The sequence below is a fragment of the Streptomyces griseoviridis genome (assembly GCF_005222485.1).
GTDB lineage: Bacteria > Actinomycetota > Actinomycetes > Streptomycetales > Streptomycetaceae > Streptomyces > Streptomyces hintoniae.
In genome coordinates, this window is record NZ_CP029078.1 from 625494 (window position 1) to 683164 (window position 57671).

Here is a 57671-nt window from a genome sequence, read left to right on the forward strand (position 1 = left end):
GGGTCCCGCCCACGAGGAGGCGCTGCTCGCCGCGTTCGAGCGCGGGCTGCCGGTGCTGTGCGAGAAGCCGATGGTGCCGGACCCGGCCGGGGCGCTGCGGGTGGTGGAGGCGGAGGCGCGGCTCGGCAGACGGCTGGCGCAGATCGGTTTCATGCGGCGCTACGACGCCGAGTACCGGCAGCTCAAGTCCCTGCTGGACGAAGGGGGGTTGGGGCGTCCGCTGATGCTGCACTGCGTCCACCGCAATGTGTCGTCGCCGCCCGGTTTCACCTCGGCGATGCTGATCGACAGCTCGGTCTCGCACGAGATCGACGCGGCCCGCTGGCTGCTGGGGCAGGAGTTGACGGCGGTGACCGTGCTGCGTCCGCGTCCGTCCGCGGGGGCACCGGAGGGGCTGCTCGACCCGCAGTTCGTGCTGTTCGAGACGGACGGCGGCGCGCTGGTCGACGTCGAGGTGTTCGTCAACTGCGGTTTCGGTTACCAGGTGCGTTGCGAGGCGGTCTGCGAGACGGGCAGTGCGCGCATCGGCGAGGAGCAGGCGGTGCGGGTGACGGCGCGGGCGGCCGACCGCAGGGCGGTGCCGCAGGACTACCTGGTGCGGTTCGCCGACGCCTACGACCGCGAGGTGCAGGCGTGGGTGGACGCGACCCGGCGCGGCCGGGTGACCGGCCCGAGCGCCTGGGACGGGTACGCGGCCTCGGTGGTCGCCGGGGCAGGCGTGCGGGCACTGGAGACCGGCGGCCGGGTGGCCGTCGATCTCCCCCGTCGTCCCGCGCTGTACGGGTAGTCCCGAGCCGTACGGGTGGTTCAGACGCTGCCGAACAGGGCGGTCAGCCCCCGGTCGACGGCCTCGTCGAGGTCCTCCTGCCCTTCGGGGACGACGGCATAGGTGCGCAGCAGGAACCGGCGCAGCGCGGCGGTCTCGAAGCGCAGCAGGGCGAGGCCGAACGGTGAGTGGAACTCCAGCACGGTGCGGTTCTCGCCGCAGGGCCAGATGTGCACGTCCCCGCCGCCCGACGGGGAGCGCAGCCCGTCGTCCAGGAGGGCGCGGCCGAAGGTCCAGGTGACGGACGTCCGGTCGAGGGAGACCTCGGCGGGGAAGTCGAGGTGGACGGCGAGCGGGTCCGCGGCGACGTAGCGCAGCATGGCCGGGACGGGCAGCTCGCGCTCGTCGGCGGTGATCAGCCGGCCTCGGGCGGGCTGTTCGAGAACGATGTCCCCGACGCCGCTGATATCGCCGATGTCACCGATGTCGCCGTTGCCGCTGTCACCGCTGTTCGCGTTGCTGTTGCTGTTGCCGGTGCCGGTGTTCATCAGGTCGGTCTCCCCTGCGGTCGGAGGTCGGCCGGAAGGCCGTGTGCCTGTACGACCTCGACGAGGCCGATCGCATTACGTTGGAACGGGGTATTCCTATGTGACGTGCGTCACATTTTTACGACGGATGGGGGCATACCGCCCATTGCCACCCGCGGGGACGCTGGCATATGCCAGAAGCACCACCGGATCGGGTGTTGCCAAATCCCTTACAGCGCGTCGCGGGCTGTGCCAAAGTCGTAACGGTCCCTCCCGAGCCCTGGCCGTCCCGTTCCCGCATCGGAGTGCGTCATGCCGCCCCCTCTCTCCGCGGACCGCCCGGCCGACCCGGCGCCGGGTCGCGGCCCGGTCGACGCGCTGATCACGCAGACGCGGCGGCTCAAGGGCGACGTGGACGCCGTCCGGCGGGAGGCGCGCGGCGACGGAACAGATCCCTTGGAGCGCTGGCAACGCGCGCTGTGCGAGCTGGCTCTGCATCAACTGGAGGACCTCGGCACGCACTTGGCCCAGTTACGCGACGGACCCCAGGGCGTGCCCGCCCCCCGCGCCCCGATGCCCGCGTCGGCCCGGCGCGACTCGCTACTCAGCCGGGTGGGCAGCGCCGAGTGGAACCTCCTGACGGACGAGGTGAGTTGGTCCGCCGAGCTGTACCGGATCCTCGGCCGTGACCCAGCCGAACCGGCCCTCACCCTCGACGAACTCCCGTCCCTGGTCCATGCCTCGGACCGGGCCGCCCTCACCGCGCTGGTCACGGGCTGCCTCATCGACGCCCGGCCGATCGACGGGGAGTTCCGCGTCCTGCGCCCGGACGGCGAGGTGCGCACCGTCCACATGATGGGCGAACCGGTGCTCGCCCCCGACGGCGGCACCACCTCGATGTGGGCCGTCCTGCGGGACGTCAGCGAACTGCGGCGCACCGAACGGACGGTGCGGCGGCCCCAGGAGGCGCCGCGCCCGCCGCGCACCCCCGCCGCGGGACCGGCCACCCCGCGGGAACCCCTCCCCCGGCAGGGCACCCTCGGCGGGGTCCCCGACCGGACGGGCGCGCTGGACATCGCCGTGTACGGGCCCGCGTCGCCCACCGGCCCCGCGATCGGCGCCAGTTGGTCCGACGCGCTCGACCTGCCGGACGGCGGGACCCTGCTCGGCGTCGGCGACCTCACCGGACACACCGCCCCCGACTCGGGCCACGCGCTGCTGCTGGGCGCGCTGCGCGCCCTCGCCCTGGCCGGCACCGCTCCGGGTCACCTCCTCACGCTGCTCAACCAAGTGCTCGACACCACGCTCGGGCCCGCCCTGGCCGGTGCCGTCTGCTGCGCCTACCGGCCCGAGACCCGCACCCTCACCTGGGCACAGGCGGGACGTCCCGCCCCGCTGCTGTTCCGCGGCGGAACGGGACGCGCCCTGCGGGCACCGGCCGGCACCCCGCTGGGCACCGCGGCGGACACCGCCTACGAGCAGGCCGCCGCGACCCTGGAACCGGGCGACGTGCTCCTGCTGCACACCGGAGGAGTACTGCCAGGGCCCACAGGACCTGACACCACGAACCGACTCCTCGCCCTCGCCCCGCACTTCCGCACGGCGGACACCGCCCAGGACTGCGTACGGCTCCTGGCACGGGAGTGCGGCGGATCAGGGCCCGCGGACCACGGGAGTGCCCTCTTCGCCAGAGTGACGGCGCGGTCGCGGAGACCACCGGACGACACGGCAACCACCGCGAAGTCCTGCTGACGCGGCCGGTTCGGCGCACGGAGCCCCTATGTCCGTGCGCTGCCGGTGCCCCGCACCTGTTTCGGCAGCGCCAGTCTGATCTCCTCCCGCAGTGGGCCGACCTCGGGGTGCCTGGAGTAGTCGGCCGTCAGCCGGTACATCTGACGCAGCCGGTCCCAGGTCCGGTGCGAGGAGTTGGAGCCCATCGACGCCATGGCGTCCCGCGCGTACCGGTCGCCCTGGTCCGGGTCGCCGGCGATGAAGCAGGCCGACGCCATCGACAGATAGTCGAAGATCTTCGACCGCTGCCGGCCGTCCACCCTCAGCTCCAGCGCCTTGCCCGCGTAGTACTGGGCGTGCGCGGCCGCCGCCGGATCGTGCTCGGCCAGCGTCCGGTACGCCAGGGCCTGCATGCCGTACAGATCCTCCTCCTTGAAGTTGCGCATCCAGCTCGGTGGCGGCACATCGCCCTGGTCCGCGACGAAGAGGTCCTCCGCCTGGCCGAGGGTGCGGCGCATCGCCTGCCCCCTGCCCAGCGACGCCTGCGCCCAGGCCTCGATGGTGTGGAGCATCGCCTGGGTGCGCGGCAGGACCTGTTCGCCCGCCCCGGATCTGGCGAGCTTCATCAGGTCGAGGGCTTCGTCCGCGCGGCCCAGATGCACCATCTGGCGGGCCGCCCGGGAGAGCGCCTCACCGGCGCGCGGCAGGTCGCCGCCCTCCCGCGCGGCGTGCGCGGCGATCACGAAGTACTTCTGTGCCGTGGGTTCGAGGCCGACGTCGTGCGACATCCAGCCCGCGAGGACGGCGAGGTCGGCAGCGACGCCCCACAGGCGCCGCTGGAGATGGTCGGGGTGACGGTAGGAGAGGATGCCTCCCACCTCGTTGAGTTGGCCCACGACTGCCTTGCGTTGCAGCCCGCCGCCGCGGGCCGCGTCCCAGGCCCTGAACACCTCGACCGAACGCTCCAGTTCCTCGATCTCCTGCGCCCCGATGGGGGCGGCCTCGTAGCGGTCGAACCCAGCGGGGTCGGCGTGCAGGGGATCATCGGATCGGGGGGCGTCGGCGGCGAGGGCAGGATCGGAGTGCAGCCAGTCGTACATGGCGCTGGTGAATGCGGAACCCGCGGCGAGCGCGGCGCCCGCGCCCACCAAGCCGCGTCGATTGAGCATGAGGTCCATTCCCGTGAATTCGGTGAGGACCGCTGCCGTCCGTTCGGGCGCCCAGGACATACCGTCGGGATGGTCGACACTCCCGCCGCTCTTTCGTCTCCCCGCACGCCCGTGCCGGACCAGACCGAGGTCCTCCATGGTCACGACACGGCCGAGACGCTCGGTGAACAGAGCCGCCATCACCCGCGGCACCGGATCACGGGGAACCTCCCCCATGTCGATCCAACGCCGTACCCGAGAGGTGTCGGTCGCCAGCTGCGGATGGCCCATGGCCGCCGCCTGCCGGTTGACCAGCCTCGCGAGTTCCCCCTTGGACCAGCCGGCCAGGCCGAACAGGTCCGCCAGGCGGGAGTTGGGTTGTCCGTTCACGTCAAGCCCCCAGGTTCTCGGCTGAGTTGACACTAGCCCGGTGAGGGTTGCCGAGCGACTATTCGCCAGGGTTCGCCAGGGTGCGCCACATGGTGTGCCACGGGACATCGGGTGTCAGGTAGGAATGCGCCACCCCGACCCGGTCGCCCCCGGAACACTCCCCAGGGTGCACCTCGGCGGCCGGGCCGGGTGACGCGTTGACGTCGCAGGCACACGAAGGGATCTGTTTCGCCCATGTACACAGCATCGTCCTCCGTGTCCGCCCCGCCCCGGCCGCTGCACCCCCGACCGGCGGGCAGCGGCCCCTACCTCGACCCCGCCGTCCGCCCCAACCCGACGCTCGGGGCCGGCCGGACGCGGCGCGTGCCGGGGCTCGGCACCCAACCGCTCAGCGGGAGAATCGACTTGTCCGGCCCCCAGGGTGCGCAACTGCGCGCGGCGCTCGCGTCGGTGCACCGGATCTGCCCGGAGTTCGCCCCGGTCCAGGTGCTGCGCCGCAGCGGCCGTTCGGTGCTGCTGGTGGGGACGACCGGGCGCAGCACGGCCGTGGCCAAGTGCTTACTCGATCACTCCCCCGTCTGGGCGGAGCGGATCCGGCACGAGATAGCTGCCTACCGCTCGTTCGTCCGGCACCGCCCGCCGGTGCGGGTGCCGAGGCTGATCGCGGCGGACCCGGACAACTGCACCCTGGTGATCGAACGGATGCCCGGCCGGGTCGCCGCGCTCCAGCGGCACCCGATCGAGTCGCCGCCGCGCGCGGACATCAGGGCGGCGCTGGGCGCGATCTGCCAGCTGAACGCCTGGCGACCGCCCGCGGGCACCTTCGGCGCCCCGCTGGACTACGCGGTCCGTATCTCCCGCTACCACGAACTGGGGCTGCTCACCGACCGCGATCTGGGTGACCTCCAGAAATTGCTGCACGGCATCGCGCACGCGGCCGGACGGCAGGGCATGGGCCAGTTCTGCCACGGGGACGCGCTGCTCTCCAACATGCTGCTGTCGCCGACGGGTCCGGTCCTGGTGGACTGGGAGCACGCGGGCTGGTACCTGCCTGGCTACGACCTGGCGACGCTGTGGGCGCTGCTCGGCGACGCGCCGATGGCCAGGCGCCAGATCAGCCAGATCGCCCAGAGCGGCGGACCGGCCGCCCGGGACGCCTTCCTGGTGAACCTGATGCTGGTGCTGACCCGGGAGATCCGCACCTATGAGACGGCCGTCCAGCGGTCGCTGCGGGACCCGGCGCCGTCGGCGTCCGGCACGGCCCACCCGGCCGGGGTGCCGTCGGGTGAGGAGCAGCGGCTGCTGCTGCGGCGGCTGCACGACGACTGTCAGATGGCCCGCCGGGCCGTCCGCGCGGCGGTCGGCACCCGCTGAGGAGCGACGAAGGGCCGCGGTGCGCGCTGGACTTGGCGCACCGCGGCCCTTCACGGTGTCCGCGACGGTCTCCTGAGCGAGGGCTCGCCGCGATCTTCCCGACCGGATGCCGGGGCCCCCGGCGCGGCGCCATTGGTGTACTCCAGTGACGCCCCGCAGGCCCGCCCCGCCGCGTCGCGAAACTCCCGCTCCCCCGTGTTGACGAGGGGAATCGGCGCTCCCTGGGCATGATTGACGGATCGTCGGCCAGCCGGTACCACTGAGCCACGCCCGGCCCGCACGCCACGCCCGTCCGTCCCAGGAGCAGGAGCCCGCATTGCGACGATCCGCCCCCGACCCCACGTCCACACCCGGCGGCAGACGCGCGCGCGGAGCCGTCGGCGCCCTCGCCACGGCCGCGCTGCTGCTGCCACTGCTCGGCGCCGCGCCACCGGCCGCCGCCGGGTCGTCGGCGAGCAGGCTGCAAGGGGCGTTCGCGTCGGCCGCCGCCCGCTACCACGTGCCGCAGAGCGTGCTCCTCGGCGTCTCCTACCTGCAGTCCCGGTGGGACAGCCACGCCGGGGCGCCCAGCGTGAGCGGCGGCTACGGGCCGATGCACCTCACGGACGCGCGCACCGCGCTCGCCGCCGCCTCGCACCACGGCGACGGCGGTGAGGACGCCCGCGGTGACAGCGCCCGCGCCCCGCTGCACCCGGCCGCCGCTGTCCCGGCGGAGTCCGACCTGCCGGCCAGGCTGAAGACGCTGCCGAAGGCGGCCGGGCTGACCGGCCTCAGCGCGCGGGAGCTGCGCACCGACCCGGCGGCCAACGTGGCGGGCGGTGCCGCGCTGCTGGCCGCCGCGCAACGGGACCTCGGCGCACCGCTCAGCGCGGACCCGGCGGACTGGTACGGAGCGGTGGCCCGGTTCTCCGGCGCCGACGACACGGTGACGGCCGCCGCGTACGCCGACGACGTCTACGACGTGCTGCGCACCGGCGAGGAGCGCACCACGGACGCCGGGCAGCGGGTCGTGCTGGCCGCGCGTCCGACGCTGGTCCCCGACACCGCGCGGCTGGCGCGGGCCGGGCTGCGGACGGGGTCGGCCGCGGGCACCGAGTGTCCTCGGTCGATCTCCTGCGCGTGGGTCCCGGCGCCGTACGAGGAGTTCGGCGACAACGACTACGGCAACCACGACCTCGGGGACCGGCCGGCCGCGCAGAGCATCAAGTACATCGTCGTCCATGACACCGAGGGCACCTGGGACGGCGTCCTCAACCTGGTGCAGGACCCGACCTATGTGTCGTGGAACTACACCCTGCGCTCCACGGACGGTTTCGTCGCGCAGCACGTGAAGGCCAAGGACGTGGCCTGGCACGCGGGCAACTGGTACGTCAACGCGAAGTCGATCGGCCTGGAGCACGAGGGTTTCCTCGCCGCGCCCGACTCCTGGTACACGGAGGCGATGTACCGCTCGTCGGCCCGGCTGGTGCGCTATCTCGCCGGGAAGTACCGCATCCCGCTGGACCGGCAGCACATCCTGGGCCACGACAACGTGCCGGGTCCGACGACGTCGACGGTCTCCGGCATGCACACCGACCCGGGCCCCTTCTGGGACTGGCGGCACTACTTCGAGCTGCTGGGCCACCCGTTCAGGGCGACGGCGGGCAGGCACGCGTCGCTGGTGACGATCCGCCCGGACTACGCGGCGAACCGGCCCACCTACACGGGCTGTGTCACGGCCGGTGTGGACTGCGCGTCCCACGGTTCGAGCGAGGTGCGGCTGTACTCGGGGCCCGGTACGTCCTACCCGCTGATCAAGGACATCGGGCTCGGCACGACGCCGACGACCGGCGTCAACGACCTGTCGTCCCGGGTCTCCACGGGTCAGCAGTACGCGGTCGCGGGCCGGGACGGCGACTGGACGGCGATCTGGTACCTGGGGCAGAAGGCGTGGTTCGAGAACCCGGCGAAGCGGCCGGTGGCGGTGCCGGCGTCGGGTCGGGTGGTGACGCCCAAGGCGGGCGCCACCAGTGTGCCGGTCTACGGTCGGGCCTATCCGGAGGCGGCGGCCTACCCGGCGGGCGTGCCCGCGCAGGCGGTCTCGCCGCTGCGGTACACGCTGCCGGCGGGGCAGCGCTATGTGGTCGGGGACAAGCTGCGCGGTGAGTACTACTACGCGGTCACCTTCACCGCCGACTCGCACCGGGTGGTCGTCGGCGAGGATCTGTACTACCAGATCCAGTACGGCCACCGGGTGGCGTACGTGCGGGCGGCCGACGTGGACGTCGTCCCGGCCGGCCGGTAGCCGGTCAGCCCTGCTGGAACAGCTCCGCGGGGAGCGGTTTCAGCAGGGCGTACAGGTCGTCGGTGATGGGGCGGTCCCAGGCGGCGATGGTCACCAGGACGTTGTCGCTGCGGTCGAACTGGACGCAGGAGATCCGGCTCTCGGAGAGCTTGAGACGGCGCACGATCATCAGGTTGTCGCCCTGCATGACGGGCATGTCCTCGACGCCGACGACGGTGATCTCCTCGTCGTTCTCCAGGGCGAGCAGGAGCTGGGCCACCTCGAAGGGGATCTCGCCCTCGGCGACCTCGCGGGCCGGGGAGCCCTCGGGGAGGTTGCCGATGATCATCGCGGGGCCTCGGCCGCCGAACAGGTCGTAGCGGAGGAAGACCCCCTGGCAGCTGCCGTCGGGGGCGGGCAGCAGACCGGCGCCGAGGTTGCCGGGCCAGTCGCCGGGGTCCATGGCGAGGACGTCGAAGTCGGGCCCGGCGGGCGTGGCGCTGCGGCGGCGGAGGAACGACATGCCGCCATGGTACGACGTGGGGAACAAGCGTGTGCCCCAGGTCATACGGTTGCGCGACCGCTCCCGGCCGCCACGGGATGCGGAACGACGGCGTCCGGCGCCCCGGTCGCCCACCGGGGCGGCCTGGGCCCGTCCGCTCCCCGGTCCGCCGCCTCCGCCCGGCTCCCTTCTCTCCGGGACGGACGCGCGGGTCAGGCCCGGAGGGACCGGTGCCCGGTGCACGGTTCCCGGCAGCCCGCCACCGGGTCAGCGCCGGTGCGCGGCGCCTCCCCTGTCCCGGGACCGGTGCGGTTCTCGGCCGCCGGCCTGGTCGGCGCGCGCTCCCTGCCGGTGAGGGTGTCGCTCGGCGAGCGCGTCGGCGCCGCGCCGGACAGCCGTGTCGAGGCAGCGGTGCGGGGGGGCGCCGGCCTCCCTCGGACGGCCCGTGCGGCGCGGTTCGCTCGCCAGGGCGACCGGCGCGCACGCCGGTCCGTAGGCTGCGGGCGCGCGGTCCACGTGGGTGACGGCCTCGCTGAAGTGGCGTGGGGGTCCGGTCCTGGCGAGACGTCGGCGGCGACGCGCGGCGCCTGGCCGATCGCGGAACTGACGCCGAACCGCCGGTCGCGGGCGACCGCTTCGAGGGCGATAGCGACGGCGCCTGCCGTCTCTCGGCGCGGACGAGGTGGAGCCGCCAGAGGGACCAGCCCTGCTACGGATGCCCAACCGCCGTCCAACGGGAGCGAGTTCGACGACCGCACCGATGGCGGAGGTAACCGAACGCGGTGTAGGCGGGCGGGGGTCAGGGGCCGTCGCCGCGTGCTCCCGTCGGCGCACTCAACGCCTCTTCCGCGGCGGCCAGTTCACTCTCGCGTTCGAAGAGTGGTGTGGCCGTTCCGTGTACACGCTCTGCCCTGTGGGCGCGGGGAGCGAGCGCGCACCGTGGCCCACAGACGTCGCAGAGCACGCCTCGCGGTGTGCCGGGGGCCGTTTCGACGGTTCCTCTCCGAGTGCTCGCCGTCGCCGTCCTCCGCGTACCGCTCGGGCCGTCCCCGCTACTCCTCGGCCGGTTCCGGGGTCTGGGGCACCACGGCGATCGGGCTCGCCGCGTGCAGCAGGACCGCCTGGGTGACCGAACCGAGCAGCCGGGCCGGGGCGAGCAGCCTGCGGCGGTGGCGGCCGACGACGACGAGGGCGGCGTCGGCGGAGGCGGCGACGAGTTGACCGGCCGCGTCGCCCGGTGCCGCGACGGCGTCGGCGCGCACCCCGGGGTGGCGTTCGCGGTAGGGGGCGAGGATGCCCTCGGCCAGGGTGCGGGTCTCGTCCTCGATGGCGTCCTGGTCGACGGTGGGCGGCAGGAGTCCGCCGGGGGCGACGACGGTCTGCACGGGCCAGGTGTACGCGGCGATCGCCTGGACGCGGGCGCCGAGCCGCGCGGCCTCGGCGAAGGCGAAGGAGAGGGTCGGCTCGTCCGGCTCGTCCACCTTCACACCGACGACCACCCGGCGCCCGGGTTCGTCCTGCCCTTCGCCGTGCACCTCGCGTCCTGGCGGGGGTACGACGACGACGGGGCAGTCGGCGTCGCGGGAGGCGGCCACGCCGTTGGAGCCGAGCAGCAGGCTGGCGAAGCCGCCCCTGCCGCGCGAGCCGAGCACCAACAGCTGGGCCGTGGCGCCCAGTTCGGGCAGGACGGCGGCGGGTGCGCCCTCCAGGGCCAGGTACTCCATGACGGGCCGGTCGGCCACGTCGTCGAGGTGGCGGCGCACCTCCCCGATGACGGTGTCGTCGTCGGAGTCGGGCACGGGGGCGAGCGGGACGCCCGGCTGGGTCCAGCCGCCGTGCTGGCGCACATGGACGACGCGCAGCGGCGCCCCGCGTCCGCGGGCCGCGTCGACCGCCCAGTCCAGGGCGCGCAGGCTGTTGTCCGAACCGTCGACCGCCGCGATGACCGGCAGGGTGTTCATGGGTTCCTCACCTCCGGGGTACGACCTTGATCTTCCGGGGCCAGCCTCGCTCAGAGGCCGGTCCCGGGACGGCGATCAAGGTCGCGTGTCCGGAAAAACGCCGGGAACACCACGGGGTCGGCTCAGGTCAGGTCGAACTCGCCGTCCCGCGCGCCCGACACGAAGGCTCCCCACTCCGCGGGTGTGAAGATCAGGGAAGGGCTCTCCGGCCGGCCGCTGTTGCGCATCGCGATGAAACCCTCGACAAAGGCGATCTGGACATCCCCCAGACCACGGCTGCTCGAGTGCCAGTCGGCGCCGCTGAGGTCGAGATCGGGCTTGTCCCAGCCTGCGAGCGGATGGTGCTGGATGGTGCTCTCGGCCACGTCCGTGCTCCTCCCATTTTTCCGTCGTCCGCGGTCAGCCTAGCGATCGGCACCCACCGCCGACAGGCCACGTGAGGGGGACCTTTCGGGGAGGTCTCAGGAGTCGGGAGCCTGGGCGCCGACGAGCCACATGGAGAAGAACTGCGATCCGCCGCCGTAGGCGTGGCCGAGCACCCGGCGGGCCCCGTCGACCTGGTGTTCGCCGGCCTGTCCGCGCACCTGGAGGGCGGCCTCGGCGAACCGGATCATGCCGGAGGCGCCGATCGGGTTGGTGGACAGGACGCCGCCCGACATGTTGACGGGCAGGTCGCCGTCGAGTTCGGTGACCCCGGCCTCGGTGAGTTTCCAGCCCTCGCCCTCCTCGGCGAACCCGAGGTTCTCCAGCCACATCGGTTCGTACCAGGAGAACGGCACGTACATCTCGACGGCGTCGATGTCCCGGCGCGGGTCGGTGATGCCGGCCTGCCGGTAGACGTCGGCGGCGCAGTCCTTGCCCGCCTGCGGCGACACGAAGTCCTTGCCGGCGAAGAGGGTGGGCTCGCTGCGCATGGCGCCGCCGAGCATCCAGGCGGGCGGCCGGGGCGAACGGGCCGCTCCCGCGCGGTCGGTGAGGACCATGGCGCAGGCGCCGTCCGACGAGGGGCAGGTCTCGGAGTAGCGGATGGGGTCCCAGAGCATCGGGGACGCCTGGACCTTCGCCAGGGTGATGTCGTGCTCGTGGAGGTGCGCGTAGGGGTTCTTCAGGGCGTTGCGGCGGTCCTTGTAGGCGACCAGCGAGCCGACGGTGTCGGGGGCGCCGCTGCGCCGCATGTAGGCGCGTACGTGCGGGGCGAAGAAGCCGCCCGCCCCGGCCAGCAGGGGCTGTTGGAAGGGGATCGGCAGCGACAGGCCCCACATGGCGTTGGACTCGGACTGCTTCTCGAAGGCGAGGGTGAGGACGGTGGAGTGGACCCGGGCCGCGACGAGGTTCGCGGCGACGAGCGCGGTGGAACCGCCGACCGATCCCGCGGTGTGCACGCGGAGCATCGGTTTGCCGACGGCGCCCAGCGCGTCGGCGAGGTACAACTCCGGCATCATGACGCCCTCGAAGAAGTCGGGGGCCTTGCCGATGACGACGGCGTCGATGTCGGCCCACGTCAACTCGGCGTCGTCCAGGGCCTGTCGGGCGGCCTCCCGGACGAGTCCCGCGAGGGAGACGTCCCGGCGGGCGGCCACATGCTTGGTCTGGCCGACGCCTGTGACGGCCACGGGTTCCTTGCTCATCGCGGATCCCCTTCGAGTACGGCGACCAGGTTCTGCTGGAGGCAGGGGCCTGAGGTGGCGTGGGCGAGCGCCCGGTCACAGTCCCCGCGGTGGACGGCGGCGGCTGCCTCACCGACGCGGATCAGCCCGGCGGCCATCATCGGGTTGGCGGCGAGCGCGCCGCCCGACGGGTTGACCCGGACGTCGTCGCCGAGCCGCAGCGCTCTGCGCAGGACGACCTCCTGGGAGGTGAACGGGGCGTGCAGCTCGGCGAGTTCGACGGGCCGTTCGAAGGCGCCCGTGCGCTGGGCGGCGAGCCGCGTCGACGGTGAGTCGGTGAGGTCGCGGACGCCGAGGGAGTGCGCCTCGATGCGGTGGTCGATGCCCCTGATCCAGGCGGGCCGCGCGCACAGCTGCCGGGCCCGGTCGCCTGCCGCGAGGACGACGGCGGCGGCGCCGTCGCCGATCGGCGGGCAGTCGCCGGTGCGCAGCGGACGGACCAGGTAGTCGCCGTGCGGGACCGAACCCCGCAATTGAGCATGGGAGTTGGTCTCGGCGTCGGCGCGGCTGCGGGCGGCGACGGCGGCGAGGGCGGGTTCGTCGGTGTGGCCGGCGTCGATGAGGGCCTGCGCCTGGAGGGCGGCGAGCGTCACCGAGTCGGGCCAGAGCGGGGCCACGTAGTAGGGGTCGAGCTGGCGGGTGAGGACGTCGCGCAGCGAGCCGGGGGACGACTTGCCGTAGGCGTAGACGAGGGCGGTGTCGGCCTCCCCGGTGAGGAGTTTGGTCCACGCCTCGTACAGGGCCCAGGCGCCGTCCATCTCGACGTGCGACTCGGACAGCGGCGGCCAGGCGCCGACGCCGTCGAGGGCGAGGGTGAAGGAGAAGGCGCGGCCGGCCAGGTAGTCGCTGGAGCCCGAGCAGGTGAAGCCGATGTCGGCGCTCTTCAGGCCGGTGCGGTCGAGGACCTGGTGCAGCACCGGCATGAGCAGTTCGACCTCGGACAGTTCGTCGCTGGTGCGCCGGTGGTCGGTCTGGGCGAACGCGACGACCGCGATCTCACGCGTCACAGCAGCTCCTTGTAGGTGTCGTAGTCCGCGTCGGGTTCGCCGGTGGGCCGGTAGTGCTCGGGGTAGCGGGCGCCCTCGGTCCACACCGGTTCGACCCGCAGCCCCATCCGCACCTGGTCGTAGGGGATGCCGCCGATCCGGGCGTGCAGGGCGAGGTCGGCGCCGTCGAGGGCGATGTGCGCGTAGACGTAGGGGACTTCGATGTCCAGGTTCTTCGCCTTGATGTTGACGATGCAGAAGGTGGTGACGGTGCCGCGCGGGCCGACCTCGACCTGTTCGGCGGTGGCGACGCCGCAGGTGGGGCAGGCGCCCCGGGGCGGCACGTACACCTTGCGGCAGGACGGGCAGCGTTCGCCGACGATCCGGCGGGCGGTCAGCGCGTCGAGGTAGGCGGTCTGGGCGCGGCCCGGACTGTACGTGTAGTCGAGGCGGGCGGGGGCGACGATGCCGCGCACCGGGTCGGCGAACGCCCCCTGGCTTTCGCCGGGCCGGTCCGGTGCGCCGTCGTACGGTTCGAAGCAGGCGATGTCGGTGACGGCGCCGGTGCGTTCCGCGGCCCAGCGGACCCGGACCCGCAGGCCGGTGCGGACGGCGTCGGGTCCTGGGACGTCGAGCGCGTGCAGGAGGGCGGTGTCGGCGCCGTCGAGCCGGACCAGGACCCAGGCGAACGGGGTGTCCAGGGGCTGTCCGCGGCGGGGATCGTGGTTCCAGGCCCAGGTGGTGACGGTGCCGGTGGCGGCGACCTCGACGAGGTCGCGGATCTCCTCCGCGGTGACGGGGTCGTACTCGGCCGGTGGCACCAGGACCCGGCCGTCGGTGGCGCGGACGCCGAGGACGACGCGTTCCCGCAGGCCGGTGAGGAAGGCGCTCTGCACGGGGCCGAGGGAGCGGGTGAACGGGAACTCCACGGTGAGGGGGGCCTTGAGGACGTGAGGCATGCCGGTCTCCTAGGGGGCGGCTCAGGCGCGCTTGTAGACGGGCGGCCGTTTCTCCGCGAAGGCGCGGGCGCCTTCCTTGGCGTCGGCGGTCGCGAAGATGGGCCAGCCGCGCTCCAGTTCGGCGGCGAGTCCGTCGCTCTCGGTCATCCCGGCGGTCGCGTACACCGACGCCTTGACCGCCTCCACGGCCAACGGACCGCAGGCGTTGACCAGTTCGGCGATCTCCAGGGCCTTGGCGAGCGCCTCGCCGTCCGGGACCACCTGGCCGACCAGTCCGACGGCGGCGGCCTCCCTCGCGGTGTAGGGGCGGCCGGTGAGCAGCATCTCCAGGGCGTGGGTGCGCGGGATCTGCCGTTGCAGGCGGACCGTCGAGCCGCCGATCGGGAAGAGGCCGCGCCGCACCTCGAAGAGTCCGAAGGTCGCCGACTCGGCGGCGACGCGGATGTCGGTGCCCTGGAGGATCTCCGTGCCGCCGGCCACGCAGGCGCCCTCGACGGCGGCGATCACTGGTTTGCGCGGGCGATGGTGGCGCAGCATCGCTTTCCAGTGCAGGTCGGGGTCGGCCGTCAGCCGGTCCCGGTACCGCTCGCCCTCCATGCCCCGGCCGGCGAGCGCCTTGAGGTCCATGCCCGCGCAGAACGCGCCGCCCGCGCCGGTCAGCACGATCGAGCGGATCTCCTCGTCCTCGTCCGCCGCGAGCCAGCCGTCGTACAGGCCGACGAGCATCGGCAGCGAGAGCGCGTTCTTGGCGGCGGGCCGGTTGAGCGTGAGCACGAGGGTGGCCCCTTCGCGCCGCACGGAGAGGTGCTCGGTGCCACCCGGATCCCCGCCGGGGGCCGCCCCGCCCGACGCCGAGCCGCCGGACGCCGAGCCACCAGGCTCTGTTCCGTCCGACGCCGTGGGGCCCGAGGCCGGCCCGTCCGCCTCGCCGTCTCCGCCCGCCCCCGTCAGGCCCGTTCCGCCCGCCGCGGCCCCGCTCATCGCCGCACCGTCCTGGGCCGTTCCGCCGGCACCGTGCCGGCCATCGCCGTGCCACCCATCGCCGTCCTCCCGTCTTCAGAACGAGAACAGGTTGCAGGAGGCGGGTAGCCAGTACAAGAGGTTCCTGACAGGTAGTCAGATTACTTGTGCGGAGGCACTTCACAGTTGCGCCCCCCTTTGCTCTGATGACCGGCGAACCGACGTGTGGGCTTTCCTTCGTCATGCCTTCCGGTCAGGAGGAGCGGTGGAGTACAACATTGCCGACCTGTTCGAGTCGGTCGTCGACGTGGTCGAGGACCGCGAGGCACTCGTGTACATCGACCATCCCGGCACCGGCGCGGAGCGCCGGCTGACCTACGCGGAACTGGACGCGGCGGCGAACCGCGTCGCCCACCACCTCCTCGACAGCGGTGTCCGGCCCGGCGAACACCTCGGGCTCCACCTCTACAACGGCGTCGAGTACCTCCAGACCGTGCTCGGCTGCCTGAAGGCACGGATCGTCCCGGTCAACGTCAACTACCGCTACGTCGAGGAGGAGTTGGTCTATCTCTACCGGGACGCCGATCTGGTCGCGCTGGTCTTCGACGCGGAGTTCGGCGACCGGGTGGCGGCGGCGCTGCCCGGCACGGACGGGAAGCTGCGGCACCTGGTCCGGGTCGGGAGTCCTGAGCCGGGGGCGTCCGAGGTCTCCGCGGTGCCGTTCACCGAGGCGGTGGCCGACGCCTCGACCGGGCGCGGGTTCCCGGCCCGCTCGGGCGACGACCAGTTCATCATCTACACCGGCGGCACGACCGGCATGCCCAAGGGCGTGATGTGGCGTCAGGAAGACCTGTTCTTCGCCGGATTGGGCGGCGGGGCGCCGACCGGTGAGCCGGTGCGGAAGCCGGAGGAGATCGCCGAGCGGGTCGCCGCGGGCGGGTCGGGCATCACGTTCTTCCCCACTCCCCCGCTGATGCACGGCACGTCCACCCTCACCGCGTTCATCGGCTTCAACTTCGGCCAACGGGTCGTGCTGCACCGCAAGTTCGTGCCGGAGGAGGTGCTGAGGACCATCGAGAAGGAGAAGGTCACCAGCGTCTCGCTGGTCGGGGACGCGATGCTGCGCCCGCTGATCGACGCGCTCAACGGACCGCTGGCGGGCACCGACTGCTCGTCCCTGTTCAGCGTCTCCTCGTCAGGCGCGATCATGTCGGACACCGTGCGGCGGGAGTTCCAGGCCCTCGTGCCGAACGTGGCGCTCCTCAACAACTTCGGCTCCTCCGAATCCGGCTTCAACGGCACCGCGACGGCCGACTCGGGGCCCGAGCGCGGCTTCCGCATCCGCGTCAACTCCCGCACCCAGGTGGTCGATCCGGCGACCCACGAGCCGGTCGCGGTGGGCGAGGTGGGACGGGTCGCCCAGTGCGGGAACGTCCCCCTCGGCTACTACAACGACCCCCGGAAGACGGCCGACACGTTCTTCGAGAAGGACGGGCTGCGCTGGGTGCTGCTCGGGGACATGGCCACGGTCGACGCGGACGGCGTGGTGACCGTGCTCGGCCGGGGCTCGCAGTGCATCAACACGGGCGGCGAAAAGGTGTACCCGGAGGAGGTCGAGCAGGCCCTCAAGTCCCACCCGGACGTCTACGACGCCCTGGTGGCCGGGGTGCCCGACGCGACCTGGGGCAACCATGTGGCGGCGGTGGTGCAACTGCGCGCGGGAGCGAGCCGACCGTCCCTCGCCGACGTCCAGGGGTACTGCCGGTCCCATCTGGCCGGGTACAAGATCCCGCGCCAACTGGTGATCACCGAGTCGATCAGGCGCTCCCCCAGCGGCAAGGCGGACTACCGGTGGGCCCGGGAGGTGGCGGCGGCGGACGACGTGTGAGCGGGAGGGACGCGGTGGTGCGGGGCGCGCCGTCGTCCTCGACTCACGCCTCGGCCCAGGCGTCAGCTTCGGCTCATGGTTCGGCTTCAGCCTCAGCTTGGGCTTCGGCTTCGGCTTCGGCTTCGGCTTCGGCGGGACACGTCCGTGCGGCGGGGCGCGCGGGGACGACCGGCGTACTCTTTGCGCGCGGTTGACCTGGCGATTGAACGGTGACCGGGGGCGGCCCGTACGGAGGTTGGCGGCCGGGCCACGCCAGCCGGGCCGGCCGCGCCGACACCGCGCCTCGCACGGAAGGACCTCCGGGTGCCGCACCTCAAGCCCCCTCACCGACTGCCGGACACCACCCCCGCCCCCGACACCGACACCGACCGCCAGGTGGAGCCCGTCCCCGCCGACACCACCGGCGGGGACGCGGACAGAGACGAGGCCAAGGCAGCGACCGCGGCGGAGAGGAAGGAGACCGAGGCGATCGAGGCGACCGGCAAGACCGGCGCGGCTGCCGAGCCCCCAGCCCCGGCTGCGGCCCCGGTCCCGGAAGCACAGGAGTCCCCCCGGACCCCACAGGCCCCTGAGCCCCCAGAGCCTACTGCGACCACCGAGACCGCCGAGACCGCCGAGCCCACCACGCCCCTCACCCCTCCCGCCCCTCCCGCCCCTCCCGCCTCCCCGCCCGGCTGGTTCGGCTGGCGGCGCGGATATCCGCGGGCCGCGCGGTACGTGACCGTCGGCACGACCGTGCTCGCCGCCGCTCTCGTCCTCTTCGCGCTGCTCGTGCCGAACCGGCTCGACCGGCTCGACGTCCAGTCGTTCCTGCGGATCCCGGCCGAGGGCGTGCTCGTCGCGGGGCTGCTGCTCGCGCTGCCGTCGCGGGCCCGGCGGGTGACGGCGCTGGTCGCGGGCGTGCTCCTCGGGCTGCTGACCGTCGTGAAGTTCGTCGACATGGGCTTCTACTCGGTGCTGGCCCGCCCCTTCGACCTGGTCCTCGACTGGAGCCTGCTGGGCGGGGCGACCGACTGGGTGCGGGAGTCGTTCGGGCGGACCGGCGAGATCGCCGCCGTCATCGGTGTCATCGTGCTGCTGGTCGCGGTCCTGGTGCTGACGGCCCTCGCGGTGGTGCACCTTGCCGACCTGATGGTCCGCCACCGTCCGACGGCGGCCAGGACCACGCTCGTCCTCGGCACGGCGTGGATCACCTGTGTGACCCTTGGCGTGCAGTTCACCGGGGTGCCGATCGCCGCGAAACTCGACGCGGACCTGGTCGGCAACCGTGTCCAGCAGGTGCGGGCCGGCCTCGCGGGCGGGCGGGTCTTCGACCGGCAGGCCGCCGTGGACGCCTTCGCCGACACGCCCCCCGACCAGTTGCTGACCGGGCTGCGCGGCAAGGACGTGCTGTTCACGTTCATCGAGAGCTACGGCCGCACCGCGATCGACGACCCGGCGATGGCGTCGGACGTCGACGCGGTCCTGAAGCAGGGCACCAGCGACCTCGACGCGGCCGGGTTCGCCTCGCGCAGCGCCTGGCTGCGGTCGCCGGTGACGGGGGCCGGGAGCTGGCTGGCGCACTCCACGTTCCTGTCCGGCCTCTGGATCAAGAACCAGCAGCGCTACCGCAGCCTCACCACCAGCGACCGCGCGACGCTCACCAGCTACTTCCAGAAGACCGGCGCGTGGCGCACGGTCGGCATCGTGCCCGGGGTGCGGCGGGCGTGGCCCGAGGGCAAGTACTTCGGGCTCGACCACATCTACGACTCGGAGCACCTCGGCTACCAGGGGCCGTATTTCAGCTGGACGCCGGTGCCCGACCAGTTCAGCCTGGAGGCGTTCGAGCGCCTCGAACACGGCACGAAGGACCGGGACCCGATCATGGCGGAGATCATCCTGGCCTCCAGCCACAACCCCTGGGCACCCGTCGCCCACATGATCGACTGGGACGATCTGGGCGACGGCTCGGTCTTCGAGCGGATCAAGAAGGAGGGCAAGGACCCGAAGGAGGTCTGGAAGGACCCGGAGAGCGTGCGGACCGAGTACAAGAACGCGATCGAGTACTCCCTGCACAGCCTCGTCGAGTGGGTCGAGCGCTACGGCGACGACAGGACGGTCCTGGTCTTCCTCGGCGACCACCAGCCGGTCCCGACCGTCACCGCCGGCAGCACCAGCAGGGACGTCCCGATCACCGTCGTCGCCCACGACCCGAAGGTTCTCGACAGGATCGCCGACTGGGGCTGGGCGGACGGTCTGAAGCCCGCGGACGACGGCCCGCAGTGGGGCATGGACACGTTCCGGGACCGCTTCATGACGGCGTTCGGGAGCAGCGCAGGAGACTGATCCGGAACTCTCCCGGCATCGAGGGGTGCGTGTCGAAAAAAGTCGGCGCGCACCCCTTGCCTGTGCCCTGGCCGCCTGAATTACTGATCCAGTACAGATCGACCGAATGATCGGTCGCCCGTATTGGCACGGTTGGTGAGGGAGAAGTCCCGATGGCGGACGCGACGGAGCTGCTGGACTCGGGGGAACGACTCGACGAGGAGGCGCTGCGGGCCCTCCAGCTGGAGCGGCTGCGCGCCTCACTGCGCCACGCCTACGAGCACGTTCCCTTCTACCGGGAGTCCTTCGACAGGGCCGGGACGCACCCCGACGACTGCCGTTCGCTCGCCGACCTCGCGCGCTTCCCCTTCACCGTCAAGGCGGACCTGCGCGCGCACTATCCGTACGGCATGTTCGCGGTCCCGCAGGACAGGATCCGCCGTCTGCACGCCTCCAGCGGCACCACCGGGCGCCCGACGGTCGTCGGTTACACCGACAACGACCTCTCGCTCTGGTCGGACATGGTGGCCCGCTCGCTGCGCGCGGCGGGGGCGCGGCCCGGCGACAAGGTCCATGTGGCGTACGGCTACGGCCTGTTCACCGGCGGCCTCGGCGCGCACTACGGCGCGGAGCGGCTCGGCTGTACGGTCATCCCCGCGTCCGGCGGGATGACGGCCCGTCAGGTCCAGCTGATCCGGGACCTGGAGCCGCGAATCATCATGGTGACGCCGTCGTACATGCTGACGATCCTCGACGAGTTCGAGCGGCAGGGCGTCGACCCGCGCTCGACCTCGCTGCGGGTGGGCGTGTTCGGGGCGGAGCCGTGGACGGAGCGGATGCGGCGGGAGATCGAGGAGCGGTTCGCGATCGACGCGGTCGACATCTACGGGCTGTCCGAGGTGATCGGGCCGGGCGTGGCGCAGGAGTGCGTGGAGACCAAGGACGGGCTGCACATCTGGGAGGACCACTTCTACCCGGAGGTCGTCGACCCGATCACCGGCGAGGTGCTGCCCGACGGCGAGGAGGGCGAGCTGGTGTTCACCTCGCTGACCAAGGAGGCGATGCCGATCGTCCGCTACCGGACGCGCGATCTGACGCGGCTGCTGCCGGGGACGGCCCGGGTGTTCCGGCGCATGGAGAAGGTCACGGGGCGCAGCGACGATTTGCTGATCGTGCGCGGGGTGAACCTGTTCCCCACCCAGATCGAGGAGATCGTCCTGCGGACGCCGGGCGTCGCGCCGCACTTCCAGCTCAGGCTCACCCGGGAGGGCCGCCTGGACGCGCTCACGGTCCGGGCGGAGGCCCGCCAGGACGCGGACCCCGGGACCCGGGAGGCGGCGGCCCGCTCGATCGCGGCGGCCGTCAAGGACGGCGTGGGGGTCACGGTCACGGTGGAGATCGTCGAACCGGAGTCCCTGGAGCGGTCGGTGGGCAAACTCCGCCGGGTGGTGGACCTGCGGGAGAAGGAGGGGCGGCCGGGGCGGGGCCCGTCGGCCTGACGAGTCCTACTGCGCGTACCGCTCCCGGAGTTCGCGTTTCAGGATCTTCCCGCTGGCGTTGCGCGGCAGCGCGTCGGTGAAGAAGATCCGCTTGGGTGCCTTGAAGGCGGGGAGCTTCTCGCGGGCGTGGGCGATGAGTTCGGCCTCGGTGACCTCGCCGTGCGGGACGACGACCGCGGTGACCGCCTCGATCCACCGCTCGTCGGGCAGCGCGACGACGGCGACCTCGGCGACTCCGGGGTGGGTGTACAGGGCGTCCTCGACCTGGCGTGAAGCGACCAGCACGCCACCGGAGTTGATGACGTCCTTCACCCGGTCGACGATCGTGTAGTAGCCGTGCGCGTCCCGCACCGCGAGGTCGCCCGAGTGGAACCAGCCGCCGCGGAAGGCGGCCGCCGTCTCCTCGGGCTTGTCCCAGTAGCCCTCGCAGAGTTGGGGCGACCGGTAGACGATCTCACCGGGGGTGCCGTCCGGGACGTCCGTGCCGTCCTCGTCCACCACGCGCGCCTCGACGAACAGCACCGGGCGCCCGCAGGAGTCCATCCGGCCCTTGTGCTCGTCGGGTGCGAGGACCGTGGCGAGGGGGCCGATCTCGCTCTGCCCGAAGCAGTTGTAGAAGCCGAGCTTCGGCAGCCGCTCGCGCAGCCGCTCCAGGACCGGCACCGGCATGATCGACGCCCCGTAGTACGCCTTGCGCAGCCCGGACAGGTCCCGGGTCGCGAAGTCGGCGCGTCCGGCCAGGCCGATCCACACGGTCGGGGGCGCGAACAGGCTGTCCACACGGCCGGCTTCGATCAGGTCGAGGAGCAGGTCGCCGTCCGGGGCGTCCACGATGAGGTTGGTGGCGCCGACCGCGAGGTAGGGCAGCAGGAAGACATGGGTCTGCGCCGAGTGGTAGAGCGGCAGCGCGTGCACCGGGCGGTCGCCCGCGCTCAGATCGAGGGCGCTGATGGCGCTCAAGTACTCGTGGACCAGGGCCCGGTGGGTCATCATCGCGCCCTTGGGCAGGGCGGTGGTGCCCGAGGTGTAGAGGAGTTGGACGAGGTCCTCGGAGCGCGGCTCGGGGCCGTCGTACGGGACGGCGTCGTTGAGCCGCGCGAGGAAGGAGTCCTCGGTGTCGCGCAGCGTCAACGTCCTGGTGCCGGTGGGGAGTCGGGCGGCGAGGTCCGGGTCGGTGAGCACCAGGGTGCTGCCCGACTGGCCGACGAGGTAGGCGAGATCGTCGCCGGTGAGGTTCTGGTTGACGGGAACGTGCACCAGGCCGGCGCGGGCGCAGCCGAGGAACGCGATCAGGTAGGCGTCCGAGTTGCGGCCGAGGGCGGCGACCCGGTCGCCCGGTGCGAGCCCTTCGCCGAGCAGCACGGTCGCCGCCCGCGAGACGGCCGCGTCGAGTTCCTCGTACGTCCAGACGCGGTCGCGGTACTCGACCGCCACGCGCGCGGGGGTGCGGCGGGCGCTGCGTCGCAGCGCCCCGTCGACGGTGCTGCCCTGTGCCTGCGTCATGGCTCATGATCCTCGGTCCGGCGCGGGGACAGGTCAAGCCGGGTGTCACAGCGGCCGGTCGCGCCCCTCCCAGTAGGGCTCCCGCAGCCGCCGCTTGTACAGCTTGCCGTTGGGGTCGCGGGGCATCTCGGTGATGAAGTCGACGCTCCTGGGCCGTTTGTAGCCCGCGAGCCGGCCGGCGCAGTGGTCGAGGAGCGCGGCGGCGAGGTCCTGGCCCGGCTCGTGGCCAGGGGCGGGTTCGACGACGGCCTTGACCGCCTCGCCCCAGTCGTCGTGCGGGATGCCGAAGACGGCGGCGTCGGCGACGGCGGGGTGGGCGAGCAGCGCGGCCTCGATCTCGGCCGGGTAGATGTTGACCCCGCCCGAGATGATCAGGTCGATCTTGCGGTCGCGGAGGTAGAGGTAGCCGTCCTCGTCGAGGAGGCCGAGGTCGCCGACGGTGAAGAAGTCGCCGATGCGGTTCTTCGCGGTCTTCGCCTCGTCCTTGTGGTAGGCGAAGCCGCCGGTGTTCATCTTCATGTAGACGGTGCCGAGTTCACCGGCGGGCAGCCGGTTGCCGTCGTCGTCGAAGACGGCGAGTTCGCTGATGGGCCAGGCCTTTCCGACGGTCCCCGGCTTCTTCAGCCAGTCCTCTGCGGTGGCGAAGGCGCCGCCGCCCTCGCTGGCCGCGTAGTACTCCTCGACGCTCGGGCCCCACCAGTCGATCATCGCCCGTTTCACATGGTCGGGGCAGGGGGCGGCGCCGTGCACGGCGTGCCGCATGGACGACACGTCGTAGCGGGCGCGGGTCCGCTCGGGCAGCGCGAGCAGCCGGTGGAACTGGGTGGGGACCATGTGGGTGTGCGTGCACCGGTGCCGGTCGATCAGGCGGAGCATCTCCTCGGGCGTCCACTTGTCCATCAGGACCAGCGGGTGCCCGATGTGCAGGGACGCGCCGGAGAACTGGAGGACGGCCGTGTGGTAGAGCGGCGAGCAGACGAGGTGGACGTTGCCGTCGTACGGCTTGATGCCGAAGATGCCGAGGAATCCGCCGAGGTAGGCGTCCTCGGGGCGTCTGCCGGGCAGCGGGCGGCGGATGCCGCGGGGGCGGCCCGTGGTGCCCGAGGTGTAGTTCATGACCCAGCCCAGCTCGCGGTCGGCGGGCGCCGACTCGGGCTGCCCCGCGAGGAGTTCGGCGTACGGGCGGAACCCCTCGGCGGTTCCGGCCGGCCCGTCGGAGCCGCCGTCACCGTCAGAACCGCCGGAACCGCCGGAACCGCCGTCACCGCCAGAACCATGGGAGCCGACGGCGTACCGGTGGCTGGCCGGCAGGCCCGCCTCGTCGGCCGCCTGCCGGGCCGCCTCGGCGAACCGTTCGTGCGCGATGAGCACCTTGGCGCCCGAGTCGGCGACGATCCAGCCGATCTCGGGTCCGACGAAGTGGTGGTTGACGGGGACGAGGTAGAGGCCGGCCTGGCTGGCGGCGAGATAGGCGGCGAAGAACTCGGGGCCGTTGGGCAGCACCACCGCGAACGCGTCGCCGCGCCCGAGACCGGCCGCGCGCAGGCCGTGCACGAGCCGGTTGGCGTCGGCGTGCAGGCGTCCCGCGCTCCACCGCTCGCCGTCGGGGGCGGTCAGGACGGTGCGGTCGGGGTCGGCTGCGGCCTGCGCCCAGAACCCGGCGGGCGGGGTGCTCATCGGCCGCTCCTTCCGGCGATGCGGACGACCCGGTCGACGGCCTGTTCGAAGCCGCGGGTGAGATCGTCGAAGACGTCCTGGACGGCGCGTTCGCCGGTCATCCGGCCGACGATCTGGCCGACCGGCGTACCGAGCAGCGGGTCGACCTCGTGCTTCTGGATGCGGGAGACGGCGTCGGCGACCAGCAGCCCCTGCAACGGCATGGGCAGGGTGCCTGGTCCAGCCGGGTCGTCCCAGGCGTCGGTCCACTCGGTGCGGAGCTGACGTGCGGGTTTCCCGGTCAGGGCGCGGGAGCGGACGGTGTCGCCCGACCCGGCGGCGAGGAGTTTGCGGGTCAGGGCCGGCGAGTGCAGGTCGGCCTCGGTGGTCGTCAGCCAGAGCGAGCCGAGCCAGACGCCCTGCGCGCCGAGCGCGAGGGCGGCGGCCACCTGGCGCCCGCTGCCGATGCCCCCGGCGGCGAGGACCGGCAGCGGGTCCACGGCGTCGACGACCTCGGGAGTGAGGACCATGGAGGCGATCTCGCCGGTGTGCCCGCCGGCCTCGTAGCCCTGCGCGACGACGATGTCGATGCCGGCCGCCTGGTGCTTGACGGCGTGCCTCGCGCTCCCGGCCAACGCGGCGACCAGCACGTTCTGCTCGTGGGCGCGGGCGACGACATCGGCGGGCGGGGAGCCGAGGGCGTTGGCGAGCAGCCGGATCGGGTAGTCGAAGGCGACGTCGAGCTGGGTGCGGGCGACCTGCTCCATCCAGCCGGTGATGCGCCAGCCCGCCGCCTCGCCCTCGGGCAGCTCGGGGACGCCGTACTTGGCGAGGGTCTGCCGGACGAACTCCCGGTGGCCCGGCGGGATCATCGCCTCGACGTCGGCCTCGGTGACGCCCTCGACCTTGGTGGCCGGCATCACCACGTCGAGCCCGTACGGCCTGCCCTCGACATGCGCCTCGATCCAGTCGAGGTCGCGTTTGAGGTCGTCGGGCGCGGTGTAGCGGACCGCGCCGAGCACGCCGAAGCCGCCGGCCCTGCTGATGGCCGCGGCGACGGCGGGGAACGGCGTGAAGCCGAAGACGGCGTACTCGATCCCGAGTTTCTTGCTCAGCTCCGTCTGCATGGGCGCAGGATGCCGCAGCCGACCGGCCGACGGAAGACTTTTTCTGATGCACCGTCAGATTTCTGCCGGGCGGCAACTCGGCTCCCGCCCCGGGCGGTGCGTCAGCCCGGCACGTCCATGCGCTGGGTGCCGATCACCGCGAGCAGCCGCAGCGCCTCCTCCGACCGCGATCCCGGGGTGGCGGTGTAGATGACGACCCGCTGGTCGCGGTCGGTGATGTCGAGGATGTCGCAGTTGACGTCGATCCTGCCGACCAGCGGATGGTCGAAGCTCTTGCAGAGGGCGGGCGCGCCGGCCACCTCGTGGGCGGCCCAGAGGCGGGCGAACTCCGGGCTGCCCGCGAGGAGTTCCGCCACCAGGGCGGTCAGCTCCGGGTCGTCCGGGTAGCGGGCGGCGGTGCGGCGCAGGTCGAGGACGGCGAGCCGCGCGAACTCCTCGGCGTCCGAGACGCTGTACAGGGTGCGGCCGTGGTCGTACGGGCCGAGGAAGGCCCGCCGCACCAGGTTGCGGTCGCGGCGCGGGAGGGCGGAGAAGTCCTCCATCAGGGCGGCGGAGAGGTCGTTCCAGGCGATCACCTCGTAGGACGCGGAGATCACGAACGCGGCGGCCTGCGGGAGCCGGTGCAGCAGGTCGACGATGCTCTGCCGCACCTGGCGCGAGGGGCCGGTCGGGAGCCCCGGCGGGGTGCCCGCGAGATGGTGGAGGTGGTCGCGTTCGGCGTCGGTGAGCCGCAGCGCGCGGGCCATCTGCGCCAGCACCTCACGGGACGGGCGGGGCGCGCGGGCCTGCTCGAGGCGGGTGTAGTACTCGGTGGAGATGTACGCGAGCTGCGCCACCTCCTCGCGCCGCAGCCCGGGGTGCGGCGGCGGGGACCGGTGGGCAGCCCCACGTCCTCGGGGGCGATGCGCTCGCGTCTGCCGCGCAGGAATTCGGCCAGTTCTTGTCGGTCCACTCCTCCAGTGTGCGCGGCCCCGGCCGGCCGAGCCAGGTACCACCGGTGCCTGGATAGGACCGCGGGCCGGGCGCAGGCTCGACGGCATGAACACCACACCGAACACATCTTCGGGCCTCCTCGACGGCAAGGTCGCCCTCATCACCGGCGCCGGGCGCGGCATCGGCGCCGCCGCGGCCCGTCTCTTCGCCCGCGAGGGCGCCAGGGTGCTCCTCGCCTCCCGCACGGAGAGCCAGCTGAAGGCGGTCACCGAGGAGGTCCGCGCGGCCGGCGGCACCGCCGACTTCATCCGCTGCGACCTCGCGGACCCCGACAGCGTCCGCGCCGCCGTCGACCGCGCGGTGCGGCTCCACGGCCGTCTCGACGTCGCCTTCAACAACGGCGCGACCGGTCAGGAACCCGGGCCGCTCGACACGCTCCCCGAGGCCGACTTCGACCGGGTCATGGCGGTGAACCTCAAGGGTCCGTGGCTCGCGATGAGCGCGGAGATCGCCGCGATCCGGGCCACCGCGGGACGCGGCGCCATCGTCAACACCTCCAGCGTCGGCAGCCTGATGGGCAACCCGTGGCTGCCCGCGTACGGCGCGGCCAAGCGGGCGGTGAACAGCCTCACCGAGTCGGCGGCCGTCACGTACGGGCCGGAGAACATCCGGGTCAACGCCATCGCGCCGGGCACCACGCTGACCGAGATGATCGACGAGTGGGAGGCCAAGTCCCCCGGGATCATCGACCAGTTGAACGCGCGGACCCCGCTGGGACGGGCCGCGTCACCGGAGGAGATCGCGGAGAGCGCCGCCTGGCTGCTGAGCGACCGCGCGTCGTATGTGACCGGCGTGGTCCTGCGCGTGGACGGCGGCGCCCGAGCCTGACCCGCCTCACGACGCCGTCGCCCGAACCACCGTCGCCCGCACCTCCGGCCCCTGAACGGCCTTCCGCGGAAGGCCGTTCAGCCGCCGGTCGTCTCCAGGACCGCCATCGCCGCGTTGTGGCCAGGCACCCCGCTCACCCCTCCCCCGCGCACCGCGCCCGCCCCGCACAGCAGGACGTTCGGGTGCCGGGTCGCGACGCCCCACCGGCCGCCGCTGTCGGCGTTGTCGGCGCCGTCGGCGTCATCGGCGTAGGGCCAGCTGAGGTCGCGGTGGAAGATGTTGCCGCCGGGCAGCCGCAGGTCGCGTTCCAGGTCGAGCGGGGTCTTCGCCTCGATGCAGGGGCGGCCGTCGGCGTCGGTGGCGAGGCAGTCGGCGAGCGGTTCGGCGAGGTGGGCGTCGAGCTGGGCGACGGTGGCCTTGAGCAGTTCGTCGCGGGTGCCGTCGTTGTCCCGGTCGAAGAGGCGGGCGGGCGTGTGCAGCCCGAAGAGGGTGAGCGTCTGGTAGCCGCGTTCGACGAGGGCGGGGCCGAGGATCGTCGGGTCGGTCAGGGAGTGGCAGTAGATCTCCGACGGCGGCTCGGCGGGCAGGTGGCCCGCGGCGGCCTGGGCGTGGGCGGCGCCCAACTGCTCGTACCCCTCGGCGATGTGGAAGGTGCCGGCGAACGCCTCGCGCGGGTCGACGGAGGTGTCGCGCAGCCTCGGCAGCCGGGTGAGCAGCATGTTCACCTTGAGCTGGGCGCCCTCGGCGGGCTCGGGCGGGGCAGCGCCGGTGAGGGCGGCCAGTTCGCGGGGGGACGCGTTGACGAGGACGTGCCGGGCGGCGACGGTTCCCTCGCCGTCCGCGGTCCGGTAGGTGACCTCGGCGGCGGTGCCGTCGGTGTCGATCCTGACCACCTCGTGGCCGGTGGCGAGCGTCGCGCCGGCCGCCCGCGCGGCCCCCACCAGGGCGCCGGTGAGGGCGCCCATGCCGCCCACGGGGACGTCCCAGTCGCCGGTGCCGCCGCCGATCACGTGGTAGAGGAAGCAGCGGTTCTGGCGCAGTTCGGGGTCGTGGGCGTCGGCGAAGGTGCCGATCAGGGCGTCGGTGAGGACCACGCCACGGACCAGGTCGTCGGCGAACCGGTCCTCGATCGCGACACCGACCGGCTCCTCGAAGAGGGTCCGCCACGCCTCCTCGTCGTCGACGCGGCGGCGCAGCTCTGCGCGGGTGGGCAGCGGCTCGGTGAGGGTGGGGAAGACCCGCGCGGCGACCCGTCCTGTCAGCCCGTAGAACCGCTGCCACGCCTGGTACTCGGCGTCCGAGCCGGTCAGCCGGGCGAAGGACTCCCGGGTGCGCCGCTGCCCGCCGCCGACCAGCAGCCCGGTGGGGCGGCCCGCGCGTTCGGCGGGCGTGTACGAGGAGATGGTGCGGGCGCGGACCCGGAAGTCGAGGCCGAGATCCCGGACGATCTTCTTGGGCAGCAGGCTGACCAGGTACGAGTACCGCGAGAGCCGGGCGTCGAGGCCGGTGAACGGCCGGGTGGAGACGGCGGCGCCGCCGGTGACCTGGAGCCGCTCCAGGAGCAGCACGGACCGTCCGGCACGGGCCAGGTAGGCGGCGGCGACCAGGCCGTTGTGCCCTCCGCCGACGATGACGGCGTCGTACGCGCGGTGTCCCTCGTGTGCAGCCATGGTCCTTCGTAACACGCGTTGATCGGGAACGGCCAGAGGGAGCCCTCGGAGCGCCCGGCGCGGCGAGCCGGAGGACCGGAAGGGGAGCACCGGGCAGACGGGCAGACGGGCAGACGGGCAGACGGGCAGACGGGCAGACGGGCAGACGGGCAGACGGGCAGACGGGCAGACGGGCAGACGGGCAGACGGGCAGACGGGCAGACGGGCAGACGGGCAGACGGGCAGACGGGCAGACGGCCGAGGATGCTGGGCCGCGGCCCGGGTACGAGGACGGCGGTCGGCGACGGCGGTCCAGGCGACGGCCGCCCGGGATCGCTGCCCGGGACCGCTGCCCGGACCGCTGCCCGGGACGGCCGGCCTCCGGGTCGGTGTCAGCCCGAGGCGCCCCGCTGCCGCAGGACCGCGACCTTCCGGTACAGCTCGACCGCTTCGGCGCCGCGCCCGAGCCGCTCCAGGCAGTGCGCCTCGTCGTTGCGGCTGGCGAGCGTGTCGGGGTGGTCGGGTCCGAGCACCTGGGCGCGGGTGGCGGCGACCTGACGGTACTCGGCCAGCGCGTCGGACCAGCGGCCGAGCCAGCCCAGGCCGACGGCGACCTCACGGCGGCTGACCAGGGTGTCGGGGTGCTCGGGGCCCAGCACCCGGGCCCGGACGGCGCACACGTCACGCGACTCCGCGAGCGCCTCCTCCCAGCGGCCGAGCCGTCCGAGGTTGACGCCGAGGCCGTGCCGCGCGCGCAGCGTCTCGGGGTGGGTGGCGCCCTGCACCCGGGTGCGGTCCGCGACCAGGTCGCGGTAGACAGTGAGCGCCTGCGCGCCGCGCCCGAGGCGGCCGAGGCTGATGCCGACCTCGTAGCGGGCGGCGAGCGTGTCGGGGTGGTCACGGCCGAGGGCTTCGGCGCGGGCGGCGGCCACCTCCTGGTAGGCGCTCAGGGCCTCCGGCCAGTGCCCCAACTGACCCAGCGCGTAGGCGACTTCGTAGCGGGTGACCAGGGTGTCGGGATGGTCGGGTCCGAGCACCCTGGCGCGGGCGGCGGCCACCTCGCGGGCCATCAGGTACGCGTCCTCGATGCGGCCGAGTCTGCTGAGGTTGAAGGCGAGGTTGTGGCGGCAGCGCAGGGTGTCGGGATGGTCGGCGCCCTGGGTCAGCTCCCGGGCCGCGAGGACCGACGTGTACACCTGGTGGGCGTCGAAGTGGCGCCCCGACTGGCCCAGCACGTAGGCCGTCTCCTGGCGGGCGGCGAGGGTGTCGGGGTGGTCGGCGCCGAGGGCCCTGGTGCGGGCGGCGGCGACGAACCGGTACTCCTGGAGGGCGTCGACGGCCCGGCCGGTGCGGCTGAGGCTGAAGGCGACCTCGTAGCGGCTGGCCAGGGTGTCCGGGTGCTCGGGGCCCAGCAGATGGGCGCGTTCGGCGGCGACCGCGCGGTGCACCTCGCCGGCCTCGGTCCAGCGGCCGAGCCGTCCGAGGCTGAGCCCGGCGTTGTGCCGTCCGGTGAGCGCGGCGAGGGTCCGCGGCGGCGGTGGCGACGCCAGGTCGGGGGGCGGCGGTTCCTCGGCGCGGCCGGCGGCGGGGCGGGCGATCCACTCGCCGGTCAGCCCGGCGGCTGCGTCCGGCGGGGCGGTGCGCGGTCCGGCGCCGATGGCCTTGTGACCGGTGGTCATGCCAATGGTCCAGGACGGCATCCGGGCCGGCCCCGGCACCGTGGCCAGATGGCCGGGGGCACCGGCAACACTCGGGAGACCGAGGGCGTCCGGGAGTCCGGGGACACCTGAGATGCCAGGGATACCGGAGTGTCCGGGGATACCGGAGTGTCCGCTGATGCCGAGGATGCCGGGGATGCCGGGAAGCGTTCGCGGGTAGGCCGTCGCACCGCGCCCCGCGGCGATCCTGCGGGTCACCTCGTCCGCGTCGGACGGCCGTCGCTCGGGCTCCTTGGCGAGCAGGTCGAGGATGATCCGGTCCAGGAACTCCGGCACCTCGGGCCGCCGTTCACGCGGTGGCACCGGCGCGGTGTCCCGGTGGCCGATCAGGATCGCCCAGGTGTCGCCGAGGCCGAACGGCGGTGCGCCGGTGACGAGTTCGTACAGGACACAGCCGAGGGAGTAGAGGTCGCTGCGCTCGTCGACCTCGGCGCCGCCGATCTGCTCGGGTGACATGTAGTGCGGGGTGCCCATGGCGACGCCGGTGCCGGTGAGGCGGGCGGTGAAGCCGATGTCGGCGCCGAGCCTGGCGATGCCGAAGTCGCAGATCTTCACCGTGCCGTCGGTCAGCCGCATGATGTTGGCGGGCTTGAGGTCGCGGTGCACGATGCCCTGCCGGTGGGTGTAGGCGAGGGCGGCGGTCACCTGGTCGGCGATGTCGACGACGACGTCGACCGGCAGCGGCCGCCGCTGGTCGTCCTCCAGGAGCTGGCTCAGATTGCGGCCGTCGAGCAGCTCCATCACCAGGTGCAGGACCCCGTCGGACTCGCCGAAGTCGTGGACGACGGTCACCCCGCGGTGCTGGAGGGCCGCCGCCACCCGGGCCTCGCGCCGGAAGCGTTCCCGCAGCACCCGGGTGAAGGCCTGGTCGTGGTGCGGGCCCGCGGGTTTGAGGCACTTGACGGCGACCTGTCTGCCGAGCGACTCGTCCCGGGCACGCCACACCTGGCCCATGCCGCCCCGCCCGATCAGGTCGAGCAGCCGATAGCGGCCCTGGATCAGTGTGTTCTCCCCCATCTCCCCCGACCGACCTCCCCCGTCGCCGTGCGTCCGCTCTCCCCTGGCTCGTCCAGTATGGCGAGCTATCGTCCGAGTTTGTACGGGGCGGGCCGGGAGTCCGGGGCGAGTCGCGGGAGGGCGCGCGGGAGGTGCCCCGGCGGCGGCGGTCGGCGCGGCCGGGCGGAAAGCGGCCGTGGCGCGGCGCGGACGGCACGGGACCGCCGGTCGACGTCCTGGTCGGCAGGGAACGGGCCGACCCGTCCGGCTCCGGGGCGCACGACGGCGGAGCGGCGTACGCGGACCGCACCGCGCGCCACTTCGGCGGGCCGCGCGCCGGTGACGGAGGGGAGGCTCCCCACCGGTCGCCGGTGCCGCAAAGGCCCGCGCCCGTGCCGTGAGGTTCCGCGCCCCTGGCACGAGGTTCCGCGCGCGCCGTGAGGTTCCGCGCGTGTGACCGGGCTCGCTAGTTGGCACCAGGCCACGTTCACGACCTGCACTGATGCCAAGTAGCTTCAGTGGCCGGAGTCGCGGAATCAGCGAAATAGTTGGCACTTTGGTACAGCACAGGATATGAGGCGTTTGTCGCCTCACGGACATCCCCGTGGACGCTGCCATCCGTCTTCAGGGCCATGAGTTCGAAATCGCCCTCGTCTGGCACCCGCTCTCCGGCCGCCAGGTCGCCTCCGCCTTCCATCTGGAGACCGGCCTCCTGTGCGTCCTGCTCTCCCGCCGCTCTTTCGCCGACATCGTCGTGGCCCGCGCCGGCATCACAGACCGCTTGGACCGGCATTCCCGCAGCAGTCCGGTCTACCTCGACGTACCTCCGAAGCCTGAGCGGTGGTGCGGCATCACCAAGGACGAGCTCTTTCCCCGGTTTCAATACCGACTCCCCTTTCAGCAGGGAACTCGTCTTCGACGACGCTCTCGTCCGCGAGATCTCCGAACGCCAACTGCGCCGCCTGGCAGAGATCGACGGCTTCCACGAGGCCGCCGACCTGCGCGACATCAACCACGTCGACCTGCTGTGGATCCAGCGGCGCGGCGCAGCACACCTGTACTACACCCAGCAACTCCCACCGCTGCGCGGCACCAGCGTCCGACTTGACCCCCGATCCCTGCTTCTGTGCACCCGCGGCTCAGTGCCGTACTTCCGGACCTACCCCGGCCTGTACGTCCCCGAGCCACTGCTGATCCGGCCGGCAACGCACGGCACAGATCTGCTGACCGCCGGAGCGCCAAGATCCTCGCCCTGACCAAGATGAACCGGAACAACGCCCAACTCGACGAACGTGCTCCCCTCACCCTGCGCACCACCTATCGAGTCGGTTCCATCCCCAAACACGCCCCACTCAAGGCTCGCATCGCCACCCGCCGCGCCTATTACATGTAGCGCTCAGGACGCTGACATCTGCAGCGCCACTTCACGCCGTCTCATTGAGGGGCACTCGCCGCCAAGTCGTTGAGGACAGCGTTGACCGTCGACCAGCACAGATCGGCCGTGTCGAAGTCTGCGCTGTGCTTGGCTCGCTTCTCTGCGAGAGGGTGGACCAGGTTGCGGTAGGTCCGGAGCAGCTCCGAGGCCATTTTCGCGTCCTGGTCGATCCACCCATTGGTGTGCGCGTGCTGGACCAGATCCTGTAACCCGGTGGCGCGTAGCGGCTTGGGAAGGGGCACGCCTGCGGTCCTGACTTCGGCTGCGTGGACCAGGACGCCTTCGAGGAGGCTGCCGAGCATGATGACCGCGGACGTGTAGGCGCCGTGTTCCTGGCAGATGTGCGCCTCATCGAGGCGCAGTTGAACTGCGCGGGCCAGATCTGAGTCGGACACGATATCGGTGATGGCTACTTTGAGTTCCACCCGCTGTAGGCGGGGTGGCTCGTCGGGGTCGTACTGCACGAGCACGGGCTGGCCGTTGCGGTAGTCGATGCGGCGACCTTCCAGCGCCATGACTTCCTGGAGGCGTTCGAGGACAGGGACGTACTCGCTGGCCTGTTGCTGATACTCCCGACGGTCGGCCAGTCGCAGGACGACACGTTCTATGTCACCGGCATCGTCCTCCTTCCGTTCATGCAGGAGGTCCAGGATCCAGCGCTGCCGTGGACTGCCGTCGTGGTCGGGGACATCTTCCCAGCCGGCCCGCCGGAGGAAGAGCGCCAGCTCCCATCCACGCCGTCGTTTCATGCCGGGCTCATCTCCGCAGATCATGGCGGCGAGTTCGTCGAGTGTGCTGTCGTCGAAGTTCTCCATGTCAGGCTGCCTCACTGTCGTCGTCGAGCTCGCCGTCGTAAGGGTCCAGGTCTTCGTCGTCGGGCTCGCCCTCGGCCAGTCCGGCCGGTGTCCATGCCGCATGAGGTTCGGTGTCATCCGAGAATCCGGCTGGCGTAGTGCGCGGGTGGATGCCCAGGTCGGTCAGGCGCTTCCACAAAGGGGCCAGGGCATCTTCCGGTGAGAGCGCGAATGCGCTGCTGCGTACGCGCCAGAATGTCCAGCCGGCGCGACGCAGTTCGCGCTCTCGCTCGGCGTCGTCGTGAATCTGCTGCCTAGTGGAGTGGTGGGGGCTTCCGTCGCATTCGACAGCGAGGCGCCCGTGGTCTCCGGTGACGACGAGGTCGATCCTTTTGCCGTTGACTTCCCACTGCGGCACCACGTCGTAGCCGCGTTCCTTGATGTGCAGGAAGACGCGTTGTTCGAAGAGCGAGTCGAAGGGTTTGCAGCGTTGGTCTGCGCTGACGTTGGTCGGCTGGTGGGCGTGGGTGTAGGGCGGGGGCGGGCTTTGCATGTAGGTGAGCAGAGAGTGTCGCAGGTCTTTGCTGCTGAGCTGGTCGGCGGTCATGGAGTGGAAGAGCCACATCTGGTCGCGGGCCCGGCTGGCGGCCACGTTGAAGCGTCGTTCGTGGTGGCGGCCGGTCGCGGCGATGACGTTGGCCCCGTCGACGACCATCGACAGCAGGATGACGTCGCGTTGGTCACCTTGGAATTCTTCGGGGGTGCCGATCCGGATGTTGTGGCGTTCTCGGGCGGGCATGTCGATGCGCTGGTCAACGAGATCTTGTACGAGCCGGGTCTGGGCGCCTTGGCGCAGGATGATGACGCCCATGCTGCGGTCGGCGTAGGCGGGGTCCTGAGTGAGGCGGTGGAGCTGGTCGGCGACAGCTTCTGCTTCTGGCCGGTTGATCAGCTTGTCCCTGCGTCCCTCGCAGTGACCCTCGGACACGTGAACCACTTTCAGCGGGGGAAGCCGGTCCGAGCCGTGCTGACGTAGCAGGACGAGCTGGTTGTCGGGGTAGAACTGCATCGAGGACCACTTGATGATCTCGGGCATGCAGCGGAAGTGCTCGGTGAGGCGGATCACCTCGGTGAAGCGAGATGAGAGCAGTTCATACAGGTTGGACTTGGGGTCGAAGCCTTCGCGCTGCCAGGGTTCGAGCGCAGCCATGCGTTCGTCGAAGATCTGGGTGATCCGGTCGTGCTTGCTGCCGGTGTAGTAGGGCGCACACTGGCGGTCGTCTCCGACGACGATGATCCGCGGGGCGAGCCACAGCAGCAGCAGTCCGTTCAGACCGACCTGGCTTGCTTCGTCGACGATCACGACGTCGAAGGAGTCCGGTTCCGGGCTGATCGTTTCGGCTACCTGCCTCAGCGGCATGATCCACGCGGGTACCGCACCCTGGGCTGTTTGCATGGCTGAACGTGCGTGGCGTTGATGGCGTTTGCCGTACTCGGTTGTCCCCTGGCCGGCGTTGGCGATGGCGCTGGCGTAGGCAGCCAGGGCTTGCTTGTGCTTCGTGGTCATACGGCTAATGCAGTGGAAGGCCGCACGGTCACAGACGAGTTGTTCCACCAGATCATCGAGCCGGGCTTCGACCTGGGCCAGCTCCCCCTCCACCTGCCCTTCACGTCCAGGAAGCAGATACGTGTCAAGGAAATCTTGTGCCTGCCGCCATGCCCAGGCCTGGGGCAAGGCGGTGAACCGGGCGCGCCAGTGCGCCGTGTGGGGATCCGCAGCGAATGCCTGTGCCAGCTCGGGGTGGGCTTCGCTCAGGCGCTGGAAGAGTTTGCCCGTCTCGCGCCGGTCCGCCTCGCGCTGGTACGCCGCTGCCAGTGCCTCCACGGCCAGTGCGTAGGCCTGCGCGTCGCGGGCAGCTGCCGCATCAGCCGCGTGCTGGAGCTCCCCGACACTGTGTGATTGTGGCTGGGGAAGGCTGGCGAGGAGCTCGTCGAGCTGTCGGTCTACCGTCCTGACCTGCAGCAGCTGCCGGGCCCGTGCTGTGGCGTGGCGAATGTCCTGCCATTGGCCAGGCGTGGTGACCGATGCCGGGATGCCGCTGGCCAGCAGGGTTGAGTGGACTTGGCGGATGACCTCAACACACGTGTCGACGGCCTGCAAGACAGCTGCTCTGTCCAGGAGTTCGGATACCAGCAACTCGGCCGTGTCCTGTCCGACGGTCGATCCGACGCCTGACCATCGGCCGCGCAGTGTACGGGCATGGGCGCGCATTTCCAGATGGCGAACCACCGCGGCGATCCGCTCTCGGCCGTCGGGAGCCGTGCCTTCGACACGGCACTGTTCCAGCAGGACACGGGCTTGTTTGAGAACGGCCGGCCGTGGCCAGCGCTTGTTCAACTGCCCGCCTTGCAGGACGTATTGCTCCACCTTGCGGCCGCTGATCAGGAGCTCTTTCTCCTCGCTTTCGGAAAGCTGCGGTATTTCCACCTCGAGGAAGGAGGCGGCCGCTACCTCCTGCTGGGTCTGCTGGGCACGCCGTGAGGCGTTTCGGACGCTGTCCCACATTTGCTGCCATCGGCGTGCGATGCCGTCTTGAAGTGCACGAGTGGACCACATCTCTTCGTGCCATGACGCAGGATCCGCGGACAGGCCCACACTCTGCAGGGCCTGTTGGGCTTGGTCGAGCAGCGTTTCCAGCACCGTGAGTTCCGCGTCGCCGTGGTCGGCCAGCGTCTGGGCCAGTGGCGTGAAGGGCTCCCGGCCGAGAGCTTCCTCAGCCGCTTCCAGTTCCCTGAGGCGGGCGGCGACATCTGTGGGGTTCGGCAGGGTGGCGGGATCGGGGCAATGATGGATGTGCGCGTCGAGGATTCCCGGACCGTGCATGGTAACCAACAGCCACAACCGCTGAGCCTCATCCGTGGTCAAAGGCGGCAGCGGCTCCGGCTGCGCGGGCAGGGACGGCAGCCACTGATATTCAGCTGTGCCGCGCTCGACTGCCTGCACAATCTCGTCTAGCCGGCCACGGTATCCCGGCGCGATCTCAGAGTGCTCGTACCACTCGACTTCTCGCACCGCCCGCAGGCGCTCCCGCAACTTTGCCTGTTCCGCCATGAGTTGGTGCCGCTGGGTCTGCTGATCCTCAATACGCTGCTGCAGTCTGTCGGGATTCGTGGTCGCGCTCAGGTGGGCCAGAGCACCGAGCGACTGGCGCAGATCGGTACTGCCGCCCTGCCAATGGTCGCGCTGGATGACGCACATGCTGCGCAGCTTGGCGGGCAGCTGGTCCCGTAGCACCTTCAAGGCCTGGCCCTTTTCACTGGTGACCAGAACTCGCTTCCCATCCGCGAGGAGAGCTGCGATCAGGTTGCTGATCGTGTGGGTCTTTCCGGTCCCAGGCGGTCCCTGGACGACCACACTGGTGTCGTGCTGCAGCCTGTCCAGGACATCCATCTGGGCCGCATTCGTAACCATCGGGAACAACGGTTCCGGGCCCAGCGCCGGAGGGACGAAGCCGCTCCTGCTCCGCCAGGCCATACGCTCTTCCGGTTCGAGGTCGTACAGCAGCTGCGCCAGCCCCAGAGGAGCTTGTGTTTCGGGACGTTTCAAGGCTCGGGCGATGCCTTCGAAGAAGCCCAGCACCGAGCGCTGGCCGTGTTCGCGGAGGATGAGCGCCGGCGCGTGATGCAGCGAGCGCGTTCGCGGATCCGCAGTGAGGTCAGGATGCTCCCTCCCGGAATCGAACGGAAGCGTTCGTTCGACTCCGAAGGCTCGCTGTGACCACGAGCGCAAGGCCTCCGTCGCCCGGTCCGACAACGGGTGGAAGGCAACGTCATCGACATCGGAGCGCACGACCCCCAGCAACTCTGAGGTGTAGCCATCGGACTCGCTGAGGAACTCCGTGTCTTCCAGACGGCCGGACAACCCCGGCACCAAGGACACCGTGATGTTGACCGAATTCGCATCAACCGTGAGCGTGACGGGGGCCGTGACGATGTGCCTGCGCACCCGAGCCGAAACGCGCTCGGCCCCCAGTTGCAAGAGTCCTACCGCCAAGACGACTTCGAACGTGTCACCGTCCTGCTGGATCTTCTTGGCCATCCGGTATAGCTGCTGATGCAGACGACGCTGCGGCTCGGCCGCCAGCTCTTCCTGCGCCCACCGCCTCCATCGCCCGGCCCAGGCATCGTAGGCCTTGCGCACCTCCGACGTATCGATGTCCAACGCCTTTGGAATCTCGCTCTCGGCAGCGGGGACTTCGGCTTGTTCGCCATCGGTCGACGTGTCGTCGATCAGCTGGGGAGGCTCCATAGCAGCAGTGGCAGCGGCCTCGACCGACACGCGGCCGTGCAGGATCGCAGGCAGCCGTGGTGCTTCCAGAGGCGGACAGTGCTTGACCACCATGATCCGGGAGTCCGCGTCCTTGGAACGGCGGACGAGCCCTGCGGGAACGTCCCCGAACCACACCGCCTCTGAATACTTGGCACAGTTCCTGACGGGCCGGTAGGCGCCTCGCACCAGTTCCTGCAGACAGTCGACCAACACACGAGTGTCACGGATGGCCTTGGGGTCACTGCCATCGCGTACTGCCGGGCGGGCCATTCCATCCCCCAAACGCCTGCCACCGTGGCAAGCCTTTCAGGCTCCATGACCGACATGAGTCAGGCAATAGGCAGGTCTCAGCAAAGGCTACTTCTCGACACTCAGCGCCTTCCTGCACGAACGCTCCTCTTGGCCGGTGGAGCCGACCGATGTCGTTGCTCGGACAGCCGACTCTTTTGACGTCCTTACCTCGGGGGTGCCCTCCGCCTCCACGTCGTCGGTGTAGGCGCCGGACTGCGGGGCGGCCTTGCCAGGCGCCGCTGCTTCCTGCTGTCTACCGAGCGCGGTGGGTCAGCACGGTCCGCGCCGCGGTGGCTTTGTCCTTCTCGTCGGTGAGGGCGAAGAGACTCATCAGTGTGCTGGCGGCGGCGATGTGGCCCACCTGGTCGATGAGGGCGCCGTAGTACTGGGTGAGCGCGGCCTGCAGCGCGGCCTCGGTATCGGCTACGTCCTCCCTGCCGGCGTGCTGTTCCACTCCTTCGAGGGCATGCTGACCACGGGCGGCATGCCCGAGTACCTGTTCCGCCGCACTCACGGCATCGTCGGCCTGCTTCGACGGCTGGTCGAGGACGGTTGCACGGAGGCGATCACCAGTGGCGAGGAGCGGCTGACACCCGAGCTTCTGGCCCGCACCTCGATCCGCCTGGGCAATCTCGCCGATCTCGACCCCGAGGCGGGCGAGGTCCCCGAGATCCCGCTGAACGTCAAGCCGCCACAGCAGTCGCGGAAGAAGCCGGGAAGGAGGCCGCGCAACACGGTCTTCGACGACCAGGGCGACAGGCCGGCCGCCGATGGCTGAACTCCACAGCCACGACCGACCGCTGGCCCGGAGCCTTGATCCTCTGCCCGGCGAGTCCCTCGGCGGCTACCTGCTGCGGCTCGCTCACCGTCTCCGGCTCTCACCGATTCGCCTGGCCCGGCTGACCGGTCGCACCAGGCCCTCGACAACCCAACTTGGCCGCAGGCTCCTGCTGGACCTCGACACCCGCGCCTTCGCGCACACCGCCCGGCTGAGCGAGGAGGAAGCAACTGCTCTGACGCTTGTTCCCTGGTCAGACCGCTACCCGCCAATTGCGCGCCTGCGACCCGGTTCCGGAGCGCAGGTGTCGCGCGACGACTGGTTGTTCAACGACCATCCTCGCTACTGTCCGAGATGCCTTGCAGGCGACGGCACCGCCGTCCAGCAACAGCACGGAGGCCCGTGGAAGAAGGCGTGGCATCTGCCCGTCGCCTTCGCATGCCCGGTCCACCAGGTATTTCTGCAGGACGACTGCCCTCGAAGCCACTGGATCAATCGAGCGGTCACGCTCCTCGTCGGCCAGCCTGCGGACGCGGCCCTGCACCCGGCGCAGTGCCGACATCCAGTCCAACGCGCCGGTCCGGGCCGGAAAGGACCCTCTTGCGGGACCCGACTGGACCAGCTCAGGAGCACCAGTTCTGCCCGACCGAGTATGAACATGCTCAGGACGCAGCAGCGACTCCTCGACTTCCTCGAACCCCACCAGGCCGCAGCAGACGCCGCGTCAGGTTTTACCGATCTTCGGGTGGTCACCGCCGCTCTCTGCGTGTCCTGGCCTCTCGGTCGGGACCACATCGAGCCTGATTCCCAGGATTCGGTGGGCAAGCACATCAAGGCCCTTGGCGGAGGCACCCGCCCGGTTCGCGACAGACCCCCAAGCGACCCCGTTGCGGCGGCCGGATTGCTGACGGCGGCCGTCCGCTTGCTCGATGATCCTGATCTCCACGAACTCGTCGACCACGCCCGAGCCGCCCGCCCAGGCAGCGCGAGCAGAGCCCCATGGGTCCACGTCTTCGAACGGCATCACTCCTCATGCTCGGATAGGTTGCGACAAGCGATAGCACCCCTGACCCGCACATACCGGCGCACCGGCCCGCGCGGAGCCAGAATCCCAGAACGACAGGGCGGTTACCGCCCTGAACACATTCCCGCGTTCTTGGAGGAACGCTGGTATCAGGAGCGTCTCGCACCGCTCCAGAGATCGACGCGGAAGCGAAGTCCGTACGCCGTCTCGCAGCCGTCCTCCTTGTCCAACAGGCTTCTGGCAGGGCGCAGGGTGACGCCGCAGACTTCCTCGGCATCAACCCTGCCGGAGGCCAGTTCGTGGCCACGGGCACGCTCCTGCGGTGGCTCAGAGATGGGCAGGATGCCTTCAACGCCGCTCTGCACGACCTGGCCGAAGGAGCTCGACCGCGCGACAGACCCCACCAACTACCAGCGCCGGCGCGAGGTGCTGCGAAGCTGGTCCCTGTCATCCGAGATCTGGAACGAGATCATCACCAGGCTTAGGCCCGTCCCAGGGCCCGTTCGCCCCAACCTGGACGACCGAGTACGCCAGGAAGCGTCCGCGTTCGTCTGGGCCTATGTCACCGGCGGCGAGCCGCTCTTCGCGCCGCGGCACGTCGAAGCCGAACAGCCCCCGGAGGTTCGCCCAGTCTGGCGGGAGCGCCGGGCGGACACCTGGTTCCAGCTCTCCCGTCCCGACGCTCTGAACCACTACACGGCCCTGCGCAGGCTCCTCTGTCAGCATGGCGATGCCCTTATCGAGAAGATCGAACCGGGCACCAGCATGCCCATTCGCTAGGTTCTGTCCGCTCCGCCGACAGCGCCGAGTCGCACCCGGTGACGCTGGAGGTCGACCTCGGCGACCTCCACCGTGATCAGCTGGCCCTCATCGACAAGCTGATCCGGAGTCTCGGTCGGCTCGTCAGTCAGCTCAGAGAGATGCAGGAACCCGACAACGTCAGGGGCAAGCTGCACGAACACGCCAAAGGGAACGATATTGGTGATCGGCCCGGTGAGGATTCGGCCGGCCTGATCCGCGAACCGAATGAGTGGATCTTCCTGCAGAGCCTTCAAGGAGAGCGTGACCTGTCCGGAGCGCGTCTCGGCGATGATCACCTCAGCGGTGATCCGCTGGCCGGCTCCGACTGTCTCGGAGGGGTGGTTGATCCAGCCCCACGTCAGGTCCGGCACCCGAATAAAGCCGGTGCACAGGCCCTCGGGTTCGCCGTCGACGTGAACGAAGACCCCGAAGTTGTGAACCTCGGCGACCGTCCCGGTGACGACCTGCCCGCGTTCGAGCGCGAGGAGGAAGGACCGCAGGGCCGGGGTCTCGCACGCCCTGGCGGAGAGGTGAAGCTGCCCTTCGCGCCAACGCCCGATTTCCTCGGCATCGATCTCCTGGCCGACCTCAAACAGCTCGGATGGATGCTCGATCCGACGCATCGACGCTTCGTGCAGAGGAATCCGACCGATCTCGGTCGCTTCTCCTTCGGCATCCACGAGCTGCACCAGGACGTCCGCTCCGTCGAATCCGATGACCTTCACCGTTCTCACAACCTCCGGCCGGAGCTGGTTGATCAAGGACTGCAGGCGAGGGTCAGGGGTTGGCTCGGACATGGAGGTGAGCCTAGTCGGGGCCGATCGCAGACAACGGATTCCGTGCTGACACGACAGTTAGCCTGCTGAGTCACACGGAAGCTTCGTCGCCTGGCCGGCAGCCAGTGCCAACTATCCCGCTTTTGTGCCAACTAAAAGGCTTCGTCACACGCGCGCTATCGCCGCACCCGGGGCATCCCCAGCCCGATCCACGAGATGATCTCACGCTGGATCTCGTTGTTGCCGCCGCCGAAGGTGAAGATGACGGCCGAGCGGTAGCCGCGTTCCAGCTCGCCGTGGAGGACCGCGCCCGCCGAGCCGTCCTTCAGGGCGCCGGCCGCGCCGACGATCTCCATCAGCGCCGCGTAGGCGTCCCTGCGGGCCTCGGAGCCGTACACCTTGACGGCGGAGGCGTCCTGCGGGGTGAGGGTGCCGTCCTGGACGGCGTTGACCATCTGCCAGTTGAGGAGCTTGAGGGCGTCGAGGCGGGTGTGGGTGCGGGCCAGCAGCCTGCGCACCCAGGGCAGGTCGACGACCCTGCGGCCGTCGGCGAGCTTGGTCTCCCTGGCCCAGCGCTGGACGTCGTGCAGGGCGCGGATCGCCATGGTGCCGTGCGCGGCGAGGGTGACGCGCTCGTGGTTGAGCTGGTTGGTGATCAGCCGCCAGCCCTGGTTCTCGGCGCCGACCCGGCGGGAGACGGGGACCCGGATGTTCTCGTAGTAGCTGGCGGTGGTGTCGTGCGAGGCGAGGGTGTTGATGAGGGTGCAGGAGTAGCCGGGGTCGGAGGTCGGCACCAGCAGCATGGTGATGCCCCGGTGGGGCGGCGCCTCGGGGTCGGTGCGGGTGGCGAGCCAGACCCAGTCGGCGGTGTCCCCGTTGGTGGTCCAGATCTTCTGGCCGTTGACGACGTAGGTGTCGCCGTCGCGGACCGCGCGGGTGGTGAGGGCGGCCAGGTCGGTGCCGGCGGCGGGCTCGCTGTAGCCGATCGCGAAGTCGATCTCACCGGAGAGGACCCGCGGCAGGAAGTACTCCTTCTGCTCGTCGGTGCCGAACCGCATGATCGTCGGGCCGACGGTGTTCAGCGCCATCAGCGGCAGCGGGACGCCGGCCTGGGCGGCCTCGTCGAAGAAGATGAACTGCTCCATCGCCGTCAGTCCGCGGCCGCCGTACTCCTCGGGCCAGCCGACGCCGAGCCAGCCGTCGCTGCCCAGCCTGCGGATGGTCTCCCGGTAGAAGCGCTTCTGGCCGAGCGCGTCGCGGAAGCGGGCGTCGGGGTCGTCGGGCACCAGATCGGCGAAGTAGGCGCGCAGTTCGGTGCGCAGCCGCTGCTGCTCGGGCGTGTGGTCGAGATGCACGGCGCCTCCAGGCTCCCGGGAGCGGTCCTGACGGCGCACACCGTAGAACGTGTTCCAGAAATTGGGAATGCCGATGCGGCGGCGCGGCCCGCTTAGAGTGGCCCGACCACGGACGGGAGGCGGAGCGCCCACATGACGACCCGGTTGACGTTGATCACGCCCGCGATCAGTGCGGCCCTGCGGGAGGCGCGGTTCGACGACGGCCGCTGCCCGCTCGATCCGGCGGGCGCGCGAGCGGCCCGCGCGGCGGCCGGCACCCTGCCCGCGGCGGACCGGGTCCTGGCCTCACCAGGCGCGCGCTGCCGCGAGACGGCCGAGGCGCTCGGCCTCGACGCCGTGCCCGTACCGGAGTTGGCGGGATGCGACGCGGGGCGTTGGCGCGGTCTGACGCTGGCCGAGGTGACCGAGCGGGAACCGGCGGAGCTGGCCCGCTGGCTGACGGACCCTCAGCAGGCGCCGCACGGCGGGGAGTCGGTGCGGGCGCTGTGCGACCGGGTGGCGCGTTGGCTGGAGTCCGCCGCGCGGGAGGCGGGCCGGGTCGTCGCCGTGGTGGAGCCTGACGTGGCGAGGGCGGCGATCGTACGGGCCTTGGGGGCACCGGAGTCGGCGTTCTGGCGCGCCGACGTCGCACCGCTGGCGGCCGTGGAACTCTCCGGCAGGGCCGGGCGCTGGAACGTCCGGATGGGCCGCCCCCTGGACGGATCACCTTGAGCACGACGGCCACCGCGACCGCTGCGGCTACGGCGGCCACCTCTCGGGGTCGGCCGGGTCCGCTCGGCGCGGCCTCGGCCACCGCCCGACAGCCGCGAGGGGTCGGCCGGGTGCGTCCGGAGCCGCTTCCCCTCGGCCGCGTCCGGGGCTACTTCCCCTCAGACGGCGCGAGACGACCCGATCCGCCTCGGCCGTCGAACGGCTATCCCCTTGTCCGCCCTCACGCCGAGACGGTCCGGTCCGTTCCACCCGCCGCGAGCCGATCGCGGTTCACGCGGGCCGCCGCGAGACGGCCCGGTCCGTCCTGCCGGTCCCCGCACAGCTGCCGACCCGTGCTGACACGTGAAGTGACGTGACATCACCTCGCGTCACATCACGGTCAGCAGGGCGCCGAAGTCGGCGCACGCCTGGGCGCAGGCGCGGCACGCCTGGGCGGCCTTCGTGGCACCCGGCTGTCCGTCGAGGATCTCCGCCGTCTCCAGGCAGACGCTCCTGCACCACTCCAACTGCACCCGCGTCCCTGCCTCGTCGAGACTGTTCTGCTCGGACAGCACCACACAGGTCGCGTCGCACACCTCGGCGCACATGACCCCCTTGCGGCGCACCCGTTCCTGCTCGCCGTTGCCCTCCGGGCCGAGCAGCCCGGCGCGCACGGCGCACGCCCGAGCGCAGTCGCTGCACGCCTGCGCGCAGCCGAAGCGGTCTTCCAGGTACCGGAACAGCTCCTGCTGGGATGTCGACGAGGTCACGGTCTCCGGGTTGCCGCACCGGGGCGCGCCAAACCACGGGAGCGGGCCGGGTACGGAACGCCGGTGCGGAAGGCGGGTACGAGAGGTGGGTGCGGAAGGCGGGTACGAGATACCGGTACGAGATGCGGGTGCGACAGCCGCGCTCGGCCCCTGACCCGCACCAGCGGACCGTCGGCCCAGCCCTGCCCCGCCCGCCCCAGCCCAGCTCGGCCCCCGCCCTGACCCCGCCCCTCAGCCGCCGACGTACTCCGCCAGATGCTCCCCGGTGAGTGTCGAGCGGTCCGCGACCAGTTCCGCCGGGGTCCCCTCGAAGACGATCGTGCCGCCGTCGTGGCCCGCGCCCGGTCCGAGGTCGATGATCCAGTCGGCGTGGGCCATGACCGCCTGGTGGTGCTCGATGACGATGACGGACTTGCCCGCGTCCACCAACCGGTCGAGCAGCGCGAGGAGTTGCGCGACGTCGGCGAGGTGGAGGCCGGTCGTCGGCTCGTCGAGGACGTACACCCCGCCCTTGTCGCCCAGGTGGGTTGCGAGCTTCAGCCGCTGGCGCTCGCCGCCGGAGAGGGTGGTGAGCGGCTGGCCGAGGCTGAGGTAGCCGAGCCCGACGTCGGTGAGGCGTTCCAGGATGCGGTGGGCAGCGGGGGTGGCCGCCTCTCCCGAGCCGAAGAACTCCGTCGCCTCCGTCACCGGCATCGCGAGGACCTCGCTGATGTCCCGGCCGCCGAGCCGGTACTCGAGGACCGACGCCTGGTACCGCTTGCCCTCGCACTCCTCGCAGGTGGAGGAGACACCGGCCATCATGCCGAGGTCGGTGAAGACGACGCCGGCGCCGTTGCAGGTGGGGCAGGCGCCCTCGGAGTTGGCGCTGAACAGGGCCGGTTTGACGCCGTTGGCCTTGGCGAACGCCTTGCGGATCGGTTCGAGGAGTCCGGTGTAGGTGGCCGGGTTGCTGCGCCGGGAGCCGCGGATGGGGCTCTGGTCGACGGAGACGACGCCGTCCTCGGCCGGGATCGAGCCGTGGACGAGGGAGCTCTTGCCCGACCCGGCCACGCCGGTGACGACGGTGAGCACTCCGAGCGGGAGGTCGACGTCGACGTCCCGCAGGTTGTTGGCGTTCGCGCCGCGGATCTTCAGCGTGCCGGTGGGCTCGCGGACGGAGTCCTTGAGCGCGACCCGGTCGTCGAGGTGGCGTCCCGTGGTGGTGCCGGAGGCCCGCAGCTGTTCGACGGTGCCCTCGAAGCAGACGGTGCCGCCCGCGGCGCCCGCGCCGGGTCCGAGGTCGACGACGTGGTCGGCGATCGCGATGGTCTCCGGCTTGTGCTCCACGACGAGCACGGTGTTGCCCTTGTCGCGCAGGTCGAGCAGCAGCTCGTTCATCCGCCGGATGTCGTGCGGGTGGAGTCCGACGGTGGGTTCGTCGAAGACGTAGGTGGTGTCGGTGAGGGAGGAGCCGAGGTGCCGGATCATCTTGACGCGCTGCGCCTCGCCGCCCGACAGGGTGCCCGCGGGCCGGTCGAGGGCGAGGTAGCCGAGGCCGATGTCGACGAACGACTCCAGGGTCAGCCGCAACGCGGTGAGCAGCGGCGCGACCGACGGCTCGTCGAGGCCGCGCACCCAGGCGGCCAGGTCGCTGATCTGCATCGCGCAGGCGTCGGCGATGTTGATGCCGGCGATCTTCGAGGAGCGGGCGCCCTCGGAGAGGCGGGTGCCCTCGCAGTCGGGGCAGGTGGTGAAAGTGACGGCGCGGTCCACGAACTCGCGGATGTGCGGCTGCATCCCCTCCCGGTCCTTGGCGAGCATCGACTTCTGGATACGCGGGATCAGACCCTCGTAGGTCTGGTTGATGCCCGCGATCTTCATCCGGACCGGCTCGTGGTGGAGGAAGTCGTGGAGTTCCCGCCGGGTGAACTTCTTGATCGGCTTGTCCGGGTCGTAGAAGCCGGACTCGCTGTAGAGGCGGTAGCTCCAGCCGCCCGCCTTGTACCCGGGGACGGAGAGCGCGCCCTCGGACAGTGCGAGGGAGTCGTCGTAGAGCTGGGTGAGGTCGAGGTCGGTGACCGTGCCGCGGCCCTCGCAGCGCGGGCACATGCCGCCGGTGCGCGAGAAGGTGGCCTTGACGGCCTTCTTCGCGCCCCGCTCGACGGTGATGGCGCCGCTGGCCCGGACCGAGGGGACGTTGAAGGCGAAGGCCCCGGGCGGCCCGAGGTGCGGGTCGCCGAGCCGGCTGAAGAGGATGCGCAGCATCGCGTTGGCGTCGGTGGCGGTGCCGACGGTGGAGCGCGGGTCGGCGCCCATCCGCTGCTGGTCGACGGTGATGGCGGTGGTCAGTCCTTCGAGGACGTCGACCTCCGGCCTGGCCAGGGTCGGCATGAAGCCCTGCACGAAGGCGCTGTAGGTCTCGTTGATGAGCCGCTGCGACTCGGCGGCGATGGTGTCGAACACCAGGGAGCTCTTGCCTGACCCCGAGACGCCGGTGAAGACGGTCAGCCTGCGCTTGGGCAGTTCGACGCTGACGTCCTTCAGGTTGTTCTCGCGCGCGCCGTGCACCCGGATCAGGTCGTGGCTGTCGGCGAGGTGTGCCTCGGACGCGGGCGCGTCCCTCCGCGAGGCCTTGCTCATGGTGTCTCCATCGGTCGGGCGGAACGATTCTCTGGTCCGGCGGTGGGGCGGACGGCTCAGGAGCGTTCCTGGAGGCGGATCAGATTGCCCGCCGGGTCGCGGAAGGCGCAGTCGCGCACCCCGTAGGGCTGGTCGGTGGGTTCCTGCACGACGTCGGCGCCGCGGGCCGCGAGCAGGTCGAAGGCGGCGTCGATGTCGTCGGTGGCCAAGAGGACCATGGCGAAGGTGCCTTTGGCCATCATCTCGACGATGGTCCTGCGCTCCTCGTCGGTGAGGCCGGGGTCGGCGATCGCCGGATGCAGGACGATGGACGTCTCCGGGCGGCCCGGCGGGCCGACGGTGAGCCAGCGCATGCCGGCGTGCCCGGCGTCGCCGCGGACCTCGAAGCCGAGGACGTCCCGGTAGAAGACGAGGGCCGCCTCCGGTCCGTCGTGCGGCAGGAAGCTCGCGTGGATGCTGATGTCCATGCCCGCCACGCTAACCGGGCCCACCGGCCGCGCGCTTCTCGGATCCTGACCGTTCGGCGCCGGGCGCCCCCGCACCGGGCGGCGACGCGGGGGGCGCCAGGCATTCTCGCGCGACACGGCATCCGGGTCAGGCGGCGCCGTCGCCGGGAGGAAGGCCGCACCTTATGAGAGAGCCGGCGGACGGCGGCCTGGAGCGCTGACCGCGTCACAGCGGCAGTTCGGCCAGCAGTGGCCGATGGTCCGATATCCCGGTGCGCGGCGCGCACACCGCGCCGACCGCCGCCTCGCCGACGCCCGCGGCGAGGAGGTGGTCGAACTGCACGGCTGGCCGGTGGGCGGGGTAGGTCGGGGTCCGGGCGAGATCGGCCCATTCGCCGCCGAGCGGCCCGTTGAGGACCGCTCTCGGCAGCGGGCCGACCAGGTTGCAGTCCCCGAGCAGCAGCCACGGCCTGGGCAGGTCGACGATCCACCGCCGGACGGCGCGCAGTTGGCGCGCGTTCCAGCCGGGCACGAAGGACAGGTGCAGCGCCACGGCGGTGAACGCCCCGCGCTCGCCCTCCACCACGGCCGCGACGGCCGCCCGCGCCTGGTCCCGGCTCAGCACGAGGCCGGCCCGCCCGGCGACCCGCAGCGGCAGCGGCACCGGGGCGGGCGCCAGGCGCAGCACCCGCCAGGCGCGCACCGGACGCCGGGACAGTAGGGCGATCCCGAGCGAGGGCGCGGCGCCGGCGGCCCCCGCGACGTCACCGGGCCCGTAGAGGCGGGCGCCGGGCACCTCGGGGTCAGGCACCCAGCCCCGCCCCGGTACGGTCCGGCCGTGGACGGCGGAGGCGTACCGCCAGTCGACGGCGTCCATCGCGGCGGCGGCCACGGCCGCCTGATCGACCAGCCCTGACCGGTCCTGGTAGCGGTCCACCTCCTGGAGGGCGAGCAGATCGGCGTCGAGGGCGGCGACTGCGGTGGCGAGCGGCGCCCGGGGGTCACCGGGGGCGAACGGGACGGGCCGGCCGTCGCCGCGCAGGGCGCGCCCGTGGAGCACGTTGAACGTCCCGCACCGCATCCCCGGTGCCCTCGCCTGCGGCCCCGCGTCACCCTCGTGCGTCACATCCGTCACAGGGGGAAGGCTAGGGCCTGTCGTCCCGGTCGCGGGGCGGCGGGCGGGGCGGGCCGCGCACGGGCGGTCGCCCGGTGCGGGGACGCGGTCGTCCGCTCCGCGGGCGCCGTCCTTATGATCGATGTCGTGACGGTACGGATCAGGAGCGAAGGTGACCGACGGTGTTCTCGGTGAAGGTCCGGCCGATGGCACGGGCCACCGTGTTCGCGCTGCGCGGTGAGCTGGACCACCACAGCGCGGTGCAGTTGGCGGAGGCGGCGGACGCGGCGCTCGCCGGGCCGCGCCTCCAGCCGCTGCTGGTGATCGACTGCGCCGACCTCGACTTCTGCGACTCCACCGGCATCAGCACCCTGGTGACGATCCACCAGCGGCTGTCCGCGCGCGGCGGCGTGCTGCGGCTGGCGGCCGTTCCCGGTTCGGTGGCCCGGGTCTTCGGTTTGACCGGACTCGACCAGGCCATCGGCGTCTTCGCGACGGCCCAACGGGCACTCGCCGACACGCTGCACCCCCCGACCGGGGACATTCCGTCCTCGGCACCCGCGGCACGTGAGAGGCAGGTGGAAGGACGATGACCGTCGTTCCTGGGCAGCATCCTCACCGGCCCGTCGAGTCCGGCACCGGCCCGGCCGAGGCGGAGCTGGACATCCGGTCCCTGTTCGGCCAGTCGACGGCCGTGTTCGCGTCCCTGGCCGGGCCCGCGCACCTGGTGGAGGCCGCCAACCCGGCGTTCTTCACCGCGATCGGCGGCGGCGACCGGGTCCGCACGGGCGTACCGCTCGCGGATCTCGTGCCCGAACTGGCCGGTCATGAGCTGATGACGCTGCTCGACGCGGCGTTCCGCACCGGCAGGACGCACACCGGACGCGACGCCCGGGTCCTGCTCGGCACCCCTCCCGCCGTCCGGGAGGCGTTCTTCGACTTCACCTACGAACCCCGGTTCGACGCCGGCGGCAACGTCACCGGCGTACGCGTCATCGGCGTGGAGACCACCCAGGTCAAGCACGCCCAGCGGCTCACCGCCGAACACCGCGCGCTGCTGGAGCAGATCGCCCGCCAGGCACCGCTCGACCAGGTGCTGGACGGCATGGTCCGGGTCATCGAGGAACTCGCGCCCTACGAGATCCTCGCCTCCGTGCTGCTCGCCGACAGCGACGGACGGCATCTGCGGCACGGCGCGGCGCCGAGCCTGCCGTCCTTCTACAACCAGGCCATCGACGGCATCGCGGCGGGCGAGGGCGTCGGCTCGTGCGGCACGGCGGCGCACCGCAGACAGATGGTCATCGTCGACGACATCGCCACCGACCCCTTCTGGGACGACTTCCGCGAGCTGGCCGACCGGGCCGGGTTGGCGGCCTGCTGGTCCACGCCGATCCTGGCGCGGGACGGGTCGCTGCTCGGCACCTTCGCCATGTACCACCGGGTCCCGCGCACCCCGCAGGAGTCCGACCTCGCCCTGTCCCGGGTCTTCGCCGACACGGCCGCCCTCGCCGTCGAACGCCACCAGGCCGAGCGGGCGAGGCTCGCCGCGGAGGCGAAGGAGGCGGCCGCCCGCAAGGACCTCGCGTTCCTGCTCAGGGCCAGTACGGCGCTCTCCTCCGACCTCGACCACACCCAGACTCTGCGGCGGCTGGCCACCGCGTGCGTGCCCGCCCTCGCCCCGCTCAGCGCCGTCGACATCGTGGAGGCGGGCCGGGTCCGCCGGGTCGCCACCGCCGCGCCCACCCGGGACGAGGAGACCCTGCTCGCCTCGCACATCCCGCTGTACGACGCCGACGACGACGCGGTCGCGCGGGTCCTCGCCTCCGGTCTGAGCGAGGTGGCCCGCCGCACGCCCACCGGCCCAGGGCCGTGGCACGACCTCGGGGTCACCGGATACCTGTGCCTGCCGCTGCTGGACCGCGGTCGCGCCTTCGGCACGCTGACCCTGCTCTCCACCGGCGAGCACGTCTTCGACGGCCACGCCGTCGCCCTGGCCGAGGAACTCGCCCGCCGCGCGGCCCTCGCCGTGCTCAACGCCCGCCAGTACACGCAGCGGGTCGCCCTGGCCCGCGACCTCCAGGCCGGGCTGCTGCTGCCCCGGGTGCCCGAGCTGCCCGGCGCCGAGGCGGCCGTCCACTACCACCCGGCGGGCGAGGGCCTCGACATCGGCGGCGACTTCTACGACGTCTTCCCGCTCCGGGACGGCGGCTGGGCGTTCATGCTCGGCGACGTCTGCGGGCGCGGCGCGATCGCGGCCACCACCACGGCCCTGGTCCGCCACACCGCCCGCGCCGTCGCGCCGCTGCTGCCGGGCCCCGAGGCCGTCGTGCACGCCGTCAACCAGGCCCTCCTGGACCGGCCCCAGGACCACGGAACCGGGTTCGTCACCCTCGTCTACGGCCATCTCACCCCGGTGGACTCCGGCGGCCTCGACATCGACCTCGTCCGGGCCGGGCACACCCTTCCCCTGCTCATCGACGGAGCCGGCCCGGTGCGGCCCGTCGAACTGGACGGCGCCCTGCTCGGCATCGCCGCCGACCCGCACCTGCCCACCCGGCGGCTGCGGCTCGCGCCGTCGGAGAGCCTGCTCCTGTACACCGACGGCATCATCGAGGCCCGCGACGGAGGCCGCGACCAGTTCGGCGAGGAACGCCTCGCGGCGGCCCTGGACGCCGGAATCGGCACCGGACACACCGCGCGGGACGTCATCGCCGTCCTCACCGAGGCGGTACGGGAGTTCACCCTCGGCACAGAGGTCGACGACGACCAGGCGGCCCTGGTCCTCACGGCGACCCCAACGGCATGAGGTGAGCCGGGCGCGCCCCGCGCTCCGGGGACTCCGCGGGTAGGCTCCTCGGGTTCTTGGGCGAGAGGAGCTGCTGAGTGTCCTGGTCGAGCGGACCCGTTCTGCGTACCCGACGGCTTGTGTTGGAGCCGATCCACCGCGAGGACAGCGACGATCTCTTCGAGACCGTGGTCAGCCAGGACAGCGTCATGAGATGGCTGGCGACCGGCCGGGCGGACAGTCGGTCCGCGGCCGAAGCCATGTGTGCCGACCACGTCGCTCACTGGGCACGGCACGGGTACGGCGACTTCGCGGTCAGGGAGGCCGCGACGCGCTCGTTCCTCGGCCGGGTGGGACTGCGCAATCGGCCCGAACACGGAGTCGACCTGGGTTTCGCGCTGCACCCGCGTGCCCAGGGTCGCGGGATCGCGGGTGAGGCCGGCCGCGCGTGCCTGGACCTGGCGTTCGGCCGGCTCGGCCTCCCCGCCGTCCTCGCGTTCGTCCTGCCGGCAAACGCGGCCTCGATCGCGCTGCTGCGCCGTCTGGGAGCCCGCGCGGACGGGACCGTCCAGTCAAGTGGCCTGGAGTGTCTGCGCTACCGGTTCGAGCCCGATGCCACGGTCCGACCGGACGCGCCCCGCTCCCCCGGACACCTCGGAGACGGTGGCGAACTCCGTCTCGTCCGAGCGGACGATCGGCACACCCTCACCGCGGTCTCCGACGGCCGACCGGTCGCCTCCGTGGAATGGCTGTTGCGGGACATGGCCTTCGACGGAGTGCCGCGCCGCGCCGCCGGGTTGGGAGAGGTGCGGACGCACTCCGCGTATCGAGACCGCAGCCTCGACCGGACCATGGTCAGCGTCGCGGTCGAGCACGCCCGAACTGGCGGCGCCGAGACGGTCGTTCTGCTTCCCCGCCCCGAACTGGTCCCGTTCTACGTACAGATGGGGTGGAGCCGCCTCTCCGTGCCCGTCACCGCCGAACAGCCCGACGGCGGGCGGGCCCGGTCTCTGGACGCGATGTTCTACGATCTGAACGGCCGGACGCACCTGGCCTCCGCTGTGGACCTGCGGGGCCTGCCCTTCTGACGGGTTCCGGACGCCGGCTCAACGGTCGTGGGAACCCGCCGGGACAGACGGCCGCGGAGAAGACACTGCGCGCCTCAGTCTCCGTGCCCGTTCGGCTCCGGGGTGGTGTCGAGTGCGTCGAGTACCGCGTCGGCGTTCTCTCTCGCCCACTCGGTCAGGGTGTGGATCGGGTCGATGAGGCTCGCGCCGAGCGGGGTCAGTTCGTATTCGACGCGGGGTGGGACCTCGGCGTACGCGTGGCGGCTGACGAGTCCGTGTGCCTCCAGGCGTCGCAGGGTCTGGGTGAGCATCTTGCGGGAGATGCCGCCGATCAGCTCGATCAGCTCGCCGTGCCGCACCGGGCCTCTGCTGAGGCCGTAGAGCACGACCGCCGTCCACTTGTCGGCGAGGAGTTCGACCGTCAGACGTGCCGGGCAGTCGGCGAGGAAGGGACCGCCGGGACCGAATCCGCTCATGGCGCCTAAGGTACCTGCTGGTTCCCGTCGGATATCTAGCCTGGGTCTCTCCCCCTTTTTTCCAGAGCCAGGAGAGTCATGCGAGCCATCACGCAGCAGACGTTCGGCGGTCCCGAGGTGCTCACCGTCGTGGACGTGCCCGAGCCACGGGCGCTGCCCACCGAGGTCCTCGTACGTGTCGAGGCGATCGGTCTCAACCCGCTGGAGGGGCGGCTGCGCTCCGGTGAGTTCCCGTTGCTCGGTCAGCCGCCCTTCATCCTCGGCTGGGACGTCAGCGGCGTGGTCGAGGAGGCGCGGACGGACCGGTTCAGGCCCGGCGACGAGGTGTTCGGGATGCCGCTGTTCCCGCGGGCGGCGAGCGCGTACGCCGAGGTCGTGTCGGCGCCCGCGCTGCACCTGGAGCGCAAGCCGGCATCGCTCTCGCACATCGAGGCGTCGGCGCTGCCGGTCGTCGGGCTGACGGCGTGGCAGGGGCTCGTCGACCTCGCCGGTGTGCGCGAGGGCGACCGCGTCCTGGTCCACGGCGGTGGCGGCGGGGTCGGTCATGTCGCGATCCAGATCGCGAAAGCGCTCGGCGCGCATGTGATCACGACCGCCGCCGGGAGCAAGCGGGAGTTCGTGGAGGGGTTCGGCGCCGACGAGGTGATCGACTACACGGCGGTCGACTTCGCCGAGGCGGTCCGCGGCATCGACGTCGTGCTCGACACGATCGGCGGCGACGCCGTCGAGCGGTCGCTCGCCGTGCTCAGGCCCGGCGGTCACCTGGTGACGGCGGTCGCCGAGGAGGACCTGCGGCTCGTCGCCAGGTACGAGGCGGCCGGCATGCGCTTCAGCGGCATCGCGGTGGACCCCGATCCGGTCGCCCTGCGCGCTCTCGTCGACCTCGTCGAACAGGGCAGGCTCAGGGTCCATGTGGAGGAGACGTTCCCGTTCGAGCGGGTCGCCGACGCGCACCGGCTGCTCGACGCCGGTCACCTGCGGGGCAAGCTCGTCCTCACCGTCCGGCCCCAGGGCGGGACGTCACGCGGGTGAGCCCGGCGCGTCGCCGACCGCGAGGCGTCCCGGCCGGGGTCACAGCAGGCGCAGGACGCCGACGACCTTGCCGAGGATCCTGACGTCGTCGCCCGGGATGGGCTGGTAGGCGGGGTTGCGGGGCATCAGCGACACCTGCCCGTCCTGTCGGCGCAGCACCTTGACGGTGGCGCCGTCGTCCAGGAGCGCGGCGACGATGTCGCCGTGGTCGGCGCTGTCCTGCCGGCGGACGGTCACGATGTCGCCGTCGCAGATCGCCGCGTCGATCATGCTGTCGCCCGACACGGTCAGGGCGAACAGGTCGCCGTCGCCGACGATCTGGCGGGGCAGCGCGTAGACGTCCTCGATCATCTCGTCGGCGAGCAGCGGGGCGCCGGCGGCGATCGTGCCGACCAGGGGGACGTCGACGCTCTGGTCGTTCCTGGTGCTGAGGTCGGGTGCCCAGGTGGGCCGGACGCGGTAGGCGCGGGGGCGTTTCGGGTCGCGGTAGAGGACGCCCTTGCGCTCCAGGGCCGCCAGTTGGTGGGCGACGGACGAGGTGCTGGCGAGGTCGACCGCCTGGCCGATCTCCCGCATCGACGGCGGGTAGCCCTGCCGGTCGACCGCTTCGGTGATGCAGCGGACGATGGCCGACTGACGGACCGTCAGCTCTCCCCCGTCGCTCCGGGACCCCGGGGGTCGTCCCCGGCGGGCGGGCGGCCTGTTCTCCATCGCCGCTGTCTCCTTACTCCGTGCAAGATCTCGCGGAAGTCGACTTTATCCCGTCCCGTGGCGCAAATGGAACACGGATTCGACGTAAGGGGCCCGATACCCACCGATCCACAGGGAGGCGACGGCGGGAGGGCGGGGCGGCGGGGCCCCCGGCCAGCCCGCCGCCTCCAGGGTCGAGCGGCTCAGCTCGCGGTCAGGTGCGCGGCCCACTTCTCCCGCCAGGCCAGGGCGTCCCGCACCCCGTCAGCGATACTCAACTGGGCCTTCCAGCCGAGGAGTCGGCGTGCGGTGTCGTTGCCGGCGCAGCAGCCGATCACATCTCCCGGGCGCGGGGCGGCCTCACGGACGTCGAGGGTCTCACCGACGGCTTCTTCGAAGGCGGCCACCAGTTCACGGACGGTCGTGCCCGTTCCCGTGCCGATGTTGATGACCCGGTAGCGGTCGTCGGCGGTGGGTTCGACGACGTCGTCGAAGCGGGTGAGGGCCGCGACATGGGCCTCGGCGAGGTCCCAGACGTGGATGTAGTCACGGATGCCGCTGCCGTCGCGGGTCGCCCAGTCGACTCCCGTGATGGTGAGCGGCGTTCCCTGGGTGTGCGCCTCGATGAGCTTGCCGAGCGCGTGGCTCGGCTGCGGGTTCTGCAGTCCGGTGCGCAGGCGCGGGTCGGCTCCGATCGGGTTGAAGTAGCGCAGGGCGATGACCCGCACCGGGGCCGCGACGGTCCAGTCCTGGAGGACCTGTTCCATCATCTGCTTGGTCCGCGCGTAGGGGCTCGCCGCGCCCACGGACGACGATTCGTCGACGCGGACGGCGTCGGTGGGCGCGTAGATCGAGGCGGAGCTGCTGAACACCACCCGCCGGCAGCGGTTGCGCTGGAGGGAGTCGAGGAGGTCGACGGTCTTCGCGACGTTCTCGCGGTAGTAACGCAGCGGCTCCGCGACGGAGTCGGGGACGACGATCTTCGCCGCGCAGTGCAGCGTCGCGCCGATGTCGGGATGGTCGGCGAAGACCCGGTCCACGAGTGCGCCGTCGGCGATGTCCCCCTCGTAGAACGCGCGGCCGTCGCCGACGAACTCGCGGCGTCCGGTGGAGAGGTCGTCGAGGACGACGGGCACGACCCCCTGGTCGGCGAGGGCGGAGGCGACGGTGCTGCCGATGTAACCGGCACCACCGGTGATCAAGACCTTGTTCATGCCCTGGATTCTCTCCCGGCGGGAGCGGACGGCACGGGAGACCGGAGGACGGCGGGTTCCCGCTCCCGCCGGACGCCGGGTTCTCGTCCACCCCGGCCGGGGGGAGGGTGCGCGGGCAGGGGTTCAGGATGCGCGGGCCGGGGTCACGGCGTGCGGGCCCTGAGGTGGGCCCGTTCTCCCTGGGCGCCGAAGAGGATCAGGAGTTCCACGGTGCGTCGGTCGTCGGGGCCGAGCCAGTGCGGCACGCGGGTGTCGAACTCGGCGGCTTCACCGGCCTTGAGGATCACTGTCTCGTCGCCGAGCAGCAGGCGCAGGCGGCCTGCCAGGACGTAGACCCATTCGAAGCCCTCGTGGGTGCGCAGCCGCGGTTCGGTGCCGGGCCTGGGCGGGATGAGGAGCTTGTGGGCCTGGACGCCTCCGGGCCGGCTGAGCGGTACGAAGGTCATCCCGTCGCGGGTGACCGGTCTGAGGTGGATCCGGGGGTCCCCGGTGCGGGGAGCGCCGACCAGGTCGTCCAGGGGAACGGCGTAGACCTCGGCGAGCGGCAGAAGCATGTCGAGGGTCGGTTTCCGGGTACCGCCTTCGAGCCGGGAGAGGGTGCTCTCGTTGATGCCGGTCCGCTCCGCGAGGACGGCCAGCGTCAGGCCGTGCCGTCGCCGCAGATCCCGCAGTCGAGGCCCCACCGCGGCCAGCCGCTCCTGCCTGTCACCCTTCGCGCCCTTCGCACCCTTCTCGCCTTTGTCACCCTTCTCGCCGCCCATGCTCCCCAGCATGCTGAAACGGCATGAGGCTTTGCAACTCCGGCAGTCTCCGTCGCAGTGTCGTGGCAGCGGCCCGGCCAAGCGCCCGGCACCCCGCTCCTGACCGCCCGCGTCGAAAGGCCCCGCCCGTGAACAGCGCCAACGAGTCCGCCGTCTTCTGGGAGAAGCACTACGCCGGCATGGACGCGCGGTGGGGCACCAAGCCCAACCCCGTCCTGACCGCCCTGCTTGCCGACCTGGCTCCCGCTCCCGGCACGTCCCTCGACCTGGGGTGCGGCCACGGCGGCGACGCACTCTGGCTCGCCGCGCAGGGCTGGGACGTCACCGCCGTCGATGTGTCACAGACCGCCCTCGACCGGGTGGCGGCGGGCGCCGCGGCCACCGGCGTCACCGACCGGATCCACACCCGGCGGCACGACCTCGCCGAGACGTTCCCCGACGGGACCTTCGACCTGGTCACCGCCGCCTACTTCCACTCCCCGATCACCATGGCCCGCGAGCACGTCCTGCGCCGGGCCGCCGAGGCCGTAGCCCCGGGAGGACTGCTGATCGTGATCGAACACGCCTCCACCGCCCCCTGGTCCTGGCAGGCAGGCCAGGACATCCGCTACCCCACTCCCGACGACGTCATCGCCTCACTGCGGCTCGACGACACCTGGCGCGTCGAGCGGGGCGACGCACCCCAGCGCACCGCCACCGGCCCCGAGGGGCGGACCGCGACCGTCACCGACAACATCATCGCCGTCCGGCGCACCTCCTGACCCGCCGCCGAGGCGGAGCCCCCGGACGCGGCGGGATCACTCCGGGCCCGCCCACCGACCACAGGCCCGGCGGCACCCGAACTCGCCGCGCACCGGCAGGAGTTGTCCCGGCTCCGCGCGGCGTCGACGCCTAAGTAGCACCCGCAGCCGCAGTCCTGACGGTTCGTCAGTCGCACACCATGTCGAGGAGGCCGTCGATGAACTCGTCAGTGGGTGGCTGCCGTACGAGCAGCCGGTAGAGCATCGCACCGATGAGCGCCTCGGACA

At 71.7% G+C, this 57671-nt stretch carries 46 protein-coding genes and 2 pseudogenes (2 of these 48 cut by a window edge); 17 read left to right on the plus strand and 31 right to left on the minus strand.

Annotation, left to right across the window (positions count from 1 at the left end; translation table 11 throughout):
• Nucleotides 1–787 carry the 3' portion of a Gfo/Idh/MocA family protein gene (locus DDJ31_RS02640; RefSeq protein WP_127181915.1) on the plus strand. 227 nt of this gene lie to the left of the window's left edge, so only the last 787 of its 1014 coding nucleotides appear in the window; its start codon lies off the left edge, out of view; the stop codon is at nt 785–787.
• Between the two features lie 20 nt (nt 788–807).
• Here DDJ31_RS02640 and DDJ31_RS02645 read toward each other — a convergent pair whose 3' ends face one another.
• Nucleotides 808–1314 carry an SsgA family sporulation/cell division regulator gene (locus DDJ31_RS02645; protein WP_127181914.1) on the minus strand — a complete coding sequence of 169 codons (507 nt, stop codon included), beginning with the start codon at nt 1312–1314 and terminating at the stop codon, nt 808–810.
• 291 nt (nt 1315–1605) lie between these two features.
• Here DDJ31_RS02645 and DDJ31_RS02650 point away from each other — a divergent pair, with 291 nt between their 5' ends.
• Nucleotides 1606–3045 (plus strand): SpoIIE family protein phosphatase, encoded by a 1440-nt coding sequence (locus tag DDJ31_RS02650; RefSeq protein ID WP_127181913.1) that lies wholly within the window; start codon nt 1606–1608, stop codon nt 3043–3045.
• A 26-nt stretch (nt 3046–3071) separates the two neighbouring features.
• Here the strand turns inward: DDJ31_RS02650 and DDJ31_RS02655 are convergent, their stop codons facing one another.
• Nucleotides 3072–4562, minus strand: coding sequence for a DNA-binding protein NsdB (locus tag DDJ31_RS02655; RefSeq protein WP_127181912.1), 1491 nt, complete (start codon nt 4560–4562; stop codon nt 3072–3074).
• Nucleotides 4563–4796: 234 nt separating this feature from the next.
• On the opposite strand from DDJ31_RS02655, the gene DDJ31_RS02660 reads away from it, so the two are divergent.
• The gene (locus DDJ31_RS02660) at nt 4797–5936 is read left to right on the plus strand and encodes an aminoglycoside phosphotransferase family protein (RefSeq protein ID WP_127181911.1); all 1140 of its coding nucleotides are present in this window, start codon (nt 4797–4799) and stop codon (nt 5934–5936) included.
• Nucleotides 5937–6252: 316 nt separating this feature from the next.
• The gene (locus DDJ31_RS02665; protein WP_127181910.1) at nt 6253–8220 is read left to right on the plus strand and encodes a peptidoglycan recognition protein family protein; all 1968 of its coding nucleotides are present in this window, start codon (nt 6253–6255) and stop codon (nt 8218–8220) included.
• Nucleotides 8221–8224: 4 nt separating this feature from the next.
• Here the strand turns inward: DDJ31_RS02665 and DDJ31_RS02670 are convergent, their stop codons facing one another.
• From DDJ31_RS02670 to DDJ31_RS02700, 7 genes are all read right to left on the minus strand, one after another.
• Nucleotides 8225–8722: a hypothetical protein gene (locus tag DDJ31_RS02670; RefSeq protein ID WP_127181909.1), complete on the minus strand. Its 498-nt coding sequence runs from the start codon at nt 8720–8722 to the stop codon at nt 8225–8227.
• A gap of 1031 nt (nt 8723–9753) precedes the next feature.
• Nucleotides 9754–10662, minus strand: a complete 909-nt coding sequence (locus DDJ31_RS02675; protein WP_127181908.1) for a universal stress protein — start codon at nt 10660–10662, stop codon at nt 9754–9756.
• 122 nt (nt 10663–10784) lie between these two features.
• Nucleotides 10785–11027, minus strand: coding sequence for a DUF397 domain-containing protein (locus DDJ31_RS02680; protein WP_127181907.1), 243 nt, complete (start codon nt 11025–11027; stop codon nt 10785–10787).
• Nucleotides 11028–11123: 96 nt separating this feature from the next.
• Nucleotides 11124–12290 (minus strand): thiolase domain-containing protein, encoded by a 1167-nt coding sequence (locus DDJ31_RS02685; protein WP_127181906.1) that lies wholly within the window; start codon nt 12288–12290, stop codon nt 11124–11126.
• Nucleotides 12287–13336 (minus strand): thiolase domain-containing protein, encoded by a 1050-nt coding sequence (locus DDJ31_RS02690; protein WP_127181905.1) that lies wholly within the window; start codon nt 13334–13336, stop codon nt 12287–12289. Before DDJ31_RS02690 ends, DDJ31_RS02685 begins: the two co-directional genes overlap by 4 nt.
• Nucleotides 13333–14274 (minus strand): Zn-ribbon domain-containing OB-fold protein, encoded by a 942-nt coding sequence (locus DDJ31_RS02695; RefSeq protein ID WP_127181904.1) that lies wholly within the window; start codon nt 14272–14274, stop codon nt 13333–13335. Before DDJ31_RS02695 ends, DDJ31_RS02690 begins: the two co-directional genes overlap by 4 nt.
• Nucleotides 14275–14295: 21 nt before the next feature.
• On the minus strand, nt 14296–15255 hold the full coding sequence (locus DDJ31_RS02700; RefSeq protein WP_240678311.1) for a crotonase/enoyl-CoA hydratase family protein: 960 nt from the start codon (nt 15253–15255) through the stop codon (nt 14296–14298).
• Between the two features lie 244 nt (nt 15256–15499).
• Here DDJ31_RS02700 and DDJ31_RS02705 point away from each other — a divergent pair, with 244 nt between their 5' ends.
• From DDJ31_RS02705 to paaK, 3 genes are all read left to right on the plus strand, one after another.
• Complete coding sequence (locus DDJ31_RS02705) at nt 15500–17122, plus strand: acyl-CoA synthetase (protein WP_127181903.1); 1623 nt, start codon at nt 15500–15502, stop codon at nt 17120–17122.
• A 303-nt stretch (nt 17123–17425) separates the two neighbouring features.
• Entirely contained in the window at nt 17426–19447 is a 2022-nt protein-coding gene (locus DDJ31_RS02710) for a sulfatase (protein WP_240678310.1), read from the plus strand.
• A gap of 152 nt (nt 19448–19599) precedes the next feature.
• A complete protein-coding gene (paaK, locus tag DDJ31_RS02715) occupies nt 19600–20925 on the plus strand; it encodes a phenylacetate--CoA ligase PaaK (protein WP_127181902.1) in 1326 nt (441 codons plus the stop codon).
• Between the two features lie 6 nt (nt 20926–20931).
• Here paaK and DDJ31_RS02720 read toward each other — a convergent pair whose 3' ends face one another.
• From DDJ31_RS02720 to DDJ31_RS02735, 4 genes and pseudogenes are all read right to left on the minus strand, one after another.
• Entirely contained in the window at nt 20932–22428 is a 1497-nt protein-coding gene (locus DDJ31_RS02720; protein WP_127181901.1) for an acyl-CoA synthetase, read from the minus strand.
• A 45-nt stretch (nt 22429–22473) separates the two neighbouring features.
• Entirely contained in the window at nt 22474–24105 is a 1632-nt protein-coding gene (locus DDJ31_RS02725) for an acyl-CoA synthetase (protein WP_127181900.1), read from the minus strand.
• Entirely contained in the window at nt 24102–25211 is a 1110-nt protein-coding gene (locus DDJ31_RS02730; protein ID WP_127181899.1) for an NAD(P)H-dependent flavin oxidoreductase, read from the minus strand. Before DDJ31_RS02730 ends, DDJ31_RS02725 begins: the two co-directional genes overlap by 4 nt.
• A gap of 101 nt (nt 25212–25312) precedes the next feature.
• Nucleotides 25313–26163: pseudogene (locus DDJ31_RS02735) on the minus strand (helix-turn-helix transcriptional regulator).
• Nucleotides 26164–26249: 86 nt separating this feature from the next.
• Here DDJ31_RS02735 and DDJ31_RS02740 point away from each other — a divergent pair.
• Nucleotides 26250–27032, plus strand: a complete 783-nt coding sequence (locus DDJ31_RS02740; protein ID WP_127181898.1) for an SDR family NAD(P)-dependent oxidoreductase — start codon at nt 26250–26252, stop codon at nt 27030–27032.
• A gap of 77 nt (nt 27033–27109) precedes the next feature.
• On the opposite strand, the gene DDJ31_RS02745 is transcribed toward DDJ31_RS02740, so the two are convergent.
• From DDJ31_RS02745 to DDJ31_RS02770, 6 genes are all read right to left on the minus strand, one after another.
• On the minus strand, nt 27110–28702 hold the full coding sequence (locus DDJ31_RS02745; protein ID WP_127181897.1) for a phytoene desaturase family protein: 1593 nt from the start codon (nt 28700–28702) through the stop codon (nt 27110–27112).
• A gap of 371 nt (nt 28703–29073) precedes the next feature.
• Complete coding sequence (locus DDJ31_RS02750) at nt 29074–31416, minus strand: serine/threonine-protein kinase (RefSeq protein WP_127181896.1); 2343 nt, start codon at nt 31414–31416, stop codon at nt 29074–29076.
• An 830-nt stretch (nt 31417–32246) separates the two neighbouring features.
• On the minus strand, nt 32247–32468 hold the full coding sequence (locus DDJ31_RS02755; RefSeq protein ID WP_164785058.1) for a hypothetical protein: 222 nt from the start codon (nt 32466–32468) through the stop codon (nt 32247–32249).
• 361 nt (nt 32469–32829) lie between these two features.
• On the minus strand, nt 32830–33645 hold the full coding sequence (locus DDJ31_RS02760) for a hypothetical protein (protein ID WP_127181895.1): 816 nt from the start codon (nt 33643–33645) through the stop codon (nt 32830–32832).
• Between the two features lies 1 nt (nt 33646).
• Nucleotides 33647–38167, minus strand: a complete 4521-nt coding sequence (locus DDJ31_RS02765; protein WP_240678473.1) for an AAA domain-containing protein — start codon at nt 38165–38167, stop codon at nt 33647–33649.
• Between the two features lie 331 nt (nt 38168–38498).
• Nucleotides 38499–38699 carry a hypothetical protein gene (locus tag DDJ31_RS02770; protein WP_127181893.1) on the minus strand — a complete coding sequence of 67 codons (201 nt, stop codon included), beginning with the start codon at nt 38697–38699 and terminating at the stop codon, nt 38499–38501.
• On the opposite strand from DDJ31_RS02770, the gene DDJ31_RS02775 reads away from it, so the two are divergent.
• Together DDJ31_RS02775 and DDJ31_RS39820 are read left to right on the plus strand one after the other, a co-directional pair.
• A complete protein-coding gene (locus DDJ31_RS02775) occupies nt 38688–39023 on the plus strand; it encodes a hypothetical protein (RefSeq protein ID WP_240678309.1) in 336 nt (111 codons plus the stop codon). The genes DDJ31_RS02770 and DDJ31_RS02775 overlap by 12 nt on opposite strands.
• A pseudogene (locus tag DDJ31_RS39820) lies at nt 39016–39474 on the plus strand (TniQ family protein); the annotation flags it as partial. The gene DDJ31_RS02775 and the pseudogene DDJ31_RS39820, both read left to right, overlap by 8 nt.
• A 273-nt stretch (nt 39475–39747) precedes the next feature.
• Here DDJ31_RS39820 and DDJ31_RS38860 read toward each other — a convergent pair.
• Complete coding sequence (locus tag DDJ31_RS38860) at nt 39748–40047, minus strand: hypothetical protein (protein WP_240678308.1); 300 nt, start codon at nt 40045–40047, stop codon at nt 39748–39750.
• 342 nt (nt 40048–40389) lie between these two features.
• On the opposite strand from DDJ31_RS38860, the gene DDJ31_RS38865 reads away from it, so the two are divergent.
• Nucleotides 40390–40827, plus strand: a complete 438-nt coding sequence (locus DDJ31_RS38865) for a hypothetical protein (RefSeq protein WP_240678307.1) — start codon at nt 40390–40392, stop codon at nt 40825–40827.
• On the opposite strand, the gene DDJ31_RS02785 is transcribed toward DDJ31_RS38865, so the two are convergent.
• Nucleotides 40824–41645: a S1 RNA-binding domain-containing protein gene (locus DDJ31_RS02785; RefSeq protein WP_240678306.1), complete on the minus strand. Its 822-nt coding sequence runs from the start codon at nt 41643–41645 to the stop codon at nt 40824–40826. The genes DDJ31_RS38865 and DDJ31_RS02785 overlap by 4 nt on opposite strands.
• A gap of 155 nt (nt 41646–41800) precedes the next feature.
• The gene (locus DDJ31_RS02790; protein ID WP_127181891.1) at nt 41801–42979 is read right to left on the minus strand and encodes an acyl-CoA dehydrogenase family protein; all 1179 of its coding nucleotides are present in this window, start codon (nt 42977–42979) and stop codon (nt 41801–41803) included.
• Nucleotides 42980–43111: 132 nt separating this feature from the next.
• On the opposite strand from DDJ31_RS02790, the gene DDJ31_RS02795 reads away from it, so the two are divergent.
• Nucleotides 43112–43690: a histidine phosphatase family protein gene (locus DDJ31_RS02795; protein WP_127181890.1), complete on the plus strand. Its 579-nt coding sequence runs from the start codon at nt 43112–43114 to the stop codon at nt 43688–43690.
• A 368-nt stretch (nt 43691–44058) separates the two neighbouring features.
• Here the strand turns inward: DDJ31_RS02795 and DDJ31_RS02800 are convergent, their stop codons facing one another.
• The 4 genes from DDJ31_RS02800 to DDJ31_RS02815 form a co-directional block, all read right to left on the minus strand.
• On the minus strand, nt 44059–44439 hold the full coding sequence (locus DDJ31_RS02800) for a ferredoxin (protein WP_127181889.1): 381 nt from the start codon (nt 44437–44439) through the stop codon (nt 44059–44061).
• 231 nt (nt 44440–44670) lie between these two features.
• Entirely contained in the window at nt 44671–47058 is a 2388-nt protein-coding gene (locus DDJ31_RS02805; RefSeq protein ID WP_127181888.1) for an ATP-binding cassette domain-containing protein, read from the minus strand.
• 56 nt (nt 47059–47114) lie between these two features.
• A complete protein-coding gene (locus DDJ31_RS02810) occupies nt 47115–47525 on the minus strand; it encodes a VOC family protein (RefSeq protein ID WP_127181887.1) in 411 nt (136 codons plus the stop codon).
• A 205-nt stretch (nt 47526–47730) separates the two neighbouring features.
• The gene (locus DDJ31_RS02815; protein ID WP_346656297.1) at nt 47731–48639 is read right to left on the minus strand and encodes an endonuclease/exonuclease/phosphatase family protein; all 909 of its coding nucleotides are present in this window, start codon (nt 48637–48639) and stop codon (nt 47731–47733) included.
• A 170-nt stretch (nt 48640–48809) separates the two neighbouring features.
• On the opposite strand from DDJ31_RS02815, the gene DDJ31_RS02820 reads away from it, so the two are divergent.
• The 3 genes from DDJ31_RS02820 (at nt 48810) to DDJ31_RS02830 (ending at nt 52491) form a co-directional block, all read left to right on the plus strand.
• Nucleotides 48810–49211, plus strand: coding sequence for an STAS domain-containing protein (locus DDJ31_RS02820; protein WP_276319337.1), 402 nt, complete (start codon nt 48810–48812; stop codon nt 49209–49211).
• Nucleotides 49208–51424: a SpoIIE family protein phosphatase gene (locus tag DDJ31_RS02825; protein WP_127181885.1), complete on the plus strand. Its 2217-nt coding sequence runs from the start codon at nt 49208–49210 to the stop codon at nt 51422–51424. Before DDJ31_RS02820 ends, DDJ31_RS02825 begins: the two co-directional genes overlap by 4 nt.
• 119 nt (nt 51425–51543) lie before the next feature.
• Nucleotides 51544–52491 carry a GNAT family N-acetyltransferase gene (locus tag DDJ31_RS02830; protein ID WP_164785057.1) on the plus strand — a complete coding sequence of 316 codons (948 nt, stop codon included), beginning with the start codon at nt 51544–51546 and terminating at the stop codon, nt 52489–52491.
• Between the two features lie 74 nt (nt 52492–52565).
• Here the strand turns inward: DDJ31_RS02830 and DDJ31_RS02835 are convergent, their stop codons facing one another.
• Nucleotides 52566–52946, minus strand: a complete 381-nt coding sequence (locus DDJ31_RS02835; RefSeq protein WP_127181883.1) for a winged helix-turn-helix transcriptional regulator — start codon at nt 52944–52946, stop codon at nt 52566–52568.
• A gap of 78 nt (nt 52947–53024) precedes the next feature.
• On the opposite strand from DDJ31_RS02835, the gene DDJ31_RS02840 reads away from it, so the two are divergent.
• A complete protein-coding gene (locus DDJ31_RS02840) occupies nt 53025–53978 on the plus strand; it encodes an NADP-dependent oxidoreductase (RefSeq protein ID WP_127181882.1) in 954 nt (317 codons plus the stop codon).
• Nucleotides 53979–54017: 39 nt separating this feature from the next.
• Here DDJ31_RS02840 and lexA read toward each other — a convergent pair whose 3' ends face one another.
• The 3 genes from lexA to DDJ31_RS02855 form a co-directional block, all read right to left on the minus strand.
• Nucleotides 54018–54689, minus strand: coding sequence for a transcriptional repressor LexA (gene lexA, locus DDJ31_RS02845; protein ID WP_127181881.1), 672 nt, complete (start codon nt 54687–54689; stop codon nt 54018–54020).
• A gap of 182 nt (nt 54690–54871) precedes the next feature.
• Nucleotides 54872–55882 (minus strand): UDP-glucose 4-epimerase GalE, encoded by a 1011-nt coding sequence (gene galE / locus DDJ31_RS02850; RefSeq protein ID WP_127181880.1) that lies wholly within the window; start codon nt 55880–55882, stop codon nt 54872–54874.
• Between the two features lie 143 nt (nt 55883–56025).
• Nucleotides 56026–56643: a helix-turn-helix domain-containing protein gene (locus DDJ31_RS02855; protein WP_127182987.1), complete on the minus strand. Its 618-nt coding sequence runs from the start codon at nt 56641–56643 to the stop codon at nt 56026–56028.
• Between the two features lie 179 nt (nt 56644–56822).
• Here DDJ31_RS02855 and DDJ31_RS02860 point away from each other — a divergent pair, with 179 nt between their 5' ends.
• Nucleotides 56823–57404, plus strand: a complete 582-nt coding sequence (locus DDJ31_RS02860) for a class I SAM-dependent methyltransferase (protein WP_431029288.1) — start codon at nt 56823–56825, stop codon at nt 57402–57404.
• A 166-nt stretch (nt 57405–57570) separates the two neighbouring features.
• On the opposite strand, the gene DDJ31_RS02865 is transcribed toward DDJ31_RS02860, so the two are convergent.
• A protein-coding gene (locus tag DDJ31_RS02865) for a TetR/AcrR family transcriptional regulator (protein ID WP_240678304.1) crosses the window boundary here: on the minus strand, nt 57571–57671 show its 3' end. It continues 472 nt past the right edge of the window; 101 of the gene's 573 nt are visible here — the last part of the coding sequence; its start codon lies off the right edge, out of view; the stop codon is at nt 57571–57573.

Bases quoted from the DNA above. Each gene is read 5' to 3' on its own strand.
- DDJ31_RS02670 (WP_127181909.1), bottom strand. From the start codon at position 8,722: ATGTCGTTCCTCCGCCGCCGCAGCGCCACGCCCGCCGGGCCCGACTTC.
- DDJ31_RS02740 (WP_127181898.1), top strand. From the start codon at position 26,250: ATGAACACCACACCGAACACATCTTCGGGCCTCCTCGACGGCAAGGTC.
- DDJ31_RS02645 (WP_127181914.1), bottom strand. From the start codon at position 1,314: ATGAACACCGGCACCGGCAACAGCAACAGCAACGCGAACAGCGGTGAC.
- DDJ31_RS02695 (WP_127181904.1), bottom strand. From the start codon at position 14,274: ATGCCTCACGTCCTCAAGGCCCCCCTCACCGTGGAGTTCCCGTTCACC.
- DDJ31_RS02730 (WP_127181899.1), bottom strand. From the start codon at position 25,211: ATGCAGACGGAGCTGAGCAAGAAACTCGGGATCGAGTACGCCGTCTTC.
- DDJ31_RS02855 (WP_127182987.1), bottom strand. From the start codon at position 56,643: ATGGGCGGCGAGAAGGGTGACAAAGGCGAGAAGGGTGCGAAGGGCGCG.
- DDJ31_RS02760 (WP_127181895.1), bottom strand. From the start codon at position 33,645: ATGGAGAACTTCGACGACAGCACACTCGACGAACTCGCCGCCATGATC.
- DDJ31_RS02825 (WP_127181885.1), top strand. From the start codon at position 49,208: ATGACCGTCGTTCCTGGGCAGCATCCTCACCGGCCCGTCGAGTCCGGC.
- lexA (WP_127181881.1), bottom strand. From the start codon at position 54,689: ATGGAGAACAGGCCGCCCGCCCGCCGGGGACGACCCCCGGGGTCCCGG.
- DDJ31_RS38865 (WP_240678307.1), top strand. From the start codon at position 40,390: ATGCCTTCAACGCCGCTCTGCACGACCTGGCCGAAGGAGCTCGACCGC.
- DDJ31_RS02720 (WP_127181901.1), bottom strand. From the start codon at position 22,428: ATGACGCAGGCACAGGGCAGCACCGTCGACGGGGCGCTGCGACGCAGC.
- paaK (WP_127181902.1), top strand. From the start codon at position 19,600: ATGGCGGACGCGACGGAGCTGCTGGACTCGGGGGAACGACTCGACGAG.
- DDJ31_RS02805 (WP_127181888.1), bottom strand. From the start codon at position 47,058: ATGAGCAAGGCCTCGCGGAGGGACGCGCCCGCGTCCGAGGCACACCTC.
- DDJ31_RS02840 (WP_127181882.1), top strand. From the start codon at position 53,025: ATGCGAGCCATCACGCAGCAGACGTTCGGCGGTCCCGAGGTGCTCACC.
- DDJ31_RS02745 (WP_127181897.1), bottom strand. From the start codon at position 28,702: ATGGCTGCACACGAGGGACACCGCGCGTACGACGCCGTCATCGTCGGC.
- DDJ31_RS02835 (WP_127181883.1), bottom strand. From the start codon at position 52,946: ATGAGCGGATTCGGTCCCGGCGGTCCCTTCCTCGCCGACTGCCCGGCA.
- DDJ31_RS02725 (WP_127181900.1), bottom strand. From the start codon at position 24,105: ATGAGCACCCCGCCCGCCGGGTTCTGGGCGCAGGCCGCAGCCGACCCC.
- DDJ31_RS02700 (WP_240678311.1), bottom strand. From the start codon at position 15,255: ATGAGCGGGGCCGCGGCGGGCGGAACGGGCCTGACGGGGGCGGGCGGA.
- galE (WP_127181880.1), bottom strand. From the start codon at position 55,882: ATGAACAAGGTCTTGATCACCGGTGGTGCCGGTTACATCGGCAGCACC.
- DDJ31_RS02860 (WP_431029288.1), top strand. From the start codon at position 56,823: ATGGACGCGCGGTGGGGCACCAAGCCCAACCCCGTCCTGACCGCCCTG.
- DDJ31_RS02785 (WP_240678306.1), bottom strand. From the start codon at position 41,645: ATGTCCGAGCCAACCCCTGACCCTCGCCTGCAGTCCTTGATCAACCAG.
- DDJ31_RS02675 (WP_127181908.1), bottom strand. From the start codon at position 10,662: ATGAACACCCTGCCGGTCATCGCGGCGGTCGACGGTTCGGACAACAGC.
- DDJ31_RS02660 (WP_127181911.1), top strand. From the start codon at position 4,797: ATGTACACAGCATCGTCCTCCGTGTCCGCCCCGCCCCGGCCGCTGCAC.
- DDJ31_RS02750 (WP_127181896.1), bottom strand. From the start codon at position 31,416: ATGGGGGAGAACACACTGATCCAGGGCCGCTATCGGCTGCTCGACCTG.
- DDJ31_RS02795 (WP_127181890.1), top strand. From the start codon at position 43,112: ATGACGACCCGGTTGACGTTGATCACGCCCGCGATCAGTGCGGCCCTG.
- DDJ31_RS38860 (WP_240678308.1), bottom strand. From the start codon at position 40,047: ATGCCGTTCGAAGACGTGGACCCATGGGGCTCTGCTCGCGCTGCCTGG.
- DDJ31_RS02685 (WP_127181906.1), bottom strand. From the start codon at position 12,290: ATGAGCAAGGAACCCGTGGCCGTCACAGGCGTCGGCCAGACCAAGCAT.
- DDJ31_RS02650 (WP_127181913.1), top strand. From the start codon at position 1,606: ATGCCGCCCCCTCTCTCCGCGGACCGCCCGGCCGACCCGGCGCCGGGT.
- DDJ31_RS02810 (WP_127181887.1), bottom strand. From the start codon at position 47,525: ATGGACATCAGCATCCACGCGAGCTTCCTGCCGCACGACGGACCGGAG.